At 66.0% G+C, this 57345-nt stretch carries 53 protein-coding genes (1 of these 53 running past the window's edge); 15 read left to right on the top strand and 38 right to left on the bottom strand.

All coding sequences use genetic code 11. From position 1 onward, the window contains the following. Window positions 1–248, bottom strand: the beginning of a protein-coding gene (glnA, locus tag ACR65K_RS19915; protein ID WP_056331789.1) for a type I glutamate--ammonia ligase. It extends 1093 nt beyond the left edge of the window; the window shows 248 of its 1341 coding nt (coding positions 1–248); its start codon is at window positions 246–248; the stop codon falls past the left edge of the window. Between the two features lie 277 nt (window positions 249–525). Here glnA and panB point away from each other — a divergent pair, with 277 nt between their 5' ends. Beyond that, window positions 526–1434, top strand: coding sequence for a 3-methyl-2-oxobutanoate hydroxymethyltransferase (gene panB, locus ACR65K_RS19910; RefSeq protein ID WP_440154651.1), 909 nt, complete (start codon window positions 526–528; stop codon window positions 1432–1434). Between the two features lie 151 nt (window positions 1435–1585). Here the strand turns inward: panB and ACR65K_RS19905 are convergent, their stop codons facing one another. Continuing rightward, window positions 1586–1753, bottom strand: a complete 168-nt coding sequence (locus tag ACR65K_RS19905) for an SPOR domain-containing protein (protein WP_156386138.1) — start codon at window positions 1751–1753, stop codon at window positions 1586–1588. Window positions 1754–1874: 121 nt separating this feature from the next. On the opposite strand from ACR65K_RS19905, the gene map reads away from it, so the two are divergent. Next, window positions 1875–2753, top strand: a complete 879-nt coding sequence (gene map, locus ACR65K_RS19900; protein ID WP_056331652.1) for a type I methionyl aminopeptidase — start codon at window positions 1875–1877, stop codon at window positions 2751–2753. 109 nt (window positions 2754–2862) lie between these two features. Then, window positions 2863–3666, top strand: a complete 804-nt coding sequence (gene ppgK, locus ACR65K_RS19895; protein WP_440154650.1) for a polyphosphate--glucose phosphotransferase — start codon at window positions 2863–2865, stop codon at window positions 3664–3666. Window positions 3667–3718: 52 nt separating this feature from the next. On the opposite strand, the gene nrdR is transcribed toward ppgK, so the two are convergent. The 3 genes from nrdR to ACR65K_RS19880 form a co-directional block, all read right to left on the bottom strand. After that, entirely contained in the window at window positions 3719–4222 is a 504-nt protein-coding gene (gene nrdR / locus ACR65K_RS19890) for a transcriptional regulator NrdR (protein ID WP_056331656.1), read from the bottom strand. Window positions 4223–4365: 143 nt separating this feature from the next. Then, window positions 4366–5733: a histidinol dehydrogenase gene (gene hisD / locus ACR65K_RS19885; protein ID WP_440154649.1), complete on the bottom strand. Its 1368-nt coding sequence runs from the start codon at window positions 5731–5733 to the stop codon at window positions 4366–4368. 4 nt (window positions 5734–5737) lie between these two features. Then, the gene (locus ACR65K_RS19880; RefSeq protein ID WP_440154648.1) at window positions 5738–6268 is read right to left on the bottom strand and encodes a hypothetical protein; all 531 of its coding nucleotides are present in this window, start codon (window positions 6266–6268) and stop codon (window positions 5738–5740) included. 128 nt (window positions 6269–6396) lie between these two features. Here ACR65K_RS19880 and ACR65K_RS19875 point away from each other — a divergent pair, with 128 nt between their 5' ends. Then, a complete protein-coding gene (locus tag ACR65K_RS19875; RefSeq protein WP_056331660.1) occupies window positions 6397–6897 on the top strand; it encodes a flavin reductase family protein in 501 nt (166 codons plus the stop codon). Between the two features lie 91 nt (window positions 6898–6988). Here ACR65K_RS19875 and dnaE read toward each other — a convergent pair whose 3' ends face one another. From dnaE to dinB, 23 genes are all read right to left on the bottom strand, one after another. After that, the gene (gene dnaE / locus ACR65K_RS19870) at window positions 6989–10549 is read right to left on the bottom strand and encodes a DNA polymerase III subunit alpha (RefSeq protein WP_440154647.1); all 3561 of its coding nucleotides are present in this window, start codon (window positions 10547–10549) and stop codon (window positions 6989–6991) included. Between the two features lie 49 nt (window positions 10550–10598). Continuing rightward, window positions 10599–11525: an RluA family pseudouridine synthase gene (locus ACR65K_RS19865; RefSeq protein ID WP_440154646.1), complete on the bottom strand. Its 927-nt coding sequence runs from the start codon at window positions 11523–11525 to the stop codon at window positions 10599–10601. Further along, window positions 11518–12090: a signal peptidase II gene (gene lspA / locus ACR65K_RS19860; protein ID WP_056331666.1), complete on the bottom strand. Its 573-nt coding sequence runs from the start codon at window positions 12088–12090 to the stop codon at window positions 11518–11520. Before lspA ends, ACR65K_RS19865 begins: the two co-directional genes overlap by 8 nt. 92 nt (window positions 12091–12182) lie before the next feature. After that, window positions 12183–12869, bottom strand: a complete 687-nt coding sequence (locus ACR65K_RS19855; protein ID WP_056331667.1) for a DivIVA domain-containing protein — start codon at window positions 12867–12869, stop codon at window positions 12183–12185. Between the two features lie 174 nt (window positions 12870–13043). Then, complete coding sequence (locus ACR65K_RS19850; RefSeq protein ID WP_056331668.1) at window positions 13044–13331, bottom strand: YggT family protein; 288 nt, start codon at window positions 13329–13331, stop codon at window positions 13044–13046. 135 nt (window positions 13332–13466) lie between these two features. Then, entirely contained in the window at window positions 13467–13997 is a 531-nt protein-coding gene (locus tag ACR65K_RS19845; RefSeq protein WP_056331670.1) for a cell division protein SepF, read from the bottom strand. Window positions 13998–14087: 90 nt separating this feature from the next. Further along, a complete protein-coding gene (locus tag ACR65K_RS19840; protein ID WP_440154645.1) occupies window positions 14088–14840 on the bottom strand; it encodes a YggS family pyridoxal phosphate-dependent enzyme in 753 nt (250 codons plus the stop codon). Continuing rightward, complete coding sequence (locus tag ACR65K_RS19835) at window positions 14833–15522, bottom strand: purine nucleoside phosphorylase YfiH/LACC1 family protein (protein WP_440154644.1); 690 nt, start codon at window positions 15520–15522, stop codon at window positions 14833–14835. Before ACR65K_RS19835 ends, ACR65K_RS19840 begins: the two co-directional genes overlap by 8 nt. Window positions 15523–15530: 8 nt before the next feature. Next, entirely contained in the window at window positions 15531–16784 is a 1254-nt protein-coding gene (ftsZ, locus tag ACR65K_RS19830; protein WP_056331677.1) for a cell division protein FtsZ, read from the bottom strand. A gap of 184 nt (window positions 16785–16968) precedes the next feature. Further along, window positions 16969–17889: a cell division protein FtsQ/DivIB gene (locus tag ACR65K_RS19825; protein ID WP_440154643.1), complete on the bottom strand. Its 921-nt coding sequence runs from the start codon at window positions 17887–17889 to the stop codon at window positions 16969–16971. Continuing rightward, the gene (gene murC, locus ACR65K_RS19820) at window positions 17882–19258 is read right to left on the bottom strand and encodes a UDP-N-acetylmuramate--L-alanine ligase (protein ID WP_056331681.1); all 1377 of its coding nucleotides are present in this window, start codon (window positions 19256–19258) and stop codon (window positions 17882–17884) included. Before murC ends, ACR65K_RS19825 begins: the two co-directional genes overlap by 8 nt. Next, window positions 19255–20355 (bottom strand): undecaprenyldiphospho-muramoylpentapeptide beta-N-acetylglucosaminyltransferase, encoded by a 1101-nt coding sequence (gene murG, locus ACR65K_RS19815; protein WP_440154642.1) that lies wholly within the window; start codon window positions 20353–20355, stop codon window positions 19255–19257. The genes murC and murG overlap by 4 nt, the downstream gene beginning before the upstream one ends. Window positions 20356–20361: 6 nt before the next feature. Then, window positions 20362–21711, bottom strand: coding sequence for a putative lipid II flippase FtsW (gene ftsW / locus ACR65K_RS19810; protein WP_056331684.1), 1350 nt, complete (start codon window positions 21709–21711; stop codon window positions 20362–20364). Between the two features lie 2 nt (window positions 21712–21713). Beyond that, the gene (murD, locus tag ACR65K_RS19805) at window positions 21714–23291 is read right to left on the bottom strand and encodes a UDP-N-acetylmuramoyl-L-alanine--D-glutamate ligase (RefSeq protein WP_056331686.1); all 1578 of its coding nucleotides are present in this window, start codon (window positions 23289–23291) and stop codon (window positions 21714–21716) included. Next, window positions 23273–24382, bottom strand: coding sequence for a phospho-N-acetylmuramoyl-pentapeptide-transferase (gene mraY, locus ACR65K_RS19800; RefSeq protein WP_056331687.1), 1110 nt, complete (start codon window positions 24380–24382; stop codon window positions 23273–23275). The genes murD and mraY overlap by 19 nt, the downstream gene beginning before the upstream one ends. Then, complete coding sequence (locus ACR65K_RS19795) at window positions 24379–25842, bottom strand: UDP-N-acetylmuramoyl-tripeptide--D-alanyl-D-alanine ligase (protein WP_056331689.1); 1464 nt, start codon at window positions 25840–25842, stop codon at window positions 24379–24381. The genes mraY and ACR65K_RS19795 overlap by 4 nt, the downstream gene beginning before the upstream one ends. 6 nt (window positions 25843–25848) lie before the next feature. Continuing rightward, window positions 25849–27480: a UDP-N-acetylmuramoyl-L-alanyl-D-glutamate--2,6-diaminopimelate ligase gene (locus tag ACR65K_RS19790; protein ID WP_440154641.1), complete on the bottom strand. Its 1632-nt coding sequence runs from the start codon at window positions 27478–27480 to the stop codon at window positions 25849–25851. A gap of 96 nt (window positions 27481–27576) precedes the next feature. Beyond that, a complete protein-coding gene (locus ACR65K_RS19785; protein ID WP_440154640.1) occupies window positions 27577–29382 on the bottom strand; it encodes a peptidoglycan D,D-transpeptidase FtsI family protein in 1806 nt (601 codons plus the stop codon). Window positions 29383–29430: 48 nt separating this feature from the next. Further along, complete coding sequence (gene ftsL / locus ACR65K_RS19780; RefSeq protein WP_440154639.1) at window positions 29431–30177, bottom strand: cell division protein FtsL; 747 nt, start codon at window positions 30175–30177, stop codon at window positions 29431–29433. Further along, window positions 30174–31166, bottom strand: a complete 993-nt coding sequence (rsmH, locus tag ACR65K_RS19775; RefSeq protein WP_440154638.1) for a 16S rRNA (cytosine(1402)-N(4))-methyltransferase RsmH — start codon at window positions 31164–31166, stop codon at window positions 30174–30176. Before rsmH ends, ftsL begins: the two co-directional genes overlap by 4 nt. A gap of 166 nt (window positions 31167–31332) precedes the next feature. Next, window positions 31333–31761, bottom strand: a complete 429-nt coding sequence (gene mraZ, locus ACR65K_RS19770) for a division/cell wall cluster transcriptional repressor MraZ (protein ID WP_018763545.1) — start codon at window positions 31759–31761, stop codon at window positions 31333–31335. Between the two features lie 345 nt (window positions 31762–32106). Continuing rightward, on the bottom strand, window positions 32107–32478 hold the full coding sequence (locus ACR65K_RS19765; protein WP_056331699.1) for an SCO2097 family morphological protein: 372 nt from the start codon (window positions 32476–32478) through the stop codon (window positions 32107–32109). A gap of 253 nt (window positions 32479–32731) precedes the next feature. Beyond that, window positions 32732–33964: a DNA polymerase IV gene (dinB, locus tag ACR65K_RS19760; RefSeq protein WP_440154637.1), complete on the bottom strand. Its 1233-nt coding sequence runs from the start codon at window positions 33962–33964 to the stop codon at window positions 32732–32734. 122 nt (window positions 33965–34086) lie between these two features. Here dinB and ACR65K_RS19755 point away from each other — a divergent pair, with 122 nt between their 5' ends. Next, window positions 34087–34611, top strand: coding sequence for a hypothetical protein (locus ACR65K_RS19755; protein ID WP_440154636.1), 525 nt, complete (start codon window positions 34087–34089; stop codon window positions 34609–34611). Continuing rightward, window positions 34608–35702 (top strand): polyprenyl synthetase family protein, encoded by a 1095-nt coding sequence (locus tag ACR65K_RS19750; protein WP_056331704.1) that lies wholly within the window; start codon window positions 34608–34610, stop codon window positions 35700–35702. The genes ACR65K_RS19755 and ACR65K_RS19750 overlap by 4 nt, the downstream gene beginning before the upstream one ends. Window positions 35703–35711: 9 nt before the next feature. On the opposite strand, the gene ACR65K_RS19745 is transcribed toward ACR65K_RS19750, so the two are convergent. Continuing rightward, window positions 35712–36065: an Rv2175c family DNA-binding protein gene (locus tag ACR65K_RS19745; protein WP_056331706.1), complete on the bottom strand. Its 354-nt coding sequence runs from the start codon at window positions 36063–36065 to the stop codon at window positions 35712–35714. 249 nt (window positions 36066–36314) lie between these two features. Between ACR65K_RS19745 and ACR65K_RS19740 the strand changes: the two genes are divergently transcribed. Together ACR65K_RS19740 and pknB are read left to right on the top strand one after the other, a co-directional pair. After that, window positions 36315–37706, top strand: coding sequence for a lytic transglycosylase (locus ACR65K_RS19740; protein ID WP_440154635.1), 1392 nt, complete (start codon window positions 36315–36317; stop codon window positions 37704–37706). A gap of 101 nt (window positions 37707–37807) precedes the next feature. Continuing rightward, window positions 37808–39901 (top strand): Stk1 family PASTA domain-containing Ser/Thr kinase, encoded by a 2094-nt coding sequence (gene pknB / locus ACR65K_RS19735; protein ID WP_056331709.1) that lies wholly within the window; start codon window positions 37808–37810, stop codon window positions 39899–39901. 70 nt (window positions 39902–39971) lie between these two features. Here pknB and ACR65K_RS19730 read toward each other — a convergent pair whose 3' ends face one another. Together ACR65K_RS19730 and ACR65K_RS19725 are read right to left on the bottom strand one after the other, a co-directional pair. Continuing rightward, window positions 39972–41363, bottom strand: a complete 1392-nt coding sequence (locus tag ACR65K_RS19730; RefSeq protein ID WP_056331711.1) for a class II 3-deoxy-7-phosphoheptulonate synthase — start codon at window positions 41361–41363, stop codon at window positions 39972–39974. Window positions 41364–41461: 98 nt separating this feature from the next. Then, the gene (locus ACR65K_RS19725) at window positions 41462–42301 is read right to left on the bottom strand and encodes a lysophospholipid acyltransferase family protein (protein WP_056331713.1); all 840 of its coding nucleotides are present in this window, start codon (window positions 42299–42301) and stop codon (window positions 41462–41464) included. Window positions 42302–42412: 111 nt separating this feature from the next. On the opposite strand from ACR65K_RS19725, the gene ACR65K_RS19720 reads away from it, so the two are divergent. Genes ACR65K_RS19720 through ACR65K_RS19710 form a run of 3 tightly spaced genes read left to right on the top strand, consistent with a single transcriptional unit; the run spans window position 42413 to window position 44542 of the window. Continuing rightward, on the top strand, window positions 42413–43201 hold the full coding sequence (locus tag ACR65K_RS19720) for an alpha/beta hydrolase (protein WP_440154634.1): 789 nt from the start codon (window positions 42413–42415) through the stop codon (window positions 43199–43201). Continuing rightward, window positions 43198–43995, top strand: a complete 798-nt coding sequence (locus tag ACR65K_RS19715; RefSeq protein ID WP_056331718.1) for an alpha/beta hydrolase — start codon at window positions 43198–43200, stop codon at window positions 43993–43995. Before ACR65K_RS19720 ends, ACR65K_RS19715 begins: the two co-directional genes overlap by 4 nt. Continuing rightward, complete coding sequence (locus ACR65K_RS19710) at window positions 43982–44542, top strand: hypothetical protein (RefSeq protein ID WP_056331720.1); 561 nt, start codon at window positions 43982–43984, stop codon at window positions 44540–44542. The genes ACR65K_RS19715 and ACR65K_RS19710 overlap by 14 nt, the downstream gene beginning before the upstream one ends. A gap of 28 nt (window positions 44543–44570) precedes the next feature. Here ACR65K_RS19710 and ACR65K_RS19705 read toward each other — a convergent pair whose 3' ends face one another. Continuing rightward, the gene (locus ACR65K_RS19705) at window positions 44571–45659 is read right to left on the bottom strand and encodes an ROK family glucokinase (protein ID WP_235565112.1); all 1089 of its coding nucleotides are present in this window, start codon (window positions 45657–45659) and stop codon (window positions 44571–44573) included. 172 nt (window positions 45660–45831) lie between these two features. On the opposite strand from ACR65K_RS19705, the gene ACR65K_RS19700 reads away from it, so the two are divergent. Continuing rightward, entirely contained in the window at window positions 45832–47640 is a 1809-nt protein-coding gene (locus ACR65K_RS19700) for an AMP-dependent synthetase/ligase (RefSeq protein ID WP_056331722.1), read from the top strand. 254 nt (window positions 47641–47894) lie between these two features. Here ACR65K_RS19700 and ACR65K_RS19695 read toward each other — a convergent pair whose 3' ends face one another. Beyond that, window positions 47895–51293, bottom strand: coding sequence for a pyruvate carboxylase (locus ACR65K_RS19695; RefSeq protein WP_440154633.1), 3399 nt, complete (start codon window positions 51291–51293; stop codon window positions 47895–47897). Between the two features lie 302 nt (window positions 51294–51595). Between ACR65K_RS19695 and ACR65K_RS19690 the strand changes: the two genes are divergently transcribed. Continuing rightward, a complete protein-coding gene (locus tag ACR65K_RS19690) occupies window positions 51596–52414 on the top strand; it encodes a ParA family protein (protein WP_056331726.1) in 819 nt (272 codons plus the stop codon). A gap of 72 nt (window positions 52415–52486) precedes the next feature. On the opposite strand, the gene ACR65K_RS19685 is transcribed toward ACR65K_RS19690, so the two are convergent. The 5 genes from ACR65K_RS19685 to gcvH form a co-directional block, all read right to left on the bottom strand. Continuing rightward, window positions 52487–53080 (bottom strand): MerR family transcriptional regulator, encoded by a 594-nt coding sequence (locus ACR65K_RS19685; protein ID WP_018763528.1) that lies wholly within the window; start codon window positions 53078–53080, stop codon window positions 52487–52489. A 232-nt stretch (window positions 53081–53312) separates the two neighbouring features. After that, entirely contained in the window at window positions 53313–53816 is a 504-nt protein-coding gene (locus ACR65K_RS19680; protein ID WP_440154632.1) for a bifunctional nuclease family protein, read from the bottom strand. Beyond that, complete coding sequence (ftsR, locus tag ACR65K_RS19675; RefSeq protein WP_018763526.1) at window positions 53816–54532, bottom strand: transcriptional regulator FtsR; 717 nt, start codon at window positions 54530–54532, stop codon at window positions 53816–53818. The genes ACR65K_RS19680 and ftsR overlap by 1 nt, the downstream gene beginning before the upstream one ends. Window positions 54533–54555: 23 nt before the next feature. Beyond that, a complete protein-coding gene (locus ACR65K_RS19670; RefSeq protein WP_056331792.1) occupies window positions 54556–55032 on the bottom strand; it encodes an FHA domain-containing protein in 477 nt (158 codons plus the stop codon). A gap of 154 nt (window positions 55033–55186) precedes the next feature. Beyond that, window positions 55187–55573, bottom strand: a complete 387-nt coding sequence (gcvH, locus tag ACR65K_RS19665) for a glycine cleavage system protein GcvH (RefSeq protein WP_018763524.1) — start codon at window positions 55571–55573, stop codon at window positions 55187–55189. A gap of 168 nt (window positions 55574–55741) precedes the next feature. Here gcvH and ACR65K_RS19660 point away from each other — a divergent pair, with 168 nt between their 5' ends. Together ACR65K_RS19660 and ACR65K_RS19655 are read left to right on the top strand one after the other, a co-directional pair. Continuing rightward, a complete protein-coding gene (locus ACR65K_RS19660) occupies window positions 55742–56611 on the top strand; it encodes an Fpg/Nei family DNA glycosylase (protein ID WP_440154631.1) in 870 nt (289 codons plus the stop codon). A gap of 141 nt (window positions 56612–56752) precedes the next feature. After that, window positions 56753–57345 (top strand): LGFP repeat-containing protein (locus tag ACR65K_RS19655; RefSeq protein ID WP_440154630.1); only part of this gene is annotated, 593 nt, incomplete at its 3' end.

The following is a 57345-nucleotide window of genomic DNA, read 5'->3' as shown; positions in this document are numbered from 1 at the left end:
CCGCGCCACGGCAGGATCTGGAAGGTGGCAGGATCGGGCTGGGCCAGCATGTCCGATTCAAAGACGCGGGCCAGTCCTTCGATGGAGGAACCGTCGAAGCCAAGGCCTTCCTCGAATGCTCCCTCGACTTCCGCCGGGGCCAGGGCCACGGACTTCAGCGAACCCACGACGTCGGTGAACCACAGGCGCACGAAACGTACGTCCCGCTCTTCGATTGTGCGCAGGACAAATTCTTGCTGGCGGTCCATGATGGCCTCTTCTCCGGTCAACGTTCATGCTCCGGGGCCCGCGCAAAGGGGAAAGCCGGCAGCAGTTCATCAACACTGTACTAATCATTCGGCGCCGATGCTTGAGCCCGGGCCCTGCGTAACACAGCATTAACCTGGCAGGCACCCCAGGCCGCCCACCTCCGGGGTTCCCACCCCGCGGCGGCACGCGTCCACGCACTACGCTATGACGCTAATCACCTTTGTCCCGCCTTGCCCGCGGTAGCTAGTACGGCGGATGGCGCACTACGCTCATCCCATGGCCTCCAGCAACAGCTCCGACTCCAGCGCGTCCGCAGAAGTACCCGCCCCGTACGGCAGCGGCCCCGGCACACCGGCTGCGGCCCCGGTTCCCGCTCCGGGCGAACGGAAGCCGGCAAAGGTCCGCATCCACCACCTGCAGCAGGCCAAGCGCGATGGCACCAGGTTCGCCATGCTCACCGCGTACGAGCAATACACGGCCGAGATTTTCGACGCTGCCGGCATCGAGGTGCTCCTGGTGGGCGATTCGGCCTCGAACAACGTCTTTGGCAACGAGACCAGCCTGCCCGTGACCGTGGACGAACTGCTCCCCCTGTGCCGGGCCGTCGCCAGGTCCGCCAAGCGTGCCCTGGTGGTGGCGGACCTTCCCTTCGGCAGCTACGAGGTCAGTGCGGAACAGGCCGTGGGCGCCGGCGTCCGCTTCCTGAAGGAAGGACTGGCCCACGCCGTGAAGATCGAGGGCGGGAAGTACTATGCGCCCACGGTCCGGGCCATGGTGCAGGCAGGCATTCCGGTCATGGCGCACATCGGCTTCACCCCCCAAAGCGAACACGCACTGGGCGGTTACCGCGTCCAGGGCCGCGGCGACGACGCCCAGCGGTTGATTGACGACGCCGTTGCGCTGGCGGACGCCGGAGCGTTCTGCGTGCTGATGGAAATGGTGCCTGCGGAGACGGCGGCGGCGGTTGACGCTGCGGTCAGTGTCCCCACGGTGGGCATCGGCGCCGGCAAGGCCACCACCGGACAGGTCCTTGTATGGCAGGACATGGCAGGTTTGCGGGGCGGCCGGATGGCCAAGTTCGTCAAGCAGTACGCGGACCTGCGGAGCACCCTGCTCGACGCCGCCACCGCCTATGGTGAGGACGTCAGGTCCGGCCAGTTCCCCGGCCAGGAACATACCTTCTAAGCCCGCCCCGGCCGTCAGACGAACCAGCGCCAGCCGTCAAGACCGCGGGTGGCGCCTGGCGGCACTCCTCCGCGGACTGCCTCGGCCGCGGGCGGCCTCACCTTGACGTCCGCTTCCGGAGCACCGCAAGGCGCCTTGCCCAACAAAGCCGTCAGTCGTCGTCGTCCTGCTTTTCCCAGGCCTCGTTGCGCGCTTTGACCTTCTCCAGGGCATGTTCGGCTTCTGCCCGGGTCTTGTAGGGCCCGATTAGCTGGCTCCAATCAGACAGCCGGTCCTCTTCGATCTCGTGCGTCCTGACGTTGTACCAGTACTCAGCCATCGTTTGCTCCTCGTCCGGCGGCGGGGAAGCGGCGGCGTGACCCACGTAACGTTGATTCTTACGGAGGCCGTGCGCCGCTTCCGGTTGTTAGGCGTTCTGTGGTGCCTTATATGATCAATCTATGCCTTCCCTTGCCTCGACTGCACCCATCGGCACCCTCACCCCGGGCACCGTGAGTCCGCAGCGTCCCGTCCCGGCGTCCATCCCCCGTCCGGAGTACGTGGGCAAGCCCGCGCCTGCAAAATTCACCGGTTCCGAGGTCAAGTCCGCGGAGACCATCGAGAAGATCCGGATCGCCGGAAAGATCGCGGCACAGGCCATCGTTGAGGTGGGCAAGCACATCCAGCCGGGCGTCACCACCGACGAGCTGGACAGGGTGGGCCACGAGTTCCTGCTGGACCATCACGCCTACCCGTCCACGCTCGGCTACCGCGGATTCCCCAAATCGCTGTGCTCGTCATTGAACGAGGTCATCTGCCATGGCATCCCGGACAGCACCGTGGTCCGGGACGGCGACATCCTGAACATCGACATCACGGCCTTCATCAACGGCGTGCACGGGGACACCAACCACACCTTCCTGGTGGGGGACGTGGACGAGGAATCCCGGTTGCTGGTCGAACGCACCAGGGAATCGCTGAACCGGGCCATCAAGGCGGTGGCGCCGGGACGGGAAATCAACGTCATTGGACGTGCCATCCAGTCCTACGCCAAGCGGTTCGGGTACGGCGTGGTGCGTGACTTCACGGGCCACGGCGTTGGTGAAGCATTCCATACGGGGCTCATCATTCCGCACTATGATGCCGCTCCTGCCTACAACACGGTCATTGAGGCCGGGATGGTGTTCACCATCGAGCCGATGCTCACCCTCGGCACCGTGGAGTGGGACATGTGGAGCGACGACTGGACGGTTGTCACCCGGGACCACCGCCGCACCGCCCAGTTCGAACACACCCTGCTGGTCACCGAGACCGGCGCCGAGATCCTCACCCTCCCGTAGCCCGTCCCATGCCTGCACCGGGCATGCTCCCGGTGCAGACCGGACACCTGTTACTGGCCGCCGAAAGCGGCCCCTTTTCCTGCCCACCCCTGTCACGAACGGAATCCCATTGGCCAAGAAGGACGAAAAACCGCACAAGAACGCACCGCTGATCGGCATCGACATCGGTGGTACGGGGATCAAGGGCGGCATTGTCGACCTGAAGAAGGGCAAGCTGCTGGGTGACCGCTTCCGCGTGCCCACCCCCCAGCCTGCCACCCCTGAGGCCGTCGCCGAGGCCGTGGCCCTGGTGGTGGCCGAGCTTTCGGCACGCCCCGAGGCACCGGAAGCCGGCTCCCCCGTGGGCGTGACGTTCCCGGGGATCATCCAGCACGGCGTGGTCCACTCGGCCGCCAACGTGGACAAGACCTGGCTGGACACGGACATCGACGCCCTCCTCACCGCAAAACTGGGCCGCCCCGTGGAGGTCATCAACGACGCCGACGCCGCCGGCCTTGCCGAGGCCCGCTACGGTGCCGGCGCCGGCGTCTCCGGGACCGTCCTGGTCATCACCCTCGGCACTGGCATCGGTTCCGCCTTCATTTTCGACGGCAAGCTGGTCCCCAATGCTGAACTGGGCCACCTGGAGATTGACGGTTTCGATGCCGAGTCGAAGGCATCGGCGGTGGCACGGGAGCGGGACGGGCTGTCCTGGGACGAGTACAGCGTGCTGCTGCAGCGCTACTTCTCCCACGTGGAGTTCCTGTTCTCGCCGGAACTGTTCGTTGTGGGTGGCGGGATCTCCAAGCGGGCGGACGAGTACCTGCCCAACCTCAAGCTGCGCACCCCGATTGTCCCGGCCGTCCTGCGCAATGAGGCAGGGATTGTGGGCGCCGCGCTGGAAATCGCCCTGAAGCACAAGCTGGCCAAGTAGGCAGTGGTGCCGGTGGCGGCCGCGGCTTCCCCTCCGCTGCCGCCACCGGAGTCTAGAGGGGGCTCTTCTCGGAGCTCTTGGCGCTGGTGGCGGCGCCCTTGGCGTCTTCCTCGGCCTCGTGGCGGAGCAGGGCGATGGCGGTTTCAAAATCCTCAAGGGACTCGAACGCCTGGTACACGCTGGCAAAGCGGAGGTACGCCACCTTGTCGAGTTTCTGAAGCGGCCCCAGGATCACCAGGCCCACCTCGTGGGCATCGATTTCGGCGGCTCCCGAGGCCCGGATCTGTTCTTCAACTTCCTGGGCCAGCATGGCGAGGTCGTCCTCGCTCACCGGACGGCCCTGGCAGGCCTTGCGCACCCCGTTGATGACCTTGCTGCGGCTGAAGGGCTCACCCACGCCGGACCGCTTGATCACGGAGAGGCTGGTGGTTTCCACCGTAGTGAACCGGCGGCCGCATTCAGGGCACTGCCTGCGCCGGCGGATGGCTGAACCGTCATCCGCCATGCGGCTGTCCACCACGCGGGAATCGGGGTTCCGGCAGAACGGGCAGTACATGGCGTTCCCCCTTTTCGCTTGTGGTGTGCAACGTCGTTGGAAGCCATCAGCACCGCCGGGGGGCAATGCTGTGGCGCCTCCCAGTTTACGGGCACATCTGGGGTAATAACAATCCTGTAATTACTACATGTAGTGGTGCAACCTCAGCCGGGGAAGCGGACCGAGACGGCGTCACCGTGGGCCGGAAGGTCCTCGGCCCGGGACAGGCTCACGATGTGTCCGCTGACCGCTGCCAGGGCATCCCGGCTGTAATTGACCACCTGGATGGCGCGCAGGAAAGTAGTGACGTTCAGCCCTGACGAAAAAGCAGCCGTGCCGCTGGTGGGCAGCACGTGGTTGGAGCCGGCGCAGTAGTCGCCCAGGCTGACGGGGCTGTAGTCGCCAACGAAGATGGCGCCCGCATTCCGGATCCGCGAAGCCACCGCTGCGGCATCCCGGGTCATGATTTCCAGGTGCTCGGCCGCGTAGGCGTCGCAGGCAGCGATCCCCTGTTCCAGGCTGTCCACCAGCACGACGCCGGACTGCGGGCCGGAGAGCGCCTCCTTTACCCTGGCCGAGTGCTTGGTCGCGGCCGCCTGCAGTTCCAGTTCACCCCGGACCGCCGCAGCCAACTCTTCCGAATCCGTGATCAGGACCGACGCTGCCTTGGGGTCGTGCTCGGCCTGGCTGAGCAGGTCCGCGGCAACCAGCGCCGGCTGGGCGGAGTCGTCGGCAAGGATGGCAATCTCCGTGGTTCCCGCCTCGGAGTCGATTCCCACAACGCCCTTGACAAGCCGCTTGGCCGTGGCGACGAAGATGTTCCCGGGCCCGGTCACCACATCCACGGGCTCCAGGGCAGGCCCGGCAGGTGAGGCTTCGACGCCGTAGGCGAAGGCGGCGATGGCCTGGGCGCCGCCGATGGCATAGACCTCGGTGATGCCCAGCAGCGCTGCTGCCGCGAGGATGGTGGGGTGCGGCAGCCCGCCGAACTCCTTCTGCGGCGGCGAGGCCAGGGCAATGGACTCCACGCCTGCCGCCAGCGCGGGCACAACGTTCATGATCACCGATGAGGGGTAAACGGCAAGGCCGCCGGGAACATACAGCCCCACGCGGGCCACGGGCACCCAGTTCTGGCTGACCACCGCGCCGTCGCCCAGTTCGACGTCCACATTGCGGGGGCGCTGGGCGTCAGCGAATTTCCGCGCCCTGCTGATGGATTCCTCCAGGGCGGCCCGCACCGCCGGGTCCAACTGGTCCAGCGCTCCGTCGATCGCATCCCCGGGGACCAGCGGGTGGTCCTGCGCTACGCCGTCGAACCGTTCCGCCAGCTCGGCCAGGGCCGCGAAGCCGCGCTGCCGGACGGAGGAGATGATCTCCAGGACCTTTTCCTCCGCATCCGCCACTGTCTGGCCCTGGGCGCGGGGTACGGCGGCGCGCAGGGCGGCAAGCGTCAGGTTGCGGCCACGAAGGTCGACGGTACGGAAATCGACGGCGGCTGCAGCAGGGGCGGGAAACTCCGGGAAAGTGGTCACGGGACTATTTTACTGGGCTGTTCCCGCCTGCCCGGTCCGCCGCCTCCGGCTGCGGCTTCCTGCCCGCCGCTCCCACCAGTTCCAGCACGAAGACCGATACGGCCGTGGCGGCAGGCCACAGCAGCAGCACCGGCCAGGCCCGGAGGGAAAAGGCGATGCTGGGGTTGGCTGAGGCGTCGACAGCAGGACCAAACAGCCGGGCTGCCAGGATCCCTGTCCCCCAGGCCAGGACGCTGCCCGCCAGCGCCCCGGTAAGGCCCGTCAGCAGGGCTGCCTGCGGGTCCCGGCGCTTGCCGTCGGCCAGGAACACGGCCAGCAGGCAGCCGGCCAGCACCAGGATCCCGGCGAGGGTGAGGTCCCGCGGCAGCCACACCAGTGGAACAGTGCCTGATGCCAGGGCTGGATCCCGCGTCATCAGGTTCAATCCGCCCGGCGCCAGGAGCCACCAGAGGAGGCCTGCCGGAATCCCCGAAGCCGCCGGGACCAGCAGCAGTGACCAGGGCAGCCGCCGGGCAGGGCGGGCGGAAGTTGTCATGCAACACACCTTAACAAAGGTTCCTGGCTGGGCCTCCGGCCGGGGTGTTGCCGCTGCCTGTTTTCCGGCCGCGACCGCTGGCCAATACGCTTGGAGAAAGAGTTACACCACTTAGTGCAGGAGTTCCGGTGACCGACAACAGCGAGCCGTTCGAGCAGACGTTCAGGGAGATGTTCCGCCGCCACGCCGCGGGCGTGGCCATCATTACCGTGAACTACCAGGACGAGCCCTATGGCTTTACCGCCACCTCGGTGGCGTCGCTGTCCGCCAAGCCGCCCCGGTTCACGTTCAACATGGCACGCAGTTCCAGGTCCTGGCCGGCCGTGGCCAACACCCAGTACCTGGGTGTCCACATGCTGGGGCTGGAGAACCAGGAACTCGCTGCCCGCTTTGCCCGCCCGGGCAACCGCTTCGAAGGCAACCACTGGGAGATCGGGCCGCACGGGGTTCCCATCCTGAAGGACGTGGCGGGCTGGCTGATCGGCGAGATCCAGATGCGGCTCTCCTTCGAGAACAACGCGGTGGTGGTGGTCCAGGTGGTGGACGGCCAGGTGGGCGGCGAGGGATCGCCCCTGCTGTACCACGGCGGGGCGTACGGGCAGCCCGTGCCGCTGGACTACGAGATCTAGCCGCGGGTAGACCAGCCCGGCACAAAAGAAGCGGCCGACGGCGGGAGCTGCTTCCCGCCGTCGGCCGCTTCTTTGTCAGGCGTCCGGTCTTTCAGGCGTCCAGGCAGGCAGGGCCCAGCAGGACCTTCAGGTCGCCGAACAGCGACGGGCTGGGGTTCACGCGGAGGTGGACCGGCAGGCCCATGATCTCCGTGCGGGTATCGCCCTGCAGGTGCAGCCGCACTTCGGAATTGCCCCGGTGGGTGCGCAGCACGTCGCCCAGCTCAGTGACCACGGCCTCGGTGGCCTTGTGGGTGGGCATGGTGATTACCAGGGGTCCGTTCAGCCCTTCGCTGAGGTCCGGGACGGACAGCTCCATGCAGTTCAGGGTGATGGCGCCGTCGTCGCGCTTCTGCAGGCGGCCCTTGACCACCACGATCAGATCCTCGGCAAGGACGGAGGCGATCGGCCCGTAAACCTGCCCGAAGAACATGACCTCGATCGAACCGCCCAGGTCCTCTACCTCCGCCCGGGCATAAGCGTTGCCGCTGGCTTTGGCGATGCGCCGGCTCAGCGACGTGATCATCCCGGCGATGGTGATGATGGCGCCGTCCTGGGGGCCGTCCTCGCCCAGGATGGTGGTGATGCTCATCTCGGCATGCTGGGCCAGGAGGCCCTCCAGGCCCTGCAGCGGGTGGTCCGACACGTAGAGGCCCAGCATGTCCCGTTCGAAGGAAAGCTTGTCCTTCTTCTCCCACTCGGGAAGGTCCGGAATCTCGATGCTCAACGAAGAGGACTCTTCGCCGGCGTCCTCGAAGCCGGCGAAGAGGTCGAACTGGCCAATGGCCTCGTTGCGTTTGAGGGTGATGACGGAGTCGATGGCCTCTTCATGGATCATTGCCAGGGCGCGGCGGTGGTGGCCCAGCGAGTCGAACGCGCCGGACTTGATGAGGGATTCGATGGTCCGCTTGTTGCAGACCACGGCCGGGACCTTCATCAGGTAGTCCTTGAACGAGGTGAAGGCACCCTCGCTTTCGCGGGCAGCCACCATGGCCTCGACGGCGTTGACGCCCACGTTGCGGATGGCACCCATGCCGAAGCGGATGTCGTTCCCTACCGGGGTGAAGTTCAAGGCGGACTCATTGACGTCCGGCGGAAGCACCGTGATGCCCATGCGGCGGCACTCGTTGAGGTAGATGGCGGACTTGTCCTTGTCATCACCCACTGAGGTCAGCAGCGCCGCCATGTACTCCGGCGCGTAGTGCGCCTTGAGGTAGGCGGTCCAGTAGGAGATGACGCCGTACGCGGCCGAGTGGGCCTTGTTGAAGGCGTAGTCGGAGAAGGGCAGCAGGATGTCCCAGAGGGTCTTGACGGCCTCCATCGAGTAGCCGTTGTCCTGCATGCCCTGGGAGAAGCCCGCGAACTGCTTGTCCAGCTCGGACTTCTTCTTCTTGCCCATGGCGCGGCGGAGGATATCTGCCTGGCCCAGCGAGTAGCCGGCCAGCTTCTGCGCCACGGCCATGACCTGCTCCTGGTACACGATCAGGCCATAGGTTCCGCCGAGGATCTCCTTGAGGGGTTCCTCCAGTTCCGGATGGATCGGGATCACTTCCTGGATCCCGTTCTTGCGCAGCGCGTAGTCGGTGTGGGCGTTGGCGCCCATGGGGCCCGGACGGTACAGCGCCAGCACGGCGGAGATGTCTTCGAAGTTGTCAGGCTTCATGAGCTTCAGCAGCGAACGCATGGGTCCGCCGTCGAGCTGGAAGACACCCAGGGTGTCACCGCGGGCCAGGAGTTCGTAGGACGGTGCATCGTCCAGCTTAAGGTTTTCCAGGTCCAGGTCGATGCCGCGGTTCATCTTGATGTTCTCAAGGGCATCGGAAATGATCGTCAGGTTCCGCAGGCCCAGGAAGTCCATCTTGATCAGGCCAAGGCCCTCGGACGTTGGGTAATCGAACTGGGTGATCACCTGGCCGTCCTGGAACCGGCGCATGATGGGGATGACGTCGATGATGGGGTCCGAGGACATGATCACGCCGGCGGCGTGCACGCCCCACTGGCGCTTCAGGCCTTCGATGCCCAGGGCGGTCTCGAAGACCTTGGCAGCTTCGGGGTCGGTAGCGATCAGCTGCCGGAAGTCCCCTGCCTCGCCGTAGCGCTTGGCTTCCGGGTTCTGGATGTCCGCCAGCGGGATGTCCTTGGCCATCACGGCCGGCGGCAGGGCCTTGGTCAGCTGTTCGCCCATGCTGAAGGGGTAGCCGAGGACGCGGGAAGAATCCTTCAGGGCCTGCTTGGTCTTGATGGTGCCGTACGTGACGATCATGGCCACGCGCTCGTCGCCGTACTTCCGGGTCACATAGTCGATGACCTCGGAACGGCGCCGGTCATCGAAGTCGACGTCGAAGTCGGGCATGGATACGCGGTCCGGGTTGAGGAACCGTTCGAAGATCAGCCCGTGGCGGAGGGGGTCGAGGTCGGTGATGCGCATGGCGTAGGCCACCATGGAGCCTGCACCCGAGCCACGCCCAGGGCCCACGCGGATGCCGTTGTTCTTGGCCCAGTTGATGAAGTCGGCAACCACCAGGAAGTAGCCCGGGAAGCCCATGGAGGTGATGACGCCGAGCTCGTAGTCGGCCTGCTTGCGGACCTCGTCCGGGATGCCGGCCGGGTAACGGTACTTCAGGCCCTTGTCCACTTCCTTGACCAGCCAGGAGGTCTCGTCCTCACCGGGCGGGCAGGGGAACCGCGGCATGTAGTTGGCGTCCGTGTTGAAGGACACCTCGCAGCGCTCGGCGATGAGCAGGGTGTTGTCGCACGCCTCCGGGTGGTCGCGGAAGAGTTCGCGCATTTCCTGCGGCGATTTGAGGTAGTAGCCGCTGCCGGAGAACGCGAACCGCGATCCGCCGTTGTCGTATGTGGGTTCCAGCAGCGTGGAGCCGGACTGGATGGCCAGCAGGGCCTCGTGCGCCTTGGCGTCGTGCTCGTGGGTGTAGTGGAGGTCGTTGGTGGCAACCAGCGGCAGGTTCAGGTCCTTGGCAAGCCGCAGCAGGTCCCCGGTGACCCGCCGCTCAATGTCCAGCCCATGGTCCATCAGTTCGCAGAAGTAGTTTTCCGCGCCGAAGATGTCCCGGAATTCGGCCGCCGCTTCAAGGGCTTCGCGGTACTGGCCGAGCCGCAGCCGGGTCTGGACTTCCCCGGAGGGGCAGCCGGTGGTGGCAATGAGCCCTTCCGAGTAGGTGTTGAGCAGTTCACGGTCCAGCCGGGGCCACTTGCCGAACACCGAATCGAGGGACGCGATGGACGAGGCCCGGAAGAGGTTCCGCATGCCCACGTTGTTGTAGCTCAGGAGCGTCATATGGGTGTAGGAACCACCACCGGAGACATCGTCCTTGCGCTGGGATTCATCGCCCCAGCGGACGCGTTCCTTGTCCGTCCGAGCGGTGCCGGGAGTTATATACGCCTCGACGCCGATGATCGGCTTGATGCCCTTGTCCGTGGCTTTCCGCCAGAAATCGAAGGCACCGAACAGGTAGCCGTGGTCCGTCGTGGCGAGGGCAGGCATGCCCAGGCGCTCGGTTTCGTCGAACAGCTCCCCCAGGCGGGCCGCCCCATCCAGCATGGAATATTCGGTGTGGGTGTGCAGGTGGACAAACGAATCATTGCTGGAACTCACCGGACCATTCTAAGCTCTGCGGCTTTGCAGCCCCGCCAGCCGGTCCGTGTCAGGCCTGTCCGGATTCCAGTACGTCCAGGGCGTAGGCCAGGTCCTGGGGGTAGTCGCTGGTAACCGTGACACGCTCCCCCGTCACCGGGTGGTCGAAGGCCAGTTCGCGGGCGTGCAGCCACTGCCGGGTAAGCCCCAGGGTGGCAGCAAGGCGGGGGTCGGCGCCGTAGGTGAGGTCGCCGGCGCAGGGGTGGCGGAGGGCGGAGAAGTGGACGCGGATCTGGTGGGTACGGCCGGTCTCAAGGTGGACCTCCACCAGGCTGGCCTTGCCGAAGGCCTCCAGGACTTCGTAATGGGTCACGGAAGGGCGGCCGTCCTCGATGACGGCAAAACGCCAGTCGTGCCCGGGGTGCCGTCCGATGGGGGCGTCGATGGTCCCGGTCAGGGGATCGGGAAGGCCCTGCACCACCGCGTGGTAGACCTTGTCCACCGTGCGCTCCTTGAAGGCCCGTTTGAGGGCGGTGTAGGCCCGCTCGGACTTGGCCACGACCATCACGCCGGACGTGCCGACGTCGAGCCGGTGGACTATGCCTGCCCGCTCCGGGGCGCCTGAGGTGGAGATGCGGTAACCAGCGGCGGCCAGGCCGCCCACCACAGTGGGTCCCACCCAGCCGGGCGACGGGTGGGCTGCCACGCCCACAGGTTTGTCGACAACGACGAAATCGTCCTCGTCCAGCAGGATGTTCAGGCCTTCCACAATCTCCTCCACGACTTCCAGCGGGTCCCGCCGTTCCGGGACAGTGACGTCCAGGACGTCCCCGGCCACGAGTTTTGCCGACTTGCCCAATGCTTTGCCCCGGTTCAGGACGTGGCCTTCCGCCAGCAGGGATGCGGCCACGGAGCGGGACACCCCCAGAAGGCCGGCCAGCCCGGCGTCGGCGCGCGTCCCGCCGTACTCTTCGGCCACGATAATGCGCTCAGTCATGGGCGGGCTTTTCCTGGGGTGCGTTCCCCAGCCGCGTTCCGTCCAGGGCGATTCCTCGGATGGTCAGGATGCAGATGATGGCGACGGCGGACACGACCGCGGAGTCGGCAATGTTGAAGATGGCGAAATTGGGCAGCTGGATGAAGTCCACCACGTGGCCCATGCCGAAGGACGGCTCACGGAAGAGCCGGTCGGTGAGGTTGCCAAGGGCGCCGCCCAGCAGCAGGCCCAGGGCGAGGGACCACCAGGCCGAACCCAGCCTGCGCACCTGGAAAAGAATTGCGATGGCCACGGCGGCCATGATGATGGAGAACACCCACGTGACGTTCTCACCGATCGAGAACGCAGCACCGGAATTACGGATGAAGTACCAGTGCAGGAGGGGCGGCAGGACGGGGATCCGCTCCCCCTCCACCATGGTGGAAGTGACCCAGAGTTTGGTCAGCTGGTCCAGGACGTAGGCGAACACCGCGAACCCGGCGAACAGGGAGAGCAGCACCGCCCGGCGCGGGCGCGGTGAGGGTGGGACAGGGCGTGCCGCATCCGCAGCAAGTTCGTCAGTCATGGTGCTTTCAATTCGTGGAGCTGGTGTCAATGCCAAAAGCCGGTGGCCGAGGAATCCTCAGCCACCGGCTTTCAGAATACGTGCTGCCAGGCTTAGTTGGCTTCGCTGACTTCCGGGGTAGCCACGGAGCCACGGGCATCCAGGTCGCGGAGCTGGCCTTCGATGTAGGCCTTCAGGCGTGAACGGTAGTCGCGTTCGAAGCCGCGGAGCTGTTCCACCTTGCGTTCCAGGACGGAGCGCTGCTGCTCCAGGGCACCGAGGATCTTGCGGGACTTCTCCTGGGCGTCGTTGACGAGGCTGCTGGCTTCGATCTGCGCTTCGGCGATGATCTTGTCCTTCTGCGCCTGGCCGTCGGCGACGTGGCGGTCGTGCATCTGCTGGGCCATGGCCAGCAGGCCGGCGGCGGATTCAGCGGAAGGAGTGGCGACAGCTGCGGGCGCGGCCGGTGCGGCGGCAGCCGGGGCAGCCGGCTGGACGTCCTTCTTCTTGTTGGCCTCGGCAGCCTTGGCCTCGGCCTCAGCCTTCTCGCGGGCCTCGTCCTTGTCGGCCTTGACCGGCGCGGGGACCTTCTCCACCACGGGAGCGGCAGCTGAGCTTGCCGGAACGCTCGAACCCGCTTCGGCGAGCTTCTTGCGGAGCTCGTCGTTTTCCTGGTTCAGGCGGCGGAGTTCAACGACGATTTCGTCCAGGAAGTCATCAACCTCGTCCTGGTCATAGCCCTCGCGGAACTTGGTGGGCTGAAAGCGCTTGTTGACAACGTCTTCTGGCGTCAAAGCCATCTGGTCACCTCACTGGTCTGGTTAGTCAGTAGGCCTTCCGGCCGTCAAAACTACGGTACCTAAATTTGGTCTGCTTACTCTAATTCAACACTGCGGTGTCAAACGCGAGGTTTCTTCGCTTTACACTAGCCGTTCCGCGGGGGAACACACTGCATTGCCGGTCCGGTGCGTGGATCAGGCAAGTCCCCTGGTGACATTCATCGCGATGCTGACGCCGATGAACAGGATCAGGAAACCCAGGTCCAGGGAAATGCCGCCAAGCCGGAGCGGCGGAATCATGCGCCGCAGGCCCTTGAGGGGCGGATCGGTGATGGAGTACACGGCGTGCGCCACAACCAGGGCCGCGCCCCGTGGCCGCCATTCCCTTGCGAACATCTGTACCCAGTCGAACACCAGGCGGATGATGAGGGCGACGAAGAACAGCAGCAGGGCGAGATAGAGAAGTCCGAAAACAATTCCCATGACTTATTTCATATCTCCATATTCGTGCGGCGCTGCCATAGCGGAGGCCGCTGTTGTCCTGCTGTTGTCTTGTCTATTTCAGCACAGATGCCAGACAGGTGTCCCTGCCTGGCATCCGGATGCGGCTTTTGGTGCTCAGCTTTGGTTGAAGAAACTGGCCTGCGTGTCGCTGGCCTTCTTGTCGTCACCGATCACTTCGACGTAGGACGGGGAGAGCAGGAACACCTTGTTGGTCACCCGCTCGATGCTTCCCCGGAGGCCGAACACAAGGCCGGCGGAGAAATCCACCAGCCGCTTGGCATCGGATTCGCCCATGTCCGTGACGTTCATGATCACCGGAATGCCATCCCGGAAACTCTCACCGATGAGCTTGGCATCGTTGTAGGAACGCGGGTGGATGGTGGTGATCTGGCGAAGTCCGGTGTTCTCTTCGCGGCTCGACGCCGCGCGTTTAATGGGGGTCACAGGGGCGCGGTATTCCTCTTCAGGGGCGTAGGACGCCTCGCGGCTGACTTCGCGGACCGGCGCCGGAGCGCGGCGTTCCTCGCGGTCAACTTCCATCGGTTCGTCCTCATCCTTACGTGTGGTCTGTTGCTCGGACTCGTAATGCTCATCGCCGTCGGCGAGCCCAAGATAGATCATTGTCTTGCGCAGAGCGCCGGCCATGGTCGACTCCTAATCGTGTCCCGTAAGCGGGCCGCCCAATGATTTGACAGCACTGGAGTCCCCCGCCCATCACTTCCAATAGGACCGACGCTACCCCACCGCGGGACGGGAACCGAGAATATCCGAACCGATTCGCAGGTGTGTCGCTCCGAACTTGATGGCGGCCTCAAGGTCCTGGCTCATGCCTGCCGAGATGCCTGTCGCCGCGGGGTAGGCCGCCGCCAGCCGGGCGGAAATCCCGGCGAGCTGTTCGAACGCCGGCTCCGGTGGCGCACCCAGGGGCGCCACTGCCATCACGCCGGCCAGGTTCAGGCCCTCCGCCGCGGCAATCCGCTCTGCCAGGAGCGGCACATCGGCGGGGTCTGCACCGCCGCGGTGCGTGCCGCCGTCGCCCTCAAGGCTGACCTGGATAAAGCAGTCCAGCGCCGCCCTCCCGCTGGCCTCCATCTCATGGGCAACCGCCTTGGCCAGTGCGTCCACGAGCTGCGGCCGGTCCACGGAATGGACCGCGGAGGCGTACCTTGCCACGGATTTGGCCTTCTTGGTTTGCAGCTGGCCTACGAAATGCCAGGCCAGGGGTAGATCTGCCAGCTCGAGGGCCTTGGCGGCGGCCTCCTGGTCCCGATTCTCGCCCACATCCGTAACTCCAAGGGCGGCCAGGCGCCGGATATCGTCCGCCGGGTGGAACTTGGTGACCACGATCAGGGTCGGAAGACGGTCCCCGCGCCCCGCGTCCCCGGCGGCCGCTGCGATCCGCTTCCGCACGGCGGCAAGCCGTTCGGAAAGTTCCGCGCGCCGGAAATCATCTGTCCGGCCCTGCCCTGTGCTTGCCGGCTCAGTCATGGCACCAGATCAGTCCGGCAAAACGGCCGGTATTCCGGTCGCGGCGGTACGAGTAGAGGGTGTCCGTCTCGAGGGTGCAGCTACCCGTGTATTCCACCTCCACGCCGGCCGTTTCAAGCTGGCTCCGTGCACCGGCGGGAAGGTCCAGTGCGGGCGTTCCCCATGAAGTGGTACTGCGGGTGGCAGGGACCAAAGCGGCCACCTCATCCTGCAGTGCCGGAGGAACTTCATAGCAGGACCCGCAGATCGATGGGCCCATCCAGGCGTGGATCCGGGAGGCACCAAGGGACAACATGTTCTCCACGGCGGCCGGGATGATACCGTTCGCGATGCCGGGACGGCCTGCATGCACTGCGGCAAGCACTGGCCCGCCCGGGGTCTCCCCCGCGAGCAGCACCGGAATGCAGTCCGCCACCATGACGGCCAGGGGAAGTCCGCGGGACACCATGGCGTCGGCCTCAGGTGAAGGCACTTCCGCACCCACTACTGCCACGGTCGTCCCGTGGACCTGGTTCATGAAGCGGAGCGATTGCGGACGCACACCCATATACTCCTCCAGCCGGGCACGGCGCTGCCGGACCTCGCCTGGATCATCCCCTACATGCAGGGCAAGATTTCCCGCATCCACATCAGTGAACGCGGCCGACACCCCGGGCAGGATGTCGGCGCGCCAATGGAACAAACCGCTGCCTACTTCAGGAAGTCGGGGACATCCAGGTCATCCGGGTGGGTGCCGGTCAGGTCCGGCTCCACGACGGAGGGAAGGTCGACGTCGAAGCCTGAGTCGGCGGGGACGGCCGACGGGCGCTGCTGTCCCCAGTTGCTGAGGCCCGCGGCACCGACGCCGGCATGGATCGGCTGGACGTTCTGCTGGTGGTTGCCGTTGCCCTGGTGGTTTCCGTTCTGCGGGTGGGCAGAGGCGGGGGCGGCAGCGGGGGCAGCGGGCCGCTGCGGGGCGGCCTGCGGCTGGGACTGGTCCATGGAGGGCGAGGTGGCCTTGACGTCGTCGAACCCGGCCGCGATGACCGTGACACGCGCTTCATCACCCAGGGCATCGTCGATGACGGCACCGAAGATGATGTTCGCCTCGGGGTGGGCCACTTCCTGGACCAGCCGCGCCGCCTCGTTGATCTCGAACAGGCCCAGGTCCGAGCCGCCCTGGATGGACAGCAGCACGCCGTGGGCGCCGTCGATGGATGCTTCCAGCAACGGCGATGCGATGGCCAGTTCGGCCGCCTTGACGGCGCGGTCTTCACCCCGGGCGGAACCGATGCCCATCAGGGCCGAGCCGGCGCCCTGCATGACGGACTTGACGTCCGCGAAGTCAAGGTTGATCAGGCCGGGCGTGGTGATGAGGTCGGTGATGCCCTGGACACCGGACAGCAGGACCTGGTCCGCGGAGCGGAAGGCGTCAAGAACGGACACGTTGCGGTCGCTGATGGACAGCAAACGGTCGTTGGGGATGACGATCAGGGTGTCCACCTCGTCACGCAGGGCGTCAATGCCCGCCTCTGCGGAACCGGCACGCCGGCGGCCCTCGAACGTGAACGGACGGGTGACCACGCCGATGGTCAGGGCGCCGAGCGAGCGGGCAATGCGGGCGACGACGGGCGCGCCGCCGGTGCCGGTGCCGCCGCCTTCGCCGGCGGTGACGAAGACCATGTCGGCGCCGCGCAGGACTTCCTCGATCTCGTCGGCATGGTCCTCGGCGGCCTGCTTGCCCACCTCCGGGTTGGCGCCGGCGCCCAGGCCCCGGGTCAGCTCCCGTCCGACGTCGAGCTTCACGTCGGCGTCACTCATGAGCAGGGCCTGGGCGTCGGTGTTGATGGCGATGAACTCAACACCCCTGAGGCCGACCTCGATCATGCGGTTGACTGCGTTCACGCCACCGCCGCCGATGCCGACGACTTTGATGACGGCCAAGTAATTCTGCGGAGCTGCCACGTTACGTGTCCCTTGTTCGTGTCTTATTGCGAAAACTGATGGAGAGCTTGAAGGCTGAAACCTTAACCTTCGAGTTGAAGGTTATAGTTATGTCAAGTAACTCTTGTCTGTGACGGTATTTCCTCTGGTTCCGACATTCAATAACCGGGTCCGCGTGTCGGATTAATACCGGAAAAGAAAGCGCTCAGCGCGTCACCGGGTGCCGTGGAACGCTGACATCGTAGACCCTGACCGGGTTCTTGGGATCGGCCGGAGCCTTGAGGAGCGCGGCCAGGACCTTGGCCTTGAGTTCCTTCTCGGAGGCGTTGCCCCACACGATGGTTTGGCCGTCCACCAGCTTGAGTTCCACGGCGTCCACGGACTGCGCGGACGCGTTGGACAGCTTTGCCAGCACGTCGGCCGGCAGCGCCCCGAGGACTGCGGCGGTGGCACGGAAGAGATCCTGGCCGATCGCGCCGGCACCGCCGTCGATGACCGGCAGCGAGGCCGACGCCGGATCATCAGTGGTCGCCAGCTGGATGCCGTCGACGTCCACCAGCTGGTACTGCTCCCCCTGCTTGACCAGCGCCACCGGCACACGCTCATGCACCGCGACGGCGAGGGTGGACGGCGGCCGGGCCTCCACGGAAACGGACTTGACCTGGATCAGGGAGCCCAGGAGCCCGCGGACGTCGTCGTCGCTGATCTGCGGCAATGGCTTGCCGCGCAGGGGCTCCAACGCAGCCTGAACCTGGGCCGGCGTGACAAGCCGCGTGCCGGTCACCGAAATGGTCTGCATGGCAAGCATTGGGGAGTAGACGGCGGCCGCCAGCAACCCGGCCACCAGGACCAGCACAGTTCCCACGGCGAGCAGGACTTTCTTCCTGCGGCGCCGGCCTTTGGGTTCCGGGAACGCCAGGACCGTTGCCCCGGCGGCCTTGGGCTCCTTCAGCTGCTGCGGGGACGCCTGGTCAGGGATGCTGCGGGATGCCGTGATCACGTCATTGCCCGCGCCTCCGGGCATGCCGGACGATTGTGCCCCTGCGTCCGTGCCGTTCCCGGACGGGGCGTCAGGGCGCTTGGTCCGCTTAGCCGGGGCATAGGTGGGGCGGCGGGAGCTAGGCACGCAGTGCCTCCACGATTTTGGGACCGTAGGCTGTGACGTCACCGGCGCCCACCGTGAGGACAACGTCCCCGTCCGCGGCTGCTTCGGCCAGGGTGCCAACTGCGTCGTCGGCGGAGACGAGCCGTCCGCCTTCCTTCAGGTGGTCGGCGATGAGCTGGCTCGTGACGCCCGGGATCGGGTCCTCCCTGGCGGGGTAGATGTCCAGGACCAGGGCGGTGTCGGCCAGGTTGAGGGCATCCGCGAACTGCGCAGCGAATTCGCGGGTACGGGAAAACAGGTGCGGCTGGAACAGGACATGGACCTTGTGGCCGCCTGCCACCGACCGGGCAGCGGTGAGGGCGGCGCGGACTTCCGTGGGGTGGTGGGCGTAGTCGTCGAACACGCGCACCCCCCTTGCCCCGCCTTTCAGTTCAAAGCGGCGGGAGGCGCCGGAGAAATGGGCCAGCCCGGCGGCAGCGGCAGCCGCGTCCACACCGAGCTCGAGGGCCACGGCAAAGGCGGCCGCCGCGTTAAGGGCGTTGTGCCGTCCGGGCACCTGCAGCGACAAAGGGAACCGGGCGCCATCTGCCGATATGGCAACCTGTCCCCTGCCGTCGTCGTCAAGCCTGATGTCCGCCGCGTCACTGGTGCCGTACAGGACCACCCGCGTGTTGCCCCGCGCCCTGGTCCGTTCCGCCAAAGCCAGCGCGCCGGCGTCGTCACCGCAGGCCACCAGGAGGCCGTCCGCGGGCAGCAGTGCAGTGAAGCGGTCGAAGGACTCGTAGACGGCTTCAGCGGTGCCGTAGTAGTCGAGGTGGTCAGGCTCCACATTGGTGACGACGGCGATGCGGGGCCGGTAATTCAGGAAGGACCCGTCGGATTCGTCAGCCTCCGCAACGAAGACGCCGGACGTCCCATGCGCGGCGTTCACGCCCAGCGCGGGAATGTTGGCGCCGACGGCAAAGGACGGATCCAGGCCCGCCGCGCGGAGCAGCACGGTAACCATCGATGTGGTGGTGGATTTGCCGTGCGTTCCGGCAACCGTCACCACCGTGTCCCCGCCCATGGTGGCTGCCAGGGCCTGGGACCGGTGCAGCACAGGCAGCCCAGCCGCGCGTGCCGCCGCCAGTTCGGGGTTGTCCTCCCGGATGGCTGAGCCTGCAACCACAGTCTGCGCGTCCGCCAGGTTGCCCGCGGAGTAGCCGACGGCAATGCGTGCCCCCGCCGCGGCAAGGTCCGTCATAACGGGCAGGTCCTTGGCGTCGGATCCGCTGACCGGGACTCCGCGGGCCACCATAATGCGGGCCACGGCGGACATGCCTACTCCCCCGATGCCGACGAAGTGCACCTTTCCAAGGGATTCCAGGCTGGGAGTGTTGTCGGGGCTCATGCAGATACCGCTTCCAGGACAAGACCAGCCATGCGCTGGTCGGCATTTCGGATTCCGAGCCGGTAGGACTTGGCTTCCATGGCGGCAAGCCGTGCCTTGTCGGTGATCAGGGGAATCAATTCGCGGTCAACCCATTCCGCCGTGAAGTCGCGGTCAGCCACCAGCAGCGCTCCGCCTGCGGCCACCAGGCCGGCTGCGTTCAGTGCCTGTTCCCCGTTGCCGATGGGCAGTGGCACCAGGACCGCCGGGACGCCGACGGCGGCCACCTCGCACACCGTGGCCGCGCCCGACCGTGCCAGAAGCAGGTCCGCAGCGGCATAGGCAAGCTCCATGCCGTCGATGTACTCCACCTGCCGGTAGCCCTTTGCCGCGAGGGGCTGGCCGGCCTGGTCCAGGACTGTCTTGCCGCGGCCGGTGATGTGGAGGGTCTGGATACCGGCATCGGCAAGGCGGCCGGCAGCGGCGGCGATGGTCCGGTTGATGCTCTGGGCGCCGGAGGAACCGCCGGTGACGATCAGGGTTGGCTGGTGGGGATCGAGCCCAAGGGCCTCCCGCGCGGCGCTGCGTGCGGTCTTCCGGTCCAGGCCGGAAATTTCCTTCCTCATGGGCATTCCCACATGAACGGCATTGCGCAGCGGGGTTCCGTCGAAGGCCACGGCAACCCTGCCGTTGAGGAAGGCCCCCACCCGGTTGGCCAGCCCGGGACGGGCGTTGGCTTCATGGATGACCATGGGGATGCGGCGCTTGCGTGCCGCCAGGTACATGGGTGTGCAAACGTATCCGCCCACTCCCACCAGTACATCGGCCCGGGCCTGGTCCAGGATGGCACCGGCCTGCCGGACCGCCCCGGCCAGCCTGGCAGGCAGGCGCAGCAGGTCCGCAGACGGCTTGCGCGGCAGGGGCACCCGGTCAATCGTGGCCAACTGGACGCCGGCGGCGGGAACCAGCCGGGTTTCCATCCCCGAGGGCGTTCCAACCGCCAGGATGGATGCGTCGGGGGCTTCGCTCCTCAGGGCAGCGGCGATGGCGAGCATTGGGCTGATGTGGCCCGCTGTTCCGCCGCCGGCCAGGACGATGGAGGGTTGTGTCGGAGTCATCTGGAGTTAGGCACGCTTTCTGGATGTCTTTGGTTTGTTCTTGTCCCGCCCCGGCCGGGCCTTGAACTTCAGCATCCGCTTGGGCCGAATAGCCGGGGCCATCTGCTCCCGCGCCAACGAGAGGACCACCCCCACGGCGCACAGCGACATCAGCAGGGCCGAACCGCCGTAGGAAATGAACGGCAGCGGCACGCCGATGACCGGCATCAAACCCGTGACAACGGACATGTTCACGGTGGCCTGGCCCAGGAGCCAGACCATGATGCTGCCGGCCAGGACCCGGTGGAACATGTCCTCCTGCGCCACCACCACGCGGTAGATGGCAGCGCCCAGGATGGCGAACAGGATCAGGACGACGACGGTTCCCACCAGGCCGAGTTCCTCGCCAATGATGGCGAAGATAAAGTCGTTGTGGGCTTCGGGGATCCAGCTGTACTTTTGCCGGCTCTGCCCCAGGCCCACGCCCAGCCAACCGCCGGAGGCAAGGCCGTACATTCCATTGGTGGCCTGGTAGTTGGCGTCGATACCGTCTGCGCAGGACTGGCCGGTCCACCACGAGGTGATGCGGCACATGCGGTTGGAGCTGGTGACGGCCATGACGGCGGTGCCGGCAGCGGCGATGATGCCGGCGATGCCGAAGAGGTAGAGCGGAACACCCGCGAAGAACAGCGCCGCTGCGACGATCATCATGATGATCATGGCCGTTCCGAGGTCGTTGCCCACCAGGATCAGCACGATGACGATGGCCGCCATGGGCACTGCGGGGACCAGCACGTGCTGCCACCGACTGAGCAGTTTGCCCTTCCGGGCGAGCACCGTGGCCAGCCACAGGGCGAGGGCCAGCTTGGCGGCTTCGGAAGGCTGGAAGGTGATGCCGCCGAGGTCGATCCAGTTCTTGTTGCCGTTGACTTCGTCGCCAACCACCTGCACCAGGCCCAGGAGCAGCACGGCGGCACCGACGGCGGGCCATGCGAGCCGCTTCAGCCACACCACATTGATCCGCGAGAGCACGAACATGGTGAAGATCCCGATTGCGGCGAAGACACCCTGCTTCAAGGCATCACCATAGGGGGACTTTCCGGCAGCGATGGATTCAACGCTGGAGGCGGAGAGGACCATCATGATCCCGATGGCCGTCAATGCGAGTGTGGCACCGAGGATGAGGTAGTACGTGGAGCCGTTCCGGGACGTGCCTGTTCCCTCCAGCGCGGACCAGAACCGGCGGTAGATGGTCCGCAGCTTTAGGCCCGCCGAAGCAGGCTGCCGGGTGGCCGTGGAGCCGGGGCGGGGCTTGCCACCCTGGCTTTTGACACCCTGGGGCTTGCCACCCTTGGGCCGGGTGGGCGTGCTGACCATTGTTACTCCTCGCCGGTCTGGGCCTGCCCTTCCACCAGCTCGCGGACAGCGTCGATGAAAGTACCGCCACGGTGAGCGTAGGAAGAGAACTGATCCATGGAAGCAGCTGCGGGAGCCATCAGCACGGTGTCGCCGGGTTCGGCAAGCTGTGCTGCTGACGCAACGGCCCGGGACATCACCTGTTCTCCGTTGCCGGGTGAACCGGCAGGAGTGCCACCGGGCGCCGAAGCAGTCTGCACTCCTTCAGTGTCGCCTGCCCCCGGTTCGATCACCGGGACATCGGGCGCGTGTCGCCGGAGGGCCTCCCGGAGCGGTGAGGTGTCTGTTCCGATCAGTACCACGGCCTTGAGCCGCGCCGCGTGGTCCCTCACCAGGTCGTCGTAGCTGACGCCCTTCGAGAGGCCGCCGGCAATCCAGACCACGTTGGTGAAGGCCGACAGGGAAGCAGACGCCGCATGCGGGTTGGTGGCCTTGGAGTCGTTGACCCAGAGGACCCCATCCATGCGGGCCACGGGCTGGATGCGGTGGTCGCCCGGGACGTAGTCCAGGATGCCTTGGCGGACCGCCTTGGCATCCACGCCGTAGGCGCGCACCAGGCCGGCGGCGGCGAGGGCGTTGGCCACCATGTGCCGTGGCGCCAGCGGACCAAGGTCGGCCATCGAGGCAAGTTCGGCGGCGCTGTTCCGGCGCTCCTCGATGAACGCCCGGTCCACCAGGAGCCCTTCCACGACTCCGAGCATGCTGACCGCGGGGGTGACTGTGGTGAAGCCGACAGCGCGGCAGCCTTCCACCACATCCGCGTTCTCCACCATGCGCTCGGTTTCCACCTGCTCCGCGTTGTAGATGCAGGCCTTCCGGGTCCGCTCGTAGACCTTGGCCTTGTCCGCAAGGTACGAGTCGTAGGAACCGTGCCAGTCCACGTGGTCTTCGGCCACGTTGAGGCAGACACTGGCTACCGGCGACACGGATTCCGCCCAGTGCAACTGGAAGCTGGAGAGCTCAACGGCGAAGACGTCGTACTCCACCGGGTCGCGCAGGGCATCCAGGATGGGGGTGCCGACGTTTCCGACCGCGATTGCCTTGAGCCCGGCGGCACGCAGCATCGATTCGGTGAGTCCAACGGTTGTCGTTTTGCCGTTCGTGCCGGTGATTGCCAGCCAGTCGGCCGTTTTCCGTCCCTCCCGGGTCCGCACGCGCCATGCCAGTTCGACGTCGCCCCAGACGGAGATGTGTGCCCGGGCTGCTGCAGCCAGGAGGGCCTGGTCCGGCCGCCATCCGGGCGATGTCACGATCAGTTCCGGAAGTTCGCCGTCGACGCGCGGTATGTGGGTGACCGCGTCCGGTCCCAGCAGCACATCGGCGGCGCCCACGATCTTGAGCGTATCGGCATGCGCACGCGCTGTTTCGCTGGTGGCGGCGTCCACCACCACCACGCGTGCACCGAGTTCAATCAGGGTGTCTGCGGCGGCGAAGCCGGACACGCCAATGCCGGTCACGACCACGCGCAGGCCGGCCCAGTCGGAGTCCCAGGAGACAAGGTTTGCCAGGCGGGGGGAAACGGTCACAGCAGTACAACCCATTCAGCGTAGAAAATGCCCAGGCCCGCGGCGACGAAGAGTCCGCCCAGGATCCAGAACCGGACAACGACGGTCACTTCGGCCCACCCCTTCAGCTCGAAGTGGTGCTGCAGCGGCGCCATCTTGAAGACGCGCTTTCCGCCAGTGGCCTTGAAGTAGCCCACCTGGATGATGACGGACAGGGTAATCAGCACGAAGAGGCCGCCCACGATGCCCAGCAGAAGCTCGGTCCGGGAGAGGATGGCGAAACCAGCCACCGCACCGCCAATGGCCAATGATCCGGTGTCGCCCATGAAGATCTTGGCCGGCGAGGTGTTCCACCAGAGGAAACCCACCAGGGCAGCACTAAGGATGGCCGCGAGCAGCGCGAGGTCCAGGGGGTCCCGGACCAGGTAGCAGCCGCTGCCGGCTTCCCTGGGTGAGCCGCAGGCTTGGTTGTTCTGCCATATGCCCATGAGCGTATACGCGCCGAACACCATGATGGATGCACCGGCGGCCAGGCCGTCAAGGCCGTCCGTAAGGTTCACGCCGTTGGTGGCGGCGGTGACGATCAGGTTGGACCAGATGACGAACAGGATTGCGCCGAGGACGGTGCCGCCAAAGGCGAGGTCGAGCCACGGCAGGTCGCGGACCAGGGAGATCTTGGTTGACGCCGGGGTCAGGCCTGCACTGTTGGGAAAGTTCAACGCCAGGACGGCGAAGATGATGCCCACGGCCGCCTGGAGGATGAGCTTCGCCTTGGCATTGAGGCCCAGGCTTCGCTGGCGCGAGATTTTGATGAAGTCGTCCAGGAAGCCCACCAGGCCCATGCCCACCATGAGGAACAGCAGGATAAGTGCTGAGGCTGAAGGCCCGGGGGAACCAGGGTTCATCATCAGCATGATGAGGTGCGTGAGTCCGTAGCTCAGCAGGACGGCGGCCACTACGACAGTTCCGCCCATGGTGGGTGTTCCACGCTTGGTGTGGTGCGACGTGGGGCCGTCGTCACGGATGAATTGGCCATAGCCGCGGTGCACCAGCAGGCGGATGAAGAGGGGCGTGCCCACCAGGGCAAACAGCAGGGCCAGGCCTGCGCCGATCAGCAGAGCAATCACAGCAGTGTGCTCCTTTCGTCGGCAGGGGTCGGGGTTGGGGGTAATGCTATCCGATCGCCCAAATGGCGCAGCCCCACACTGTTGGAGGACTTGAACAGCACCAGGTCGCCGGGTTGGAGTTCTGCGTCGAGGATTTCGTGGGCCTCATCCACAGTTTCGGCAAAGAGGCATTCGTCGCCCCAGGACCCTTCCTGTACCGCGGAGACGTAAAGGGCACGCGCTTCCCGGCCCACCACCAGCAGCCGGGAGATGTTGAGGCGCACCACCTGGGTACCCACGGCGGTGTGCTCCCGGATGGAGTCGTCCCCCAGTTCCAGCATGGCTCCCAGGACGGCCCAGGTGCGGCGGCCCCGGCCGAGGTCTGCCAGCGTTCGGAGCGCGGCGCGCATCGATTCGGGGTTGGCATTGTAGGCATCATTGATGATGGTCACGCCGTCAGGCCGCTCGGTGCGTTCCATCCGCCAGCGGCTTGCGGCTGCCTGGCTGCTGAGCGAGGCAGCAATGTGCTCTCCCGGAACTCCGGCAGCCCATGCGGCTGCCGCGGCCGCCAGCAGGTTTCCCGTGTGGTGGGCCCCGATCAGCCGGCTGCTTACGTGGAGGGGTGCATCGCCGTTGGGCAGCTGCAGGTCGAATTCGGGGCTGCCCGCGGCATTGGTGTCCGCATTGAGCGCCCGGATCTGCGCGTCCTGGCGTCCGTCGGCGGAAAAGCCGAGGACGTTGGCCGAGGTACGGCTGCGCATGGCGGCGACGCGTTCGTCGTCGAGATTGATGACGGCGGTGCCGGCGCCGGAAAGGCCTTCAACCATCTCGCCCTTGGCCAGCGCAATGTTCTCCACCCCTCCGAACTCGCCGGCATGTGCAGTGCCCACTGCCAGGACCACCCCGATGTCCGGCTTGACCATCTCCGCAAGGTAGCGGATGTGGCCGATACCCGTGGCCCCCATCTCGATGACCAGGTAGCGGGTGTCGGCGTCAGCCCGGAAGACGGTCAGCGGAACGCCCACCTCACCGTTGTAGGAGCCCTGGGGCGCGACGGTGTTGCCTTGCGTGGCCATGATCCCGGCCAACAGGTCCTTGGTGGTGGTCTTGCCGGCCGAACCGGTGATGCCCACGACGGTCAGCTGCTCCCCCGCTGCTGCACGGGCGGCACGGATGCGGCGGACTGCTTCGGCAGCCAGGGCACCCATTGCCAGGACGGCGTCGGCGACCACGATGGACGGGTAGGCGGTGCCCCCCGGAGCTTCGACCGTGCGCTCGACGAGGGCCAGGACAGCTCCGGAGGCAAAGGCGGCGTCGATGAAGTCGTGGCCGTCGGCGTGCTCGCCCGGCTTTGCGACGTAAAGCGAGCCGGGCGTGGCTTCGCGTGAATCCGTCACCACCGAGAGGGGCGTAATTCCGGGATTGGCGTCCAGGCGCCCGCTGGTGATTTCGGCGATTTCCGCCGCAGTAAATGCAATCATCTCGGTCTAGGACTCTATCCGGTCGTCATGGAGAACGTTGAATCCCCTGGCTGTCAAGGCGCTGCGCAGTTCCACCCTGTCGTCCAGCGCGAGGTTCACGCCTTTCACTTCCTGCCAGATCTCATGGCCGCGGCCGGCCACCAGGATAGTGTCCTGCGGCCGTACCAGGCCTGCGGCGTGCCGGATGGCCTCGTCCCGGGGAAAGACCTCCAGCAGGTCGGTGTCCAGGGACTCCTTTTCCACCGCTTCCCGCGCACCGGCCAGCACGTCGGCCCGGATCGCTGCTGCGTCCTCGTCGTGCGGGTCGTCGTCGGTGATGATCACGGTGTCGGCAAGCCGGGCGGCGATGGCTCCCATGGCCGGGCGCTTGCCCTGGTCGCGCTGTCCCGTGGCGCCGAAGACAACGATCAGGCGGGAGTCCTGTTCCGATGAGCGGACTGCTTCCAGGGCCCGTGCCAGGGCGTCGGTGTTGTGGGCGAAATCGACGACGGCGGCCGGCCGCTCGGCGACCAGCTGCATGCGCCCCGGCACTGCCGTGCTGAACGGATCGGCACGGTCCAGGGCGGCCTGCAGGTCGGCGGCGTCAACTCCGGACGTGAGGACCATGAGCGCCGCGAGGGCGGCGTTGGCAACGTTGAAGCTGCCGGGCAGCCCGGTGTGGACGTTCAGGACGGCACCGGAGGGCCCCGTAAGGGTGAAGTCGGTGCCGAGCCCGCGTGGCGAGGCAGCGCTGACTGTCCAGTCCGCCGTGGTCCGGCCGGTAGTGCTGAGCGTGGTGATGGGCACATCGCTGTTGCCGGCAAGGCGTTGGCCCCACTCGTCGTCGACCGTCACCACGGCCCTGCGGGCGCGGTCCGGTGTGAAGAGCTCTGCTTTTGTGGCGAAGTACCCGTCCATCGTGTGGTGCAGGTCCAGGTGGTCCTGGGTGAGGTTGGTGAACCCTGCGACGTCGAAGACCAGGCCGTCCACCCGCTGGTACGAGATCGCATGGGAGGACACCTCCATGGCAGCGGCGTCCAGCCCGCGCTGGTGCATGAGCGCCAGGAGCCCGTGAACCTCCGGGGATTCCGGCGTGGTGAGGAGGCTGGGGATGGGCTCCCCGCCGGCCAGGATCTCGATGGTGCCGATCAGGCCGGACTGCCGCCCCAGCGCGCGCAGCAGCGAGGTAATGAAGTAGGTGGTGGTGGTTTTCCCGTTGGTCCCGGTGACGCCGAAAAGCTGCAGCGGACGGCCGTCGGCGGACTGGCTCCGGTAAATCATGGCGGAGAGGGGTCCCACCTCGTTGCGCGGCTTGTCGACGACGAGCACGGGCACGGGCGTGTCCGCGGACAGGGCGAGCAGCCGCGCGCCGGCGTCGTCCGTGAGGACTGCTGCAGCCCCGGCACCGATGGCGTCCGTGGCGAAGTCGGCGCCGTGCCTGCTGGCCCCCGGCAGGGCCACGTACAGGTCGCCGGGCTCGACCGTGCGTGAGTTGATGGAGATGCCAGTGATGTCCACGTCGGCGGCTGGAGCGGGTACGGATACGCCCACGGCCTGCCCGACGGCGGCCAGCGGGACCGCCGCCACGGCTGCGGGCCGGAAGCGGCCCGGATTTTCGTCCCGCGCAGTATCGCTGCCGGGCGTGGTGAACTCTGACAAAGGGATCTCCGATGGTGCTAGTGCGTGCCCGGCATGGTTCGCGCCGGGCACTGTGAGGCGCTGGATGCTGCTGGTACTTCCGGCGGGGCGCAGCGGCTACTTGGCGTACTGCGGCATTCTGGCCGGCTGGCCGGTCGAAGGCTGGACGTTGTAGGTCCGCAGCGCCTGGCTCATGACGGACCGGAAAACCGGCCCGTTGGTAATGCCGTAGATGCTGCCCTTCGGCCGCTGGAGGACCACCTCCACAATAAACCGCGGATCATCCATCGGCGCCATTCCCACAATGGAGGCCGTGTACCCGCAGTAGCCGGACTTGCCGTCGTCGCAGGGTGATTCGGATGTCCCGGTCTTGGCTCCCACGCGGTACCCGTCGATCCCTGCGTCCTTGATCTCGCCTTCGGTGACGGCGCTTTCCAGGATGTCCTGGACCTGCTGGGCCGTGCCTTCGGAGACAATTTGGCGCGACGGCTGGGCGGGAACTTTCTCCTCGGTACCGTCAGGGGAAATGTACGAATCGATCAGCCGCGGCTGGAGCATGACGCCGTTGTTGGCGATGCTCTGGTAGGCACGGACCGTCTGGAGCGTGGACTGGGAAACGCCCTGCCCGAACAGGACGGTGTACTGCTGGCGTCCGTCCCACTGGTCCGGGGGCGTGAGGATGCCCGCTGCCGTGGCGGGCAGCCCGATGTCCGGAGCCTCGCCGATCCCGAACTTCTTCAGCCAGTCGTACCGCTGCTCCTTGCTGAGCCGCTGCCCCGCCATGACCGTTCCGGTATTCATGGAATAGCCGATGATGCCCGCCAGCGTCCGTTCCTCCGTGCCGTGGGCAAACGCGTCACTGAAGGTCTGGCCGTCCACGGTGTAGGTGGGCGGAATGGTGAAGTGGTCCAGGGGGCTGGCAAGTCCTTCATCGATCACGGCCGCCGCCGTCATCATCTTCTCCACCGAACCGGGCTCATAAGCCGCAGTTACGGACCGGACGCCACGGTCCTTGGCTGCCACCAGGCCGGGGTTGTTGGGGTCCGGGGAGTTGGTGTCGGCCAGGGCAAGCAGGTTCCCGGTCTTGGCGTCCATCACGATGATGACGCCCCATTCGGCACTGAGTTTGTCCGCCTGGCTCTGGACTGCCTGCTGCGCAAAATACTGAAGATCCGAGTTGAGCGTGAGCTTGACGTCCTTGCCGTTCTGCGGCGGGGTCAGCTCGTCCAGACCCACCGGGATGCGGAGCCCGTCGGCGCCGATCTCGAACAGGCGCTTGCCGTCCTTGCCCTTGAGCTGGTCGTCCTGCGTCTGCTCGATCCCGGCCAGGCCGGTGGTGCCGTCCTGGAGGAAGCCGACAACTCCGCCTGCCACGGCACCGTTCGGGTAGACGCGTTTGCTCACACCCTCGGCGACAATGCCGGGAACCTGGAGCTTGGAGATACGGTCCTCGACGTCAGGCTTTACGTCCTTGGCCACAATGTAATAGGGCTGTTCCCCTGTCACCGCGTCACGGACGGCGTTGGTGTCCATGCCCAGCGCGGCGGCAAGTTCGGAAATTGCCTGGTCGCGGCTGACATCCACCAGCTTGTCGTGGCCGTCGGCCTGGGGCTCCAGCCGCTTGTAGGCCTCTGTTTTCGTGTTGACACGCTGGTCAACCACAATGTTGTAACGGATCACGCTGTTGGCCAGGACGGTGCCGCGGGAGTCCAGGATACTGCCCCGCTCAGCCGGAAGGATCGCCGAGGTCATCCGGCTGTTCAGTGCCGCCTCGGCCATGCCGCCGACGTCGAGCCCCTGGACCAGGAAGAGCTTCCCGCCCACCACCAGCAGGAGCGTGAGCATGACGCCCAGCCCCAGGCGCAAGCGCTTGGTGGCGTTCGGTGCCTTGCTTTTTCCTGCCTTGCCGGTCGTCTCCGCCACCGTGATATTCCTTGCTGCTCGACGCTGCTGCCTGTCCTGCCTGCTGGCCTACTGTCCGGGGACCTTCTGCTGGGGCGCCGGGACGGAGCCGCCGTGAAGCTCGGGGGCCGGAGCGGCTGCGGCGGCCTGGGCGGCAGCCGCCTGGGCAGCATCCGCGGAGGGAGCGGCGGCAGGAGCCTTGCCGGCATCCGGCGTCGTGGCCTTATCCGCCGCCGCGTCCTTGGACTGTCCATCCTTGGACTTTGGATCCTTGGACTTGGCATCCTTGGAGTTCGCATCCTTTGAATCTGCGCTCTGGGACGCGGGCGGCACAATCAGCTGGCCTGCCACTGCCGGCGACGGAATGACGGCTCCTGATGCTGCGCCCTTGACCGCCGGGGTCGCTTTCCCGGTCACTGACAGCGTGGACAGGTCGATTTGGCCCTTGACGGTGGATGCCACCATTCCCAGTTCGGTGGCCTTGGCCGCCAGGTTCTGCGGGGCCTCGAAACTCTGCACCTGCTGGGTGAGGTCCTGGTTCGTCTTGGTCAGTGTGCTCTGTTTGGCACGCAGCTCCACCAACTGGTACTGCGCCGTGGACACCGAGATATTCAGGACCAGCACCGCCATCAACGCTACGGCGAGCATGGCGAAGCACAGGACCACGAACGGCGCCCGGCGCTTTCGCGGCGCCGTGCGGACCACGGAAAGCGGGGTGCGGCCCTTCCGGCCCCCGGCCTGTTCAGCCGCACGCCTGGTGTCGGCCGCCGAACTGCCGGAGACAACGGGAAAGTTCTTGACGGCGGCGGTGCTCATGCAGCTCTCCTGGCTCTGATACGTTCTGCCGCGCGAAGCCTGGCGGAGGCAGCGCGTGGATTTTCGGCGATTTCGACGGCGGTGGGCACCTCGGTGCCCTTGGTCAAGGTCTTGAGTTCGGGTTTGTGCTCTTCCAGCTCAACGGGGAAGCCAAGCGGAGCAGAAGACTTGGAGCGGGCCTGGAAAACGCCTTTGACAATCTTGTCTTCCAGCGAGTGGTAGGACATGACCACGATGCGGCCGCCGAGGGCCAGGGAAGCGACGGCAGCGGGAACGGCACGTTCCAGGACGTCGAGTTCCTCGTTGACCTCGATCCTCAGGGCCTGGAAAGTCCGCTTGGCAGGATGTCCACCTGACTTCGCCGCCGAGGCGGGAACCACGGAACGGATCTGCTCCACCAGTTCGCCCGTGGTGGTGAATGGCTTGACGGCACGCGCCGCGACGATCCTGTTGGCGATCCGGCCGGCGAACTTTTCCTCGCCCCATTTGCGGATGATCCGGACCAGGTCCTCTTCGCTGTAAGTGTTGACGACGTCCGCTGCGGTCTGGCCCCGGCTGGTATCCATGCGCATGTCCAGAGGCGCATCAAAGGAGTAGGCGAAACCGCGCCCCCGCTCATCCAGCTGCAGGGACGAAACACCCAGGTCCATCAGGATTCCGTGGACTTCAGGTACACCGAGGTCTTCCAGGACGTCCTGGATTTCGTCGTACACGGCGTGGACCAGGTCAGTCCGCGCGGAGAACGGAGCGAGCCGCTCTCCCGCCAGGGCCAGTGCTTCCTCATCACGGTCAATGCCGATGAGGTGGAGGTCGGGGAAGCGCTGGAGCATTGCCTCGGAGTGACCGCCCATGCCCAGGGTTGCATCAACGGCAATGGGGGTCTCACCGCGCAGTCTTGCTGCTTCGAATCCCGGTGCCAACAAATTGATGCACCGGTCGCGAAGGACCGGCACATGGCGTTCGGACGTGGGCTTGGGTTGATCGGTCATGCCTGGTCCTTTCCCGCCGTCGTTGTCACCTGCTGTTCCTTGGACCAGATCCCCATCCGCGCCTACCGTTCCGCCCGCCTGGCTCCGGGGAAGGTGAGCCAGGTTGGCAGCCGATGGGCCGGCTGGAGATCTCATCCAAGAAACCCCTGCTGCCCCGCTCCGGAATTCAGAGAATGCCCGGAATGGGATCGTCAGTTTCGGAGAAGGCTGTCTCCTTCTCCGCAAGGTATTCATTCCAAGCCTGGGCGTCCCAGATCTCGGCGCGGGTACCGGCGCCGATAACGGCGAGTTCCCTTCCGAGTCCTGCATACTCCCGGAGCGCCGGTGGAATGGTCACGCGCCCCTGCTTGTCAGGTACCTCATCCGAGGCTCCAGAGAGAAATACGCGGATATAGTCACGCGCCTGCTTGGAGGAGATTGGTGCCTCCCGCATCTGCTCGTGGACCCGTGCAAATTCCTTCTCGCTGAAGACGTAGATGCAACGTTCCTGGCCCCTTGTGAGCACCAGACCGCTGGCAAGCTCCTCACGGAACTTGGCGGGGAGAATGATCCGTCCCTTTTCATCCAGACGCGGCGAGTGAGTGCCCAGAAACACTGGCCCACCGCCTGTCCGCCGTCAGGAACTGCACATCCCCTATGTTGCAACCACCCTCTTATGTCCTCCACATTACTCCACTTTCCACCACAGTCAACGCAAAACGCTTCTTGCAGCGGGCGGATTGTGGGAAAAGGGCCTTGAAACGGCGGGGATTTGGGGCGGTGGTGGAAAGTGGAGGACTTTTCGCATGAAGTGGGCAAGCCGCTGCCATGGATGCGTTACGAGGCAGGCTTGGAATAGCCCCTTAAACACGAAAAGACCCGCCGTAGCGGGTCTTTTCGTGCCATCCCCTTCTGTCAGGGGAGCGAAGTGGAGGAGCCTGGCACCCGGGGTCCTTACTGCTTACGGCTCACCCCGGCGGCGCTCGTCCCAGCGCTCTTCAAGGTTGCTCATGAACGAACTCCGTTGCTTGCCGGGTTTCCCCCCTCCGGCCTTGGCCCCGCCCGTTCCGCGGGAACTGCGCATGGTGGCGAAGTAGACTCCCCCGCCCATCACCACGAAGCCCAGCACGCCGACGAAAATGTTCTGGAGCGTGACACCGACCAGCAGCAGGAAGACGCCGGCAAGGGCGCAGAGAACCCCAATAACCACATGCCTCGTGGACCAGGAACGTCCCGGGTCCGAACCCATTGAGTTCGCGAACTTCGGGTCGTCCTCGTGAAGCTGCTTTTCAAGCTGCTCAAGCAGCTTCTGTTCGTGCTCCGACAGCGGCATCACGACCTCCTTTTGTAGGCCAACGTCCGGGCTGATCCCAGCCACTACTTCTACACCGTTGAAACGCCTGCTGTTGCTGGAAAGTTCCCGCCTCGCCGACAGTGGCCAAAACAGGAATGCAGCATGCGTTCGCGGGAGCGGGAGCATGTCCAAGAGGGTCCGGCAGTAAGTCCATTCACTCGAAAACTATGTATCTATAAGGATAGATTGTTGAGGCCTGATCTGAAAGACGGCAATGACTTTGCCGGACCCCTTAGGCGGGCCGCTGCGAACCGTCTACCGGCCGGTTTTCCTGCTCCATCAGGCGGGCGGGCAGGACGGACTTGCTGCCGAATTTGCGCGCCACCTCGTCCAGTGCCTGTTCAGCTGCCCGCCAGTTCTCTTCCCTGCGGTCAATGCTTAGCTGGAGCGAGGTGCGGGCCGCTTCCTCCAACTGCTCAGCCCTGACCCCCACCAGCCGCACAGCCATGGGCCGGGTCCCCACCGACTCCAGGAGCTGGAGTGCCACCGCATAGACCAGCTGGGCACTATCCACCGGCGTCTGGACCGTCCTGCTGCGCGTGATGGTGGAAAAGTCGGCGAAACGCAGCTTCAGCGCTACGGTCCGGGCCACCATTCCGGAGCTCCGGAGGCGGGTGGCGGTGCGGTGGGAGAGCCGCAGCAGTTCCCGGCGAAGGAGGGCATCATCAGTGGTGTCTACCGCAAAGGTCTCTTCGGCACCAATGCTCTTTTCCAGGCGCACCGGGGTAACGGGACGGGGATCGATTCCCCAGGCAAGCTGGTGCACGTGTTCGCCGGTGGCGCCAAGGACCTTTTTCAAGGAGGACACGGGGGTCGCCGCAACGTCCGCCACAGTCCTGATCCCCATCTTCGCGAGAACCTCCCCGGTCTTGGCGCCAACGCCCCAGAGGGCACCTACCGGCAGGCTGTGAAGGTATGGAACGGTTTCGTCCGGGCCGATGAGCAGCAGGCCGTCGGGCTTGCACCGCGTGGAGGCGACCTTCGCCACGAACTTGGTTTCCGCGATCCCCACCGATGCAGTGATGCCAAGTTCAGCTGCCACCCGCCGGCGGATGAGCTCACCGATTCCCCTGGGCGGCCCCAGACGCCGCAGTGCTCCGGTAACGTCAAGGAAGGCCTCGTCAACGCTGAGCGGCTCGACGAGGCCGGTAATGGACTCAAAGATGGCCATCAGTTGCCCGGACACCTCGTAGTACAGCTTGTGCCGGGGTTCAATGACCACCGCCCGTGGGCACATCCGCATTGCCACAGCCATGGGCATTGCCGATTTGACGCCAAAGGCGCGGGCCTCGTAGGACCCCGAGAGGACCACCGAACGCTCCCCGGGGAAGCCGACAATGACGGGCTTGCCGCGGAGCTCCGGGCGCGTCCGGAGCTCCACCGAAACGAAGAAAGCATCCATGTCCACATGCATGATGCACGTGGGCCTGCGGCCCGGAGGGCGCGCGGCGGATGGCTGGTTCATACCTGCGGGCCCCACGGATCCAATCCTATCGGTTCGCCGGACTGCCCGGTTTGTCAGGACCGCAGGTCAGGCTGGCTAAACTGGAGGCTGGTTCCGCCAACAACACCAGGAGGAAAGTCTCTGTGACGGCTATTGGAAACTTCAAGCCGGCTGGCCTGGCCGCACTTGCCGCCATCGGGGCACTGACCCTGGCGGCATGCAGCCAGACCCCGTCCGGACAGGCAGAGCCAAATCCCTCCACGTCCGTTGCTGCCACCCAATCCACCCTGACCGCCTCCCCCAGCCCGTCGCCGTCGCCCAACACCTCCGCAACAGTCGGAGCCGTGGTGGAAGGGTTCCCTCAGCAACTCCTGCCCCTGATGCCGGGGGCGACCGTGGTATCCAGCAGCTTTGACAAAGCTAAAGCGCCTGCAACAGCCGCAATGGTGGGGAGCGTCAAGGCCCCCACGGCCTCCGTCCTGGACTTCTATTCAAAGACTCTGGAAGGCCAGGGTTTCAAGGCCGTTCCCGGCGACAAAGTGGGCGCAGTCGCTTCGAAGGATTTCGTCCGCGGTGACAACGAGACCGTCAACCTCTCCGTGGTCGAGGCCGCCGGTGTTTCCACTTTCACCATCGGTGCCAACGTGGCAGTCGAGTCAGCCAAGTGACCGCCGCGGAGCAGTTGCGGAATGAACAGGCTGATTTCGTTGCGGGGGTTGCCGGCGAGCTGACCAGTTTCCTCACGGCACGACAGTCGGTCATGTCCGGCATTTCCCCGGACATTGAGCCCATCATGGGCTCAATCTCGAATTTGGTGACGGGCGGCAAGCGCCTGCGTGCCCTGATGTGCTACTGGGGCTGGCGGGGCGCCGGCGGTGAGGCCGGGGCCAGCCAGGTGGTCACGGCCGGCGCAGCGCTTGAGCTGTTCCAGGCCGCCGCCCTGATCCACGACGACATCATCGACCGTTCGGACACCCGGCGGGGAGGCCCCAGCGTCCACCGCCGCTTCAGCCAGCTGCACACTTCCCAGGGGTGGGCACTGGACAGCGAACGGTTTGGCCAGGCGGCCGCCATCCTGGCGGGTGACCTTTGCCTGTCCTTCAGCGAAGAGGCGTTCACCGATATCGGCGAGCGGGCGGCATCCGGAAGCAGGGCCAGGCTGATCTTCAACCTGATGCGCGCCGAGGTCATGGCCGGTCAGTACCTGGACATCCTGGAAGAAGTGGCCGGTCCAGTCCGGGACCGCGCGGGTGCCGTCGGCAGGGCGCAGTCCATCATCAGGTTCAAGAGCGCCAAGTACTCCACGGAGCACCCACTGGCATTGGGCGGAGCCCTGGCCGGAGCGTCCAATGACCTGCTCCGCGGCTACTCCTCATTCGCCCTCCCCCTCGGCGAAGCGTTCCAGCTCCGCGACGACGTCCTGGGGGTATTTGGAGATCCGCTCACTACAGGCAAGCCGGCCGGCGACGATTTGCGTGAAGGGAAGCGGACCGTTCTGGTGGCCCTCGCACTGGACCAGGCTTCGCCGGAAGAGTCCGCCTTCATTGATGCCAGCCTCGGCAGGCCGGACCTGTCCGAATCCGACATCGTCGAAATCCGCCGGATTATCGAGGACTCAGGGGCACTGCAGGCCACCGAAGTCCTAATTAACGAATTCGGCGCGGCAGCATTTGATGCCCTGGACGGGCTTGAGTTGGAAGAATTGCCTAAGACTGCCCTGCGGAGGCTGGCTGAAGCGACCGTCAGCCGAGCCTCCTGATCCCGGCGGCTACCAGGCCAAGGTCTGGGCCCTGCGCCTGATTTCGGTCTTGCGGCCTTCCCGCAGGGCATCGATAGGGCGGCCGCGAAGCGACTCGTCGGCGGTAAAAAGCCACACAATAAGGTCCTCGTCCGAATAACCGGCATCTGCCAGCACCACGATGGTCCCCTTAAGGCTGTCCACCACCTGGCCGTCCTGGATAAATTCCGCGGGAACCGACCGGATCTTCCGGTCTCCAACGCGCAATGCCGCGAGGGCGTGTTCGTCGATCAGGCTGTGGACCTTGGTGACGGAAACATCCAATAAACGGGCTACGTCGGGCAGCGGCAACCACTGGCCCACCAGGTTTTCTACGTTATTCACGGATCAAGGTTGCCACGCGGCGCGCCTTCGCGCCTAGTCCGGGCAAATCATTCCGCTCTTGGCCTGCGGACACTCCCATAAAGAGGGCATTACGCGGAATCCGAAAATTGTTGTGCTAATCCAAAATTCGTGAGAGATTCACATTCATCACAGTTGTAACACTAATAACTTAAGTCACAGTAGTATCAAGATTGACAGCGGCATCCCCGCCCGCGTCCGCACCCGCAGTTGAGAAGAGGATTCCTTCCGATGACGATGTCCCGCTCGCCCAAGCAGCCCCCCAAGCCGAGTCTGCCCATGATTGCCGCCACCACTGCGGCACTGCCAGCGGTCGTACTGTCATCATTGGCCCTTGCCCAGCCTGCTGCCGCACAGCAGCCGGCCCGGAATATCCCCAGCAGCCTGGCAGCAGCAATGAAGGCCCAGGCTGCAGCAAAAGCGGCCGGAGCAGTCATCCCCGCTGCTGTTGTCTCCACCACCATTCCGGCGGCCTTCAAGCCCGCGCAGCCGGCCGCCCCGGCGGAGTACACGATTGTCCGGGGTGACACAGTCAGCGCCATCGCCGGCCGCTTCGGCTTGGACACCGGGGAAATCCTCAAGCTCAACAACCTGCAGGCCAACACCATCATTTACCCGGGCCAGAAGCTCAAGCTGTCCGGCTCGGCCCAACCGGCCGCACCTGCGGCCGCTCCTGCACCGGCGGCTGCCCCGGCAGCTCCTTCCCCTGCAGGCGGGGCAACTTACACGGTGAAACCGGGCGACACCCTGGGTGCCATAGCGGCAAAGCACAACGTGGCGCTTTCCGACGTCTTCGCCTGGAACAACCTCTCCATGCGCTCGATCATTTACCCGGGGCAGAAGATCAAGGTGGGCGGCGGAGACCCCGCCCCTGCCCCGGCCGCCCCCGCCCCTGCCGCACCGGCACCGCTGGCAGCCACCTCAGCACCGGCAGCGGGTTCCTACACCATCAAAGCCGGCGACACGCTCTCGGCAATTGCTTCCCGGAACGGAGTGAAGCTCGCCGACCTGCTCTCCGCGAACAAGCTGGGCATGACCAGCATCATCTACCCCGGCAGCAAGCTGGTGATTCCCGGCGCCTCCGCCCAGCCCGCTCCCCAGCCGGCACCCGCGGCGCCGCAGGCTCCCGCCGCGCCCCTGGTCCCCAGCTCCTTCCTTGGCTTCAGCTACCCGGCCGCTGTGGTCAGCTCGGCGAATGAGAATAAGGCATTGCTGAATGCCTCGCCTGTTCCCTCGCGGGAGGAAATGAAGAACATCGTGGCCGACACCGCACGCCGGATGGGTGTTGATCCTTCCCTGGCCCTTGCCTTCGCCTTCCAGGAATCGGGTTTCAACCAGCGCGCCGTGTCACCGGCCAACGCCATCGGCACCATGCAGGTCATCCCCAGTTCCGGGCAGTGGGCGTCGGACCTGGTGGGACGGAAGCTGAACCTCCTGGACCCGTACGACAACGCCACAGCCGGCGTGGCCATCATCCGGCAGCTGCTGGCAACCAGCAAGGACCAGGACACTGCTATTGCGGGTTACTACCAGGGCCAGTACTCGGTGAGCAAGTACGGCATGTACGACGACACCAAGGCCTACCTCGCCGCCATCAAGGCGCACCAGAAGAACTTCCGCTGAGCCTCGCCACTGGCCGGTTCCTGCGCGCGGGTCCGAACCGTTACCGGTTCGGACCCGCTTTCGTGTCGGACGCCGTTTTGCTGCGGGATTAGGATCGTAAGGTGCAGGAACACGTGTCAGACCCAGTTGCAGGGACGCTGGTGGACAACCGCTATGCAGTCACCTCCCGGCTTGCCCGCGGCGGCATGTCCACTGTCTACCTGGCCGTGGACCAACGGCTGGACCGCGAAGTGGCATTGAAGGTCCTGCACCCCCACCTCGCTGCTGACGAAAACTTCCTGGACCGGCTGGGCCGGGAGGCGAAGGCTGCCGCCCGGTTGTCCCATCCGCACGTGGTGGGTGTCCTGGACCAGGGCAATGACGGCACCGCCGCCTACCTCGTCATGGAGTACATCAAGGGCCACACGCTGAGGGACGTCCTCAGGGACAGGGGTGCCCTGCCGCCACGGCTGGCGCTGGCGCTGATCGATCCAGTGGTGGAGGGGCTGGGTGCAGCGCACGCCGCGGGTTTCATCCACCGTGACGTGAAGCCCGAAAACGTCCTGATCGCCGATGACGGCAGGATCAAGATCGGCGACTTTGGCCTGGCCCGCGCCGTCACCAGTTCAACCAGCACCGGGGCATTGATCGGAACCGTTGCCTACATCTCGCCGGAACTGGTGCTGGGCAAGCCGGCGGACGAGCGCAGCGACGTCTATTCCGTGGGCATCATGCTGTACGAGATGCTGACCGGCAGGCAGCCGTTCGAGGGCGAAGTGCCCATCCAGGTGGCCTACCAGCATGTCAACGGAACAGTGGGCCCGCCGTCGGCCCTTGTGCCTGGGCTGGCGGCGGAAGTGGACGAACTGGTGCAGTGGTGTACTGCCAATGATCCGGAGAAACGGCCGGTGGACGGCAACGCGCTGCTGCAGGAACTGCGCCACATCCGGACCAACCTCACCGATGCCGAACTGGACCTGCAGCCTCCTGCCGCCTCTGCCGCCGGGTCCCAACACCAAACGGAGGTCCTGGCCCGCCGCAGCAATCCCACGACGCTGATGCCTCCCTCCCGGCCTGCCGCGCCTGCCTATCCACCCGGACGGCAGCCAGGCGTACCGGCCCGGCCGGGAGCGGCGGGACCTGCCGCCCCGGGGGACTACCACCAGCGTCCCGGGCTGGCGCTGCCCGACGACGACGATGCCGACAGCGGATGGTCTCCCCCGCCGCCGCGGCAGGGAAAGCGGGCCCAGCGCCGGGCGGACAGGGAAAGCGAGAAACTCCGCGCCCTGGCCGCTGCCACGCCGGCGCGTACGCTGCACGAAGGAAATCCCCGCCGCCGTGGCGTCCTGTGGGTCCTGGTCCTCATCATCGCTGCCCTCCTGGCCACGGGTGCCGGGTGGTTCTTCGGAATGGGCCCGGGGGCTGCTGCCGCTGTACCGGCCGTGGCCAACAAGACGGTGGCGCAGGCCCAGCAGTTGCTGGGCGGGGTGGGCTTCCGGTCCACCACGAGCGACGTGTTCGACGACCAGGTGCCCACAGGACTGGTGGTAGGCACGGAGCCCGCTGCCGGGACGGAGATCCGGAAGTTTCAGCCCGTCTCACTGCTGGTTTCAAAGGGTCCGCAGCTCTTCCCCTTGCCCAAACTGACCGGCGGAACTCTGGCAGAGGCGAAGAACTCCCTCAACGCGGACCAGATGGCATTAGGCACTGTCACGGAACAGTTCGATGAAAAGGCAGCAGCGGGCACGGTGCTGTCGCAGGATCCTGCTGCCGGCACGCCTGCACGGCACGGCACGCCCGTGGCGATTGTTGTTTCCAAGGGTCCGCAGCCCATCCCGGTCCCTTCGGTGGTCGGGAAGTCCGCTGATGACGCCGTGGCCGCGGTCAAGGCGGCAGGGCTTACGGCAGAAGTCGACCCGGAGAAGGTATTCGACCGGAAGATCCCGGCGGGCGCCGTCGTCAGCCAGTCCCCTGCCAGCGGGACACTGACCCGTGGCGGCACTGTCACTTTGACCGTTTCCAAGGGCCCCAGGATGGTGGCGGTTCCGAGCTACATCGGCAAGCAGGCAGGTGAGGCCCGCAAGGCGCTGGAAGCCCTGGGCTTCGAGGTGCGGGTTAACAACATCCTGGGCGGCTTCTTCGGCACGGTCCGGGACCAGTCGCCGGTGAACAAAGAAGTCCCGGAAGGCTCCGTCATCACCATCACCGTGGTGTAGCCCCGCGTCCTGCAGGAAAGGGTGGGCCGGCGCCGCCGGCCCACCCTTTTCCGGTGTGTTGCTCTGATCCCTAATGCTTGGCGAGGGCGCCGGCCACCAGGAACGCCATCTCAAGCGACTGCATGTGGTTCAGGCGGGGATCGCAGACCGACTCGTAGCGGTCCAGGAAGGCCTCCTGGTCGATCGGGTCCGCGCCGCCCAGGCACTCGGCGACGTCGTCGCCGGTCATTTCGACGTGCAGTCCACCCGGCACCGTCCCCAGCCCGTGGTGCACCTCGAAGAAGCCGCGCACCTCGTCAATGACGTCGTCGAAATTGCGCGTCTTGTACCCGTTGGGCGACGTGACGGTGTTGCCGTGCATGGGGTCCGTGACCCAGAGGACCTGGGCGCCGGAAGCGGTGACCTTTTCGACGACGGCCGGCAGCTTTTCGCGGATGTTTCCGGCGCCCATGCGGGTGATGAAAGTGAGCCGGCCGGGTTCGCGCTCCGGGTCCAGCTTGTCGATGAGGCGGAGGGCGTCGTCACCGGTGGTGGACGGCCCGAGCTTGACGCCGATGGGGTTGCGCACCCGGGACAGGAAATCGACGTGGGCGTGGTCCAGCTCGCGGGTGCGCTCCCCGATCCAGAGGAAGTGCGCGGAAGTGTCATAGGGGAAGCCGGTGCGGGAGTCGATGCGGGTAAGGGCGCGTTCGTAATCGAGCAGCAGGGCCTCGTGGCTTGCGAAGAACTCCACCCGCTTGAGCGCTTCGAAGTCGGCACCGCAGGACGCCATGAACTTGATGGCCCGGTCGATGTCGCGCGCCAGGGACTCGTAGCGGGCGTGGGCAGGGTTTTCGGTGAAGCCCTTGTTCCACTGGTGCACAGAGCGCAGGTCCGCGAAGCCACCCTGAGTGAAGGCCCGGATCAGATTCAGCGTGGACGCGGAGGTGTGGTAGGCGCGCAGCATCCTGGAGGCGTCGTGCCCGCGTGACTCGGGGGTAAAATCGTAGCCGTTGACGATGTCGCCGCGGTAGGCGGGCAGGGTAACCCCGTCACGGGTTTCGTCATTGGAGGAGCGGGGCTTGGCGAACTGTCCCGCCATCCGGCCCATCTTGATGACGGGCATCGCTGCGCCGTAGGTGAGCACCACCGCCATCTGGAGGATGGTCTTGACGCGGGCGCTGATCTTGTCAGCCGTCGCGGCCTCGAAGGTTTCGGCGCAGTCACCGCCCTGCAGCAGGAACGCCTTGCCCTGGGCAGCAGCAGCCAGGCGTTCACGCAGGACGTCCACTTCGCCGGCGAACACCAGCGGCGGAAGGGCGGACAGTTCCTTTACCGACGCCTCGAAAACATCCCGGTCCTGCCAGCTTGGCTGCTGGGAGATGGGAAGGTCCCGCCAGTGGTCCAGTCCGGGATAGTTGGCGGCTCCGCTCTGGGCGGTGCTGGACAGCGAAAAGGCGGGTTTTGCAGATAGCTCAGTCACCCTCTAAGACTAACGGCAGGGCGGCACCGCCGGGCACCGGGCCGTCACGCTGCCCGCTGTCGCCGTCACAACCGTGGCGCGTCCATCGGAAGGTTCCGCTACCCTGCCGCTGACGTGCCGGCGTCGTCCTCCACGGCGCCGTCCCCGGCACCGGAGTGCCCGGCGGCCGGACGGCCGGAACCGGCGTCCTGGACAAACATGCCTTCGGACGCCACAGGGGCGGCAAGCGGCTCGGCAGCGGCCACGGGTTCTCCATCCTTGCCGGCGAGCCGGAGCTTCACCACGGCGGCGTATTCGTCCACGTATTCCTGCCCGGACAGCTTCATCAGGTGCGTCATGATGTCATCCGTGACCTTCCGCTGGACCGTCCTGTCCTCCGCCTGCTCCCGGTATTGGCTGAAATCCAGCGGTTCACCGAAGATCATCCCGATCCTTCGGATGTTGGGCAGCCGCTTGCCGATGGGCTGGACCTTGTCGGTGCCGATCATGGCAACCGGAATCACCGGGACCCCGGCCTCCAGGGCCAGCCTGGCCACGCCCACCTTGCCGCGGTACAAGCGCGCGTCCGGGCTGCGGGTGCCTTCGGGGTAGATGCCCAGCAGTCCGCCTGCGTTGAGGACTTCCATGCCGGCGTTCAGGGACGCGGCGGAGGCAGCGCCTCCGGACCGGTCCATGGGCAGCTGGTTGGTGAGGCGGAAGAACGCGGCCGTCAGCCTGCCCTTGATTCCCGTGCCAGTGAAGTATTCGGACTTTGCCAGGAAGACCACGGGCCGCCGCACCATGAGCGGCATGAAGATTGAGTCGGAAAACGACAGGTGGTTGGAGGCGATGATGGCGGCCCCCTGCGCCGGAATGTTGTCCAGGCCCTTGACCCACGGCCGGAACAGCAGCTTGATCACCGGACCGAGGAAGATCCTTTTCATGACCCAATAGAACACGTGGTGAACCTCTCCGGAAGGCAGCCCCCAGGCCCTGCATCGGGCCTGGCCAGCGATTCAATGCAACCCTACTCTAGTGAGATTTGGCTGGAACAGTGACACGATGGAGTCATGACTGAAAGCAGCACCCCGTCCCGTCCGGCCGCTTTCAGCTATCCAGGGCACGGCGCCAATGCCCGCATTGGAGTGGCCATCTGCCACGGATTCACCGGCGGCCCGCTGAGCATCATGCCGTGGGCGCAGCACTTGGCGGAGCTGGGGTATGCCGTGTCCGTCCCCCTCCTGCCCGGCCACGGCACGGACTGGCGCCAGCTTGCCAGGACCGGCTGGAAGGACTGGTACCGCAGCTACGAGGAGTCATTCCTCGAGCTGGCAGGGCGGACCGACATCTGCTTCACGGCCGGCCTGTCGATGGGCGGCGCCATCGCACTGCTTGCGGCGTCCCGCCACCCCGTCGCAGGGGTGAGCGTGGTCAACCCGGGCCTGAGCTTTTATGACCGGCGGGTGCGGATCATCGGCCTCCTTAAGTACTTCCAGCGGACCACCGTCCCGCTCCAGGAGGACCAGACCGGGGCACCAGCGACGGACGACGGCGACTATTCACTGACTCCGCTGGCTGCCGTGCATGAGCTCAAGAAACTCTTCGGGGCAGCGGTGCGCGGGCTGCCGGGCGTGGACGCCCCCGTGCAGGTCTTCAAGTCCCGCACCGATGCAGTTGTTCCGCCTACCTCGCTGGCGCTGCTGCGCAAAGCGCTGGGCGGGAACCTCACAGACGTGACCGACCTTGCCAGCAGCGGACATGTGGCTACTCTGGACGTTGACGCGCCCGCAATTTTCGCCGGGTCGGCAAATTTCGTCGCCGCCCACGCCCGCCGAACCAGCACCTTGGAGACGACATGACGTCAGGCCCGGACCACAGCCCCTTCAGCAGCGCCTTCAGCGGCGAAGGGGCCCGCACCGGCGTTGTCCTCTCCCACGGCTTCACGGGAAGCCCCCATGGCCTGCGTGCCTGGGCCATGGCATTCGCCGAGGCCGGTTTCGCCGTCCGGATGCCGCTGTTGCCAGGCCACGGGACCACATGGCAGGACCTCGCCCGGACCCGCTGGCAGCAATGGCACGGTGCCCTGGACGACGCCTTCCTGGAACTGGACGCCGAGTGCGACCAGGTCTTTGCGGCCGGCCTGAGCATGGGCGGAGCGCTGGCCCTGCGCCTCGCCGCTACCCGCCCCGTCGCCGGGGTGCTCCTGGTCAATCCCGGCCTCGTCATTGATGATCCCCGTGCATCGCTGGCCGGACTCCTCAAGCTGGTCCTGAAGAGCACCCCGTCCATTGGCAATGACATCCTCAAAGCCGGGGTGGACGAGGGCGCGTATGCCCGCACCCCTGTGGCCGCAGCCCACGAGCTCAACAAGATGTTCAAGGACACCGTCCGGCTCCTCCCCCGCGTTACAGCGCCTGTCCAGGTGTACCGCTCAACTGTGGACCACGTGGTGTCCGATGCCAGCATGGATGTCCTGCGGCGCGGGCTGGCCAACGCTCCCCTGGAAGTGGTCCGGCTTGAGAACAGCTACCACGTCGCCACCCTGGACAACGACGCCGACCGTATCTTTGAAGGGTCGGTGGACTTTGTCCGGCGCGTGCTGGAGTCCGGGCCGGCGGGACCGGGACGGGAGGTCCGCAGTGAACAGGCCTGATTCCGGGCAGCCGGACCAGGGCGCCAACCAGGACGACGCCGTGTGGCTGGACCTGGTGGCACGGCTCGAATCGGACACGGTGGCCCTTCGCCCCGATTCCCCGACGCCCGGGGAACAGTTGCCGGCGGAGACGGAACCTGCACCGGAAAAGCCGACGCAGTCCGCCTTCCGCGATTTCGACCCCCTAGGCCTGGCGGGGGCACCGCCCGCCGAATTGTCCGCGGCGCAGCGCCAGGCGGCAGCGGGCGGGCAGGATGCCGCGCAGGAATCCCCGGAGGGACCGCGGGACTATGAGGTGGACGACGACGGCGGGGAGTTCGTGCCGGAGGAGCCGCCCAGCCTGGCCGGCGCCGACCCCCTGACCATGCTGGCCTGGCTTGGGGCGGTGGGCGGACCGGTGGCACTGCTGCTGTCGGCGATGTTCTGGCGCGCGGCGCCCCTGCTCGCCATCGTCGGCATTGTTGCCGCGTTCGTGCTTGGAACCGTGTACCTGATCATGAAACTGCCCCAGGAGAAGAACGGGGACGACGACGGCGCAAGGGTTTAGCGTCCTTCCCGCCGACCTGCCGCCGTTGTCAATTGCGGACGCGGCTGCTGACCCGCGATAGATCTGCGGCACCGATGAGCCCGGCGTTGGGGCCAAGTGCGGCCAACTCTATTCCTGCAGCCGGGCGGAAGCCGCGGCCCGTCAGGTTCCGGGCGAACGCTTTGCGGGCCGGCTCCACCAGCAGGTCACCGGCTGAGCACAGCCCGCCGCCGATAACGAAGAGGCCCGGGTCCAGCGCAGCCGCCAGATTGGCCAGCCCCAGGCCCAGCCATTCGCCTACTTCCTCGATCAGCTCCCGTGACGCGGGATCTCCGGCCAGGGCAAGTTCGGTGACGACGGCTCCGGTGATGGCGTCGGGATGTCCGCCCACGGCTGCCAGCAGGTCCTGGGCCATCGGCGAATTGGACCGGGCGAGGAGCCTGGCTTCCCGGCCCAGGGCGTTGCCGGACGCGTACTGTTCCCAGCATCCGCGATTGCCGCACTCGCACCGGTGGCCGCCGGGCACGATGATCTGGTGGCCGAACTCCCCTGCCACGCCGAACCGGCCGCGTTCCACCCTGCCGTCCATCACCATGGCGCCCCCGATGCCGGTGCCCAGCGTGATGCAAACCAGCCGGTCCTCCCCCTGCCCCGCACCGAAGCGCCACTCGGCCCAGGCCGCAGCATCGGCGTCGTTGGTCAGCAGCACCGGACGGCGCAGGAGCCGCTGGAGGTTCTCGCGCAGCGGTTCATTGCGCCAGGCAAGGTGCGGGCTGAAAAGCACGGTTCCACCGGCCAGGTCCATCCACCCGGCAGCTCCGATGCCCACTGACCAGATGCGGTGCCCCCGGCCCAGCTCCTCCACCAGTTCCACGATGACCTGCTCCACCGCGCGCGGATCCGTCCCCGGGGTGGACCGCCGTGCCTCATTGAGGATCCTGCCTTCGGCGTCCACCACGCCCGCCGCCACCTTCGTTCCCCCGATGTCGATCCCGATGGCAAGTCCCTTGCGGCCAAGGCGAAGGTGCCCGCCGACACCACCGTGCAGCTGCCCGGCCCGGTATGTGGCGGGACGGCGGCGCCAGGGCGCTGGTCTTTTGAGGGGGCCGGCCTGATCGCCGGACAAGGGTCCGTACATAGTGCACCATTCTAGGCGGGCGGAATGATTGTCTTGACATATACGCCCCGCATGCCGCTCCCATTGACGGCTAAGTTACTCGCCAGTAGGTTTGTGTACTGCACAGTTCCGGCAGGGGTACTAGTCTTTAGGCAAACCCCTGCGCGGGACTTCAGATATCAAAGGAGCTATAGTGCGCGAATTCAGTGTTCCGCCCCTGGTTGTTGTCCCACCCGAGACCAACATCACCGATCTGGTGTTGCGGCAGGCGGCCAAGCCCAGCAACCCGGCACTGTTTTCCCGGCTCGACGCCGCAGGCTCGTGGCGCGATGTGCCTGCCACGGAGTTCCTTGCCGACGTGAAGACACTGGCCAAGGGGCTCATGGCCAGCGGAGTCGGAACAGGTGACCGCGTCGGCATCATGTCCCGGACCCGTTACGAGTGGGCTCTGGTCGACTTCTCCATCTGGTTCGCCGGGGCCGTGTCGGTGCCCATTTACGAAACCTCCTCCCCTTCCCAGGTTGCCTGGAACCTTGGCGATTCGGGCGCTGTGGCCGCCTTCGGCGAGTCCGCCCACCACGAGAACGTCATCCGCCAGGCCGTCACCGCCGAAGGACTAACGGCAGTGCAGCATGTGTGGCAGCTTGAGGGCCAAGGCCTGGACAGCCTCCGCGAGGCAGGCCGCGATGTCAGTGACGAAGAACTGGAGTCACGCAGAAGTGCAGCCGGCCTCCAAGACGTTGCCACGATCATTTACACGTCCGGAACCACCGGGCGCCCCAAGGGCTGTGAACTCACGCACGGCAACTTCGTTGAACTCTCGGACAACGCACTGGCCATCATCGGCGAAATAGTCCACGAGAACGCCAAGACCATCATGTTCCTGCCGCTGGCCCACGTCTTTGCCCGCTTTATCTCGGTGCTGGCCATGGCTGCCGGAACCACCGTTGCCCACACACCGGACATCAAGAACCTCCTGGCCGACCTGCAAAGCTACGAGCCCACATTCATCCTGGCGGTGCCCAGGGTCTTCGAAAAGGTCTACAACTCAGCCCTGACCAAGGCGGAGGACGGCGGCAAGGGCGCCATCTTCCACCGCGCCACCGAAACCGCCATCGCGTTTTCCAAAGCCCGGCAGGACGGCCGCGTCGGCCTGGGTTTGAAGCTCCGGCACGCCCTGTTCGACAAACTGGTGTACGGCAAATTGCGCGCCGCCATGGGCGGGCACGTTGCCCACGCGGTGTCCGGCGGCGGCCCCCTTGGCGAGCGGTTGGGACACTTTTTCCAGGGCATCGGCCTGCAGGTGCTGGAGGGGTACGGTCTCACCGAAACCACAGCACCCATCACGGTCAACACGCCGTCACGGATCAAGATCGGCTCGGTGGGCAAGCCCCTGCCGGGGAACGCCGTGAAGATTGCCGACGACGGCGAGATCCTCGCCAAGGGAGTCTGCGTCATGCGGGGCTATTACCGGCGGGAAGACCTCACGGCGGAGGCGTTCACCGATGGCTGGTTCCATACCGGTGACATCGGCCGGGTGGACGACGATGGCTTTGTCTGGATCACCGGCCGCAAGAAGGAGATCATCGTCACCGCCGGCGGCAAGAATGTCATCCCCGCGTTGCTTGAAGACCAGATCCGCGCCGACGCCCTCGTGTCGCAGGTCCTGGTGGTGGGCGACAACAGGCCCTTCATCGGGGCCCTGGTGACCCTGGACCAGGAAGCCCTCCCGGGCTGGCTCCAGCGCCACGGACTTCCGGCCGACACCACCCTGGAGCAGGCCGCCTCGAATCCAGTGGTCAAGGCAGCGGTGCAGGACCTGATCACGGCGGCAAACACATCCGTATCCCAGGCCGAGGCCATCAAGTCCTTCCGCATCGTCCCGGCAGACTTCACCGAGGCCTCCGGACACCTGACCCCGTCCATGAAGGTGAAGCGGGCGCAGGTCATGAAGGACTTCGAAACCGTCATCGAGGAAATGTACTCGGCCCCGCGTTCCTGACCCCGGGGCCGAGGCGGGCCGTGTTCTTCGAATCAGCGCGGCCATCCCTGCTCCGGTGAGCGTGCCCGGAGGGCGGGGCGCGGTCCGGCAGCGTGCGTAAAAGGGGCCCCGCGCCCCCGCTCGCCGCGAAGCGGCCTCAGCGGGGCGTGGGGAATAGCACGCAGAGGATCGGGCCCCGCCCGACCGTCGACGCACGAATGCAAAAGGTCCTCCCAGCAACTGCCGGGAGGACCTTATGTGCTACTCAGTCCTGCTTACTGCTCGATGACCAGCAGCAGGTCGCCGCCCTGCACCTGCTCCACCGAGGAGATGGCGAGGCGGGAAACCTTGCCGCCCACCGGCGTCGTAATCGATGCTTCCATCTTCATTGCCTCGATGGTTGCCACCGTGTCGCCGGCTTTTACCTCGTCGCCGGGCTTGACCGTGACGGTGACGGCGCCCGCGAAGGGCGCGGCCACGTGGCCGGGCTGGGCGGGATCGGCCTTCTCTGCGGCCTTGACGTTGCTCACGACGGAACGGTCGCGCACCATGACTGGCCGGGACTGGCCGTTGAGGGTGCACATGACGGTGCGCATGCCCTTCTCATCCGGTTCCGAGACGGCTTCCAGGGAAGCGATCAGCCGGACACCGCGCTCCAGCTGGATCTCGTGCTCGATGCCGCGCTGGAGCCCGTACAGGTAATCACGGGTGTCCAGGACCGAGATGTTCCCGTACGTCTCCACGCTCTTCAGGTAGTCCTTGGTGGGCCCGTCGAAGAGCAGCCGGTTCAGCGTGTGCTGGCGGGTCTTCGAATCGGACTTCAGCGCGGCGCTGTCCTCGGCGCTGAGTTCCACGTCGCGGACCTTCACGCTCCGGCCCTGAAGGGCCTTGGTGCGGAAAGGCTCCGGCCAGCCGCCGGGAGGATCACCGAGCTCGCCGGACAGGAACCCGATCACGGAGTCCGGGATGTCGTAGTTCTGCGGGTTCGCCTCAAAATCTGCGGGGTCGGCGTTGAGGCCCACCAGGTGCAGGGCGAGGTCGCCCACCACCTTGGAGGACGGCGTCACCTTGACCAGATGGCCCAGGATGCGGTCGGCCGCAGTGTACATGTCCTCGATAGCTTCGAAGCGCTCCCCCAGGCCCAGGGCCATGGCCTGCTGGCGCAGGTTGGACAGCTGGCCGCCCGGGATCTCGTGCTTGTACACGCGGCCGGTGGGGCCGGGCAGGCCGGACTCGAACGGTGCGTAAACGCGGCGCACGGCCTCCCAGTAAGGCTCGAGGGAGCTGACGGCGTCCAGGCTGAGGCCGGTGTCCCGCGGGGTGTGGGCCAAGGCAGCAACAAGGGCCGACGCCGAGGGCTGGCTGGTGGTTCCGGCCAGGGACGCCGAGGCAACATCCACGGCGTCCACGCCCGCGTCGACGGCTGCCAGGAGCGTGGCCAGCTGGCCGCCCGCGGTGTCGTGGGTGTGCAGGTGGACCGGGAGGTCGAACCGTTCCCGGAGGGCTGCAACCAGCTTGGCGGCAGCGGCCGGGCGGAGCAGGCCGGCCATGTCCTTGATGGCCAGGATGTGGGCGCCGGCGTCGACGATCTTCTGCGCGAGCCCCAGGTAGTAGTCCAGGGTGTAGAGCTTCTCCTCCGGGTCCAGCATGTCCCCGGTGTAGCAGAGCGCCACCTCGGCGACGGCGGTGCCGGTGGCCCGCACGGCGCGGATGGCCGGTGCCATCTGGCTGACGTCGTTCAGGGCGTCGAAGATACGGAAGATGTCGATGCCAGTGGCTGCGGCCTCGTTGACGAAGGCCTCGGTGACCTCTTCGGGGTAGGGCGTGTAGCCAACGGTGTTCCTGCCGCGCAGCAGCATCTGGATGCAGACGTTCGGCATGGCCGCGCGAAGGGCAGCAAGCCGATCCCAGGGGTCCTCCCCCAAGAAGCGCAGAGCCACGTCATAGGTTGCCCCGCCCCAGGCCTCCACGGACAGCAGTTGCGGAAGGAGGGCCGTGACGGCCGGCCCTGCGGCAACCAGGTCGCGCGTGCGGACACGCGTGGCCAGCAGGGACTGGTGCGCATCGCGGAAGGTGGTGTCAGTGACGGCGACGGCGGTCTGTTCACGCAGCGCCCTGGCGAAGCCTTCCGGGCCGAGCTCAAGGAGTTTCTGGCGTGAACCCGGTGCCGGCTGCATGCCTTTGACGTCGGGCAGCTTGTGGGCGGGGTTGGAGTGCACTGTCAGTTCGCCGTTGGGCTTGTTGACGGTGACGTCGGCCAGCCAGGTGAGGAGCTTGGTGCCGCGATCGGCCGAGACGCGGGCCTTGAGCAGTTCGGGGCGCTGGTCAATGAAGTTGGTGGCCACGTCCCCGGCGATGAAGTCCGGATCATCCAGGACGGCCTGGAGGAAGGGGATGTTCGTGGAGACGCCGCGGATGCGGAATTCGGCCAAGGCGCGGCGGGCACGGGCCACGGCGGCCGGGTAGTCCCTGCCGCGGCAGGTGAGCTTAACCAGCATGGAGTCGAAGTGCGGGCTGATTTCGGCGCCGGAGTAGACCGTGCCGCCGTCGAGCCGAACACCCGCGCCGCCGGCCGAGCGGTAGCCGGTGATCTTTCCGACGTCGGGCCGGAATCCGTTGGCGGGATCTTCCGTGGTGATGCGGCTCTGCAGGGCTGCGCCGCGCAGCTTGACGGAGTCCTGGGAGAGGCCAAGGTCGGCGAGGGTCTCGCCGGAGGCGATCCGCATCTGGGCCTGGACCAGGTCCACGTCCGTGACTTCCTCGGTGACCGTGTGCTCCACCTGGATGCGCGGGTTCATTTCGATAAAGACGTGCTGGCCTGCCCGCTCGCCCTCGGTGTCGACCAGGAATTCAACGGTGCCGGCGTTAACGTAGTTGAGCGCCTTGGCGAACTTCACCGCATCGCGGTAAAGGGCCTGGCGGATGCCCTCGTCCAGGTTGGGAGCCGGAGCGATCTCGATGACCTTCTGGTGCCGCCGCTGGATGGAACAGTCACGCTCGAAAAGGTGCATGACGTTGCCCTCGGCGTCCGCGAGGATCTGCACTTCGATGTGCCGCGGGCGCAGGACCGCCTGCTCCAGGAACATGGTGGGGTCACCGAACGCCGCATCCGCTTCACGCATGGCTGACTTAAGGGCTTCGGGCAGGGCTTCGCGGGTATCCACCCGGCGCATGCCGCGGCCGCCGCCGCCGGCCACAGCCTTGGCGAAGATGGGGAATCCGATCTCATCGGCAGCGGCCAGGAGCTCGTCCAGGTCCTTGGACGGCTCGCTGGACTTCAGGACCGGCACACCGGCTTCGCGGGCCGCCTTGAGGGCGGCGACTTTGTTGCCTGCAAGCTCCAGCACCTCGGCGGGCGGACCCACGAAGGTGATTCCGGCTTCCTTTGCCGCCCGTGCCAGCTCGGGGTTTTCCGACAGGAAGCCGTAGCCCGGGTAAATGGCGTCCGCTCCGGACTCCTTGGCAACCCGTAGCACCTCCGCCACGTCAAGGTATGCCCGGACGGGATGGCCTTCCTCGCCAATCAGGTACGCCTCGTCCGCTTTCTGGCGGTGGATCGAGTTTCGGTCCTCTTGGGGAAAAACGGCAACGGTCTTGGCGCCAAGCTCGTAGCCGGCGCGGAAGGCCCTGATCGCGATTTCACCGCGGTTGGCCACCAGAATTTTGGAAAACATGCTTCTCCTGCATCATTGCGGGGTGGACTGATGAGTGGTCACAGTGTCTAGGACCTACAAGGACAAACACAAATCTTTGTGGCAACAGTCACAGATTTTCCCGTCATGTCCCGATCGCTTTCAGCCTTGCGGGCGGAAACCGCCCCGGCAGCACAGTCGGTGCCATGCCGACGCCCGGTAAGGCGGGATTCGCCGACGCATCAACATATGATGAGTAGGGCGGCAGGACCGTCCGGCTTCGGCTCTGCCGAGGCAAACATTACTCCCAACACGGCATCCGGCGTTAGGTTTTGGTCTCTCAAGTGCAAGTAGTCAGCATCAGCAGCCTCAAGGGTGGAGTCGGCAAGACTTCCGTCACCACAGGATTGGCGTCTGCGGCGCTGGCCGCCGGAGTACGCACGCTGGTGGTGGACCTGGATCCGCACGCCGACGCCACCACAGCCCTCGGCGTACAGCCGGGCGACCACCTGGATATCGGCAGGATGCTGAAGAGCCCGCGCAGGGCGAAACTGGCCGAAAACGTGGTCCGCAGCAGCTGGGCTGACCGCACCCCGTCGAACGGTGCCGGGCCTGCTGTGCTGGATGTCGCCGTCGGCTCTGCCTACACGGGGATCTATGACCGGCCGGACCTTGGCCGCCGCGACCTTCGCCGGCTTTCCGCCGTGCTCGCCGGCGCCGAGGATTACCAGCTGGTCCTCATTGACTGCCCGCCGTCGCTGAACGGCCTGACGCGCATGGCGTGGGCGTCCAGCGACAAGGTTGCCCTGGTCGCCGAACCCGGTCTGTTCTCGGTTGCCGGCACGGAACGCACCATGCGTGCCATCCAATTGTTTAAGCAGGAGTTCGCGCCCAATTTGTCACCGGCGGGCATCGTGGCCAACCGCGTCCGCAGCGGCTCTTCCGAGCACACCTACCGCCTGGCGGAAATGGAATCGATGTTTGGCGAACTCCTGCTGAGCCCGCGCATCCCCGAACAGGCCAACTGGCAACAGATCCAGGGCGCTGCCCACCCCGTTCACCACTGGCCCGGGGATTCGGCGAAGTCCGCGGCAGGACTGTTCGACGAACTGCTGTCCAATCTGATGGCGGCGGGCAAGGGCCTGCGCAGCCGCACCCGCTGAAACGCCTGTCCAACAAACAGGGCCGCCCTCCAGCTGGAGGGCGGCCCTGTTTGTTTAAGGTATATGTACTGCTTAGCTGATCTTCCGCGCGGCCCGCCGCTTGCTCAATTCGTCGTCCGGAAAGGACTGTTCGGCGGCATGCTCACTGGGGAGGGAGGCCAGGCTGCCTTCCACCTCGCGCCATACCCGTCCCACCGCAATGCCGAAGACGCCCTGGCCGCCCTGGACAAGGTCAATGACTTCGTCCGCGGACGTGCATTCATAGACACTGGCGCCGTCGCTCATGAGCGTGATCTGGGCCAGATCCTCGACGCCCCGCTCCCGCAGGTGTTCAACCGCGGTGCGGATCTGCTGAAGGGAAACGCCAGTGTCGAGGAGCCGCTTGACCACCTTGAGCACCAGGATGTCCCGGAACCCGTACAGCCGCTGGGAGCCGGATCCTGCCGCGCCGCGGACGGCCGGCTCAACCAGCCCGGTACGGGCCCAGTAATCAAGTTGGCGGTAGGTGATGCCTGCCGCCTTGCAGGCAGTAGGACCACGGTAGCCCGCGTCCTCGTCCAGTACTGGCAGGTCCTCGGTGAACAGGAGGCCCTGGGCACCGCTCACGGGCACAGCAACACCAGCCGTGGGCTGCTTCAGCCCGCCTGCTTCGCCTTTGGGACTCACCTGGATCCTCCTTGTCGTACGCTCCCGGGAACTGATACGGCAGCCTTGGCATGAAGACCATGCGTGTAATTTTTCCGCGGGGCGCACTTTCCAGTGTGACTTGCGCGGCTGCTGTAAGCAAGGGAACTTGATACTTCGACGTTAGGCCCGGCGGGTCCCGAGGTCAAAGACCTCAGGGGCTTGGAAGAGGCGTGTCGAAACTTTCAGGCTTAACTTTAACCTTAACGTGACCTTAGCCGTCGAAATCCTCGGGTTCCACGTCGTCAAGGAACTCACGGAAACGGCGCAGTTCGCGCTCCTCATCCACTGTGGGGCCCGGCTCCGCGTCCTCGCCCTCATCATGTTCGGTAATGCGGACGCCGGCCTCATCCATAACGGAGTCGGCGCACCAGATCCGGCACTTTGCGCGCAGCGCCACCGCAAGCGCGTCGGAAGCCCGGGAGCTCACGGTAGTTCCGTTCTCGAACTGCAGCTGCCCGTAGAAGATGTTGTCCTCCACCGCAACGATATTGACACTGACCACAGAATGCCCCAGCGTCTCCACGACGTCCACCAGGAGATCATGCGTCATGGGCCGGGGCGGCACCACGCCCTGCTGGGCAAGGGCAATGGCGCTGGCTTCCGGGGTGCCGATCCAAATGGGGACGTGGCGTTCGCCGTGCATCTCCTTGAGCAGGACCAGCGGCTGGTTGGAAGGCAGTTCGATGCGAACGCCTACAATCTCGACTTCGATCATCAGATGTCCATGCGTGAGATGTGGTCCTGCACCAGGGCCCGGTGCAGGGTGAGGCAGAGGTCGCTGATTTCGCGGGCGGCCTCGGCCGCGCGCGCCTGTGATGCAGAGTCCTTGCGCGAAGCAAGCGGTGCCACAGCACGTTCCACCAGGCCGAATTCACGTTCGGCTGCTGCCTGGAAGGGCCGCAGGTGCCGGGGTTCCAGACCGTGGCTTTCCAGCTGGACACAGGCGCGGGCAACCTGGAGGGCGTGTTCGTCGAACTGGCCGTTGCTGTGGCTGATGAGGCCGAAGCTCAGCAGTGACTGCAGCAGGGGCACACTGGCGCCGGATTCGGTGCGCAGCTGTTCCTCGCTCAGTTTCCGGCCGCGGTTCTGCAACTCGGCGGCCAGCTCGTCAGAAACGATACGCGGGGAAACCACGACGCCGGGCGGCAGGTTCTCCGGCCGCTCCCCCCTGTCGATGGCATCAAGGTAGTCCTTGATGACTTTCAGGGGCAGGTACTGGTCCCGCTGCAGGGCCAGCACGAAGCGCAGCCGCTCCACGTCGCCGTCGGAATACTGGCGGTAGCCGGCAGGGGTGCGCCGGGGGTTGATCAGGCCCTTTTCCTCAAGGAACCGGATCTTCGACGCGGTCATGCCAGGGAAGTCGGCGCTCAACTGGGCGAGGACTTCGCCGATGTTCAGGACCTGGGGGCCCCGGCGTTCCGGTTGTGCCATTGCCACAGGCAGCGGTCCCCGGTTCAGCTGCGGCCTGCAGCCGTGGCAGGGCTCAGGTAGAAGGTGAGGCGGAACTTGCCGATCTGGACTTCGCTGCCGGACTTCAACTCCACGCGGTCCACGCGGTCATGGTTGACGTAGGTGCCGTTGAGGCTGTTCTTGTCCACGACTTCGAAGCTGCGGGCCGTGCGCCGGAATTCGACGTGGCGGCGCGAAACAGTGACGTCGTCCAGGAAGATGTCCGCGTCCGGGTGGCGGCCCGCGGTGGTCACGTCCGAATCCAGCAGGAACCGGGCGCCGGCATTGGGACCGCTGTGGGCCACGAGCAGGGCCGACCCGGCAGGCAGGGCTTCCACCGAGTTGCGCTCGTCCGAGGACAGCCTGGGCGCGATTGTGGGTTCATCAGTGACGGGGGTGAGATGGATCGAGGTGGTCTCCGACGCCTTAGCCGCACCCGTGCCGTAATCCCCATCGGCAGGGTTGTGTCTGTGGCCAGCCATGGATTCCTCCTCTTTGACGTTGCGGGCTTCAACCCGCAACCAACGTTTGCTCTCCGGCCCTGCCAACAGGTCCGGCACCGGCACCCGATCCGGGGCTGACGTGCGGAGACGCCTTGCCTGCGGCGCGGGGCCGGACCGGAAATACCGGTTAGCTTTAGCCTACCTGTTGTTCGTACTCCGATGCACTGAGCAGGGACTCAACGGCGTCAGGTTCGGCGAGTTTGACCTCGATGAGCCAGCCGTCGCCGTACGGATCAGTGTTGATCAGGGCCGAATCGCTGTCCAGGGAGTCGTTCCGGGCCACCACTTCGCCGGAAACCGGTGCGTAGATGTCGCTCACGCTCTTGGTGGACTCGACTTCACCCACCACTTCGTTTGCCGTAATCTTCGTGCCGACTTCGGGCATCTGGGCGTAAACGACATCTCCGAGGGCGTCCTGGGCAAAATCGGTGATTCCCACGCGGACCACGCCGTCGGCATTGGGGGCCGTGACCCACTCGTGTTCGGCGGTGTAGGACAGGTCTTCGGGAATGTTGCTCATGGGGGGCCTTTCATCGGGGTACGCGCCAAATGTCAAAAGGGGCCCGCAAAACGGGCCGCCGCTGAAAGTATAGGCACAACTGCCGGGGCCGGCACGGGGCTTTCTGACAAGATGGGAGCCATGAGTGCAAGCACTGGTGCGGCATTCCGGGGACAGGGCAGGTAGCCCATGCCGGAACTGCCTGAAGTCGCCGGCCTGGCCGCGTTCCTTGACGAACAGCTGCGGGGCTGCGTTGTGTCGAAGCTGCAGATTGTCTCCTTCGCAGTGCTCAAGACCGCCGACCCACCCTTCCACGCCATCGAAGGCCGCACCGTGTCCGGCGTCCGCCGGTTCGGAAAGTTCATCAGCATTGACATGGACGGCATTTCCCTGGTGTTCCACCTGGCACGCGCCGGTTGGGTGCGCTTTACGGACTCACCCGCCGGCAGCCAGCTCCGGATGGGCAAGGGCCTCATCGCGGTGCGCGCTGCTTTCTCCGGTCCGGACGGGCCGCGTGGCTTGGATTTGACGGAAGCGGGCACCAAGAAGAGCCTCGCCGTCTACGTCGTGCGGGACCCCCAGGAGGTCCCGGGCATCGCCGCCCTGGGTCCGGACCCGTTCACTGAAGCGTTCGACGTCGGCATGCTGGGTGAGATCCTCGCCGGCAGCTCCCAGCAGATCAAGGGACTCCTGCGCAGCCAGAGCGTCATCGCCGGCATTGGCAACGCCTACAGCGACGAGATCCTGCATGCCGCCCGGATCTCGCCGTTCGCCATCGCGAAATCCCTGGACCGGGAGACGGTGCAGGTGCTGTACGACGCCATCCACAACGTGCTGGGGGAAGCGCTGGCCGAGGCAGCCGGCAAACCGCCCAAGGACCTCAAGGACGTCAAACGCAGCCACATGCGCGTTCACGCCCGGACCGGACAGCCCTGCCCCGTCTGCGGCGACACAGTACGGGAAGTCTCATTCGCGGACACCGCCCTGCAGTACTGCCCCACGTGCCAGACAAAAGGCAAGATCCTGGCCGACCGGAGGACCTCGAAGTTTCTCAAGTAGGAAGAACCGGCAGGCAAGGCGGCCCGAGGCTCACCGGTAAGCCATTGCGATTCGGGACTTCCGGTCCTACCCGGGCACGCCTCTGAGGCGTAGCGTCTTAAACCAAGGTTCGCATGCCTCGATCAGCACGAAGGGGTCCCAATGCGCCGGTATCGACCCGCCGTCCTCGGAATGGCCTTGGCCCTCGCCCTCGGCGGTGGCCTCGGGGGCACAGCCCTGGGCCCGTCGGCGGCCGCCGCAGCAGAGGCTGCGCAACGGAGCGTCCCGGCGCCAATGGTGGTCGAGCAGGCCGGCGACGACGCGATCGTCCAGCACTATGAGCAGCTCGGCGGCACCGCATCGTTTCTCGGCACGCCAGTCGGCAGCGCGTATGACATCGCTGGGGGTCGCGCCCAGGAATACGCCCGCGGCACCATCTATTGGAGCGCCGGCACCGGCGCACACGAACTGCACGGGGAGATCCGCAGAAACTACCTCACACTCAACGGCCCCGCAGGCTTCCTGGGCTTCCCACTCACCGACGAAACCGCCACCCCGGGCGCCCCCGGACGGTACAACGACTTCGCCCGCGGCACCATCTACTGGAGCCCCGGCACCGGCGCACACGAACTGCACGGGGAAATCCGCAGAAACTACCTCACACTCAACGGCCCCGCTGGCTTCCTGGGCTTCCCACTCACCGACGAAACCGCCACCCCGGGCGCCCCCGGACGGTACAACGACTTCGCCCGCGG

The organism is Arthrobacter sp. SAFR-179, assembly GCF_059414945.1.
This window is presented reverse-complemented; position numbering and strand designations above follow the sequence as displayed.

Bases quoted from the DNA above. Each gene is read 5' to 3' on its own strand.
- ACR65K_RS19845 (WP_056331670.1), bottom strand. From the start codon at position 13,997: ATGGCCGGCGCTCTGCGCAAGACAATGATCTATCTTGGGCTCGCCGAC.
- ACR65K_RS19880 (WP_440154648.1), bottom strand. From the start codon at position 6,268: ATGACAACTTCCGCCCGCCCTGCCCGGCGGCTGCCCTGGTCACTGCTG.
- ftsL (WP_440154639.1), bottom strand. From the start codon at position 30,177: ATGAGCACCGCCGCCGTCAAGAACTTTCCCGTTGTCTCCGGCAGTTCG.
- ACR65K_RS19740 (WP_440154635.1), top strand. From the start codon at position 36,315: ATGACGATGTCCCGCTCGCCCAAGCAGCCCCCCAAGCCGAGTCTGCCC.
- ACR65K_RS19715 (WP_056331718.1), top strand. From the start codon at position 43,198: ATGACGTCAGGCCCGGACCACAGCCCCTTCAGCAGCGCCTTCAGCGGC.
- murG (WP_440154642.1), bottom strand. From the start codon at position 20,355: ATGACTCCGACACAACCCTCCATCGTCCTGGCCGGCGGCGGAACAGCG.
- ACR65K_RS19720 (WP_440154634.1), top strand. From the start codon at position 42,413: ATGACTGAAAGCAGCACCCCGTCCCGTCCGGCCGCTTTCAGCTATCCA.
- ftsW (WP_056331684.1), bottom strand. From the start codon at position 21,711: ATGGTCAGCACGCCCACCCGGCCCAAGGGTGGCAAGCCCCAGGGTGTC.
- panB (WP_440154651.1), top strand. From the start codon at position 526: ATGGCCTCCAGCAACAGCTCCGACTCCAGCGCGTCCGCAGAAGTACCC.
- nrdR (WP_056331656.1), bottom strand. From the start codon at position 4,222: ATGTACTGCCCGTTCTGCCGGAACCCCGATTCCCGCGTGGTGGACAGC.
- ACR65K_RS19705 (WP_235565112.1), bottom strand. From the start codon at position 45,659: ATGTACGGACCCTTGTCCGGCGATCAGGCCGGCCCCCTCAAAAGACCA.
- dinB (WP_440154637.1), bottom strand. From the start codon at position 33,964: ATGAACCAGCCATCCGCCGCGCGCCCTCCGGGCCGCAGGCCCACGTGC.
- murD (WP_056331686.1), bottom strand. From the start codon at position 23,291: ATGGGTTGTACTGCTGTGACCGTTTCCCCCCGCCTGGCAAACCTTGTC.
- ACR65K_RS19680 (WP_440154632.1), bottom strand. From the start codon at position 53,816: ATGATCGAAGTCGAGATTGTAGGCGTTCGCATCGAACTGCCTTCCAAC.
- map (WP_056331652.1), top strand. From the start codon at position 1,875: ATGCCTTCCCTTGCCTCGACTGCACCCATCGGCACCCTCACCCCGGGC.
- murC (WP_056331681.1), bottom strand. From the start codon at position 19,258: ATGAGCCCCGACAACACTCCCAGCCTGGAATCCCTTGGAAAGGTGCAC.
- ACR65K_RS19795 (WP_056331689.1), bottom strand. From the start codon at position 25,842: ATGATTGCATTTACTGCGGCGGAAATCGCCGAAATCACCAGCGGGCGC.
- lspA (WP_056331666.1), bottom strand. From the start codon at position 12,090: ATGACTGACGAACTTGCTGCGGATGCGGCACGCCCTGTCCCACCCTCA.
- gcvH (WP_018763524.1), bottom strand. From the start codon at position 55,573: ATGAGCAACATTCCCGAAGACCTGTCCTACACCGCCGAACACGAGTGG.
- ACR65K_RS19670 (WP_056331792.1), bottom strand. From the start codon at position 55,032: ATGGCTGGCCACAGACACAACCCTGCCGATGGGGATTACGGCACGGGT.
- ACR65K_RS19850 (WP_056331668.1), bottom strand. From the start codon at position 13,331: ATGGGAATTGTTTTCGGACTTCTCTATCTCGCCCTGCTGCTGTTCTTC.
- ACR65K_RS19905 (WP_156386138.1), bottom strand. From the start codon at position 1,753: ATGGCTGAGTACTGGTACAACGTCAGGACGCACGAGATCGAAGAGGAC.
- ACR65K_RS19865 (WP_440154646.1), bottom strand. From the start codon at position 11,525: ATGACTGAGCGCATTATCGTGGCCGAAGAGTACGGCGGGACGCGCGCC.
- rsmH (WP_440154638.1), bottom strand. From the start codon at position 31,166: ATGACCGATCAACCCAAGCCCACGTCCGAACGCCATGTGCCGGTCCTT.
- ACR65K_RS19840 (WP_440154645.1), bottom strand. From the start codon at position 14,840: ATGACTGAGCCGGCAAGCACAGGGCAGGGCCGGACAGATGATTTCCGG.
- ACR65K_RS19765 (WP_056331699.1), bottom strand. From the start codon at position 32,478: ATGCCGCTGTCGGAGCACGAACAGAAGCTGCTTGAGCAGCTTGAAAAG.
- ACR65K_RS19855 (WP_056331667.1), bottom strand. From the start codon at position 12,869: ATGGCTTTGACGCCAGAAGACGTTGTCAACAAGCGCTTTCAGCCCACC.
- ftsR (WP_018763526.1), bottom strand. From the start codon at position 54,532: ATGGCACAACCGGAACGCCGGGGCCCCCAGGTCCTGAACATCGGCGAA.
- ACR65K_RS19695 (WP_440154633.1), bottom strand. From the start codon at position 51,293: ATGTTTTCCAAAATTCTGGTGGCCAACCGCGGTGAAATCGCGATCAGG.
- ACR65K_RS19660 (WP_440154631.1), top strand. From the start codon at position 55,742: ATGCCGGAACTGCCTGAAGTCGCCGGCCTGGCCGCGTTCCTTGACGAA.